This is a genomic window from Alteromonas antoniana (assembly GCF_019249295.1).
Classification (GTDB): Bacteria; Pseudomonadota; Gammaproteobacteria; order Enterobacterales; family Alteromonadaceae; genus Alteromonas; species Alteromonas antoniana.
Map to the genome: position 1 here is coordinate 57,672 of NZ_JAESDH010000010.1, position 57,671 is coordinate 115,342.

Annotated in this window: 41 protein-coding genes (1 of these 41 only partly in view); 36 read left to right on the top strand and 5 right to left on the bottom strand. The window is 47.7% G+C overall.

Annotation, left to right across the window (positions count from 1 at the left end; genetic code table 11):
- Positions 1 to 243 precede the first annotated feature (243 nt).
- Positions 244 to 5,115 carry a S8 family serine peptidase gene (locus tag JKP77_RS10230; protein WP_218311094.1) on the bottom strand — a complete coding sequence of 1,624 codons (4,872 nt, stop codon included), beginning with the start codon at positions 5,113 to 5,115 and terminating at the stop codon, positions 244 to 246.
- Positions 5,116 to 5,612: 497 nt separating this feature from the next.
- On the opposite strand from JKP77_RS10230, the gene JKP77_RS10235 reads away from it, so the two are divergent.
- From JKP77_RS10235 to rmf, 29 genes are all read left to right on the top strand, one after another.
- Entirely contained in the window at positions 5,613 to 6,800 is a 1,188-nt protein-coding gene (locus tag JKP77_RS10235; RefSeq protein WP_218311095.1) for a thiamine pyrophosphate-dependent dehydrogenase E1 component subunit alpha, read from the top strand.
- Positions 6,800 to 7,777, top strand: coding sequence for an alpha-ketoacid dehydrogenase subunit beta (locus JKP77_RS10240; RefSeq protein ID WP_218311096.1), 978 nt, complete (start codon positions 6,800 to 6,802; stop codon positions 7,775 to 7,777). The genes JKP77_RS10235 and JKP77_RS10240 overlap by 1 nt, the downstream gene beginning before the upstream one ends.
- Before the next feature lie 12 nt (positions 7,778 to 7,789).
- Complete coding sequence (locus tag JKP77_RS10245) at positions 7,790 to 9,418, top strand: dihydrolipoyllysine-residue acetyltransferase (RefSeq protein ID WP_218311097.1); 1,629 nt, start codon at positions 7,790 to 7,792, stop codon at positions 9,416 to 9,418.
- A 104-nt stretch (positions 9,419 to 9,522) separates the two neighbouring features.
- Positions 9,523 to 10,377: a 23S rRNA (adenine(2030)-N(6))-methyltransferase RlmJ gene (locus tag JKP77_RS10250; RefSeq protein WP_218311098.1), complete on the top strand. Its 855-nt coding sequence runs from the start codon at positions 9,523 to 9,525 to the stop codon at positions 10,375 to 10,377.
- A 2-nt stretch (positions 10,378 to 10,379) separates the two neighbouring features.
- Positions 10,380 to 12,242, top strand: a complete 1,863-nt coding sequence (locus JKP77_RS10255; RefSeq protein WP_218311099.1) for a protein kinase domain-containing protein — start codon at positions 10,380 to 10,382, stop codon at positions 12,240 to 12,242.
- Positions 12,229 to 13,089, top strand: a complete 861-nt coding sequence (tesB, locus tag JKP77_RS10260; protein ID WP_218311100.1) for an acyl-CoA thioesterase II — start codon at positions 12,229 to 12,231, stop codon at positions 13,087 to 13,089. Before JKP77_RS10255 ends, tesB begins: the two co-directional genes overlap by 14 nt.
- A gap of 8 nt (positions 13,090 to 13,097) precedes the next feature.
- Positions 13,098 to 13,637 carry a gamma carbonic anhydrase family protein gene (locus tag JKP77_RS10265; protein WP_218311101.1) on the top strand — a complete coding sequence of 180 codons (540 nt, stop codon included), beginning with the start codon at positions 13,098 to 13,100 and terminating at the stop codon, positions 13,635 to 13,637.
- Positions 13,638 to 14,081: 444 nt separating this feature from the next.
- Positions 14,082 to 15,203 (top strand): pyridoxal-phosphate-dependent aminotransferase family protein, encoded by a 1,122-nt coding sequence (locus JKP77_RS10270; RefSeq protein WP_246601164.1) that lies wholly within the window; start codon positions 14,082 to 14,084, stop codon positions 15,201 to 15,203.
- A 355-nt stretch (positions 15,204 to 15,558) separates the two neighbouring features.
- A complete protein-coding gene (locus tag JKP77_RS10275; RefSeq protein WP_218311102.1) occupies positions 15,559 to 16,788 on the top strand; it encodes a nucleoside recognition domain-containing protein in 1,230 nt (409 codons plus the stop codon).
- Between the two features lie 77 nt (positions 16,789 to 16,865).
- Positions 16,866 to 17,558 (top strand): SIMPL domain-containing protein, encoded by a 693-nt coding sequence (locus JKP77_RS10280; protein WP_218311103.1) that lies wholly within the window; start codon positions 16,866 to 16,868, stop codon positions 17,556 to 17,558.
- A gap of 13 nt (positions 17,559 to 17,571) precedes the next feature.
- Entirely contained in the window at positions 17,572 to 18,027 is a 456-nt protein-coding gene (locus JKP77_RS10285; protein ID WP_246601165.1) for a GAF domain-containing protein, read from the top strand.
- Positions 18,024 to 18,314, top strand: coding sequence for a hypothetical protein (locus JKP77_RS10290; protein WP_218311104.1), 291 nt, complete (start codon positions 18,024 to 18,026; stop codon positions 18,312 to 18,314). Before JKP77_RS10285 ends, JKP77_RS10290 begins: the two co-directional genes overlap by 4 nt.
- Positions 18,315 to 18,333: 19 nt before the next feature.
- On the top strand, positions 18,334 to 19,002 hold the full coding sequence (proQ, locus tag JKP77_RS10295; RefSeq protein ID WP_218311105.1) for an RNA chaperone ProQ: 669 nt from the start codon (positions 18,334 to 18,336) through the stop codon (positions 19,000 to 19,002).
- 1 nt (position 19,003) lies between these two features.
- On the top strand, positions 19,004 to 21,052 hold the full coding sequence (prc, locus tag JKP77_RS10300) for a carboxy terminal-processing peptidase (protein ID WP_218311106.1): 2,049 nt from the start codon (positions 19,004 to 19,006) through the stop codon (positions 21,050 to 21,052).
- A gap of 92 nt (positions 21,053 to 21,144) precedes the next feature.
- Positions 21,145 to 22,479: a sodium-dependent transporter gene (locus JKP77_RS10305; protein WP_218311107.1), complete on the top strand. Its 1,335-nt coding sequence runs from the start codon at positions 21,145 to 21,147 to the stop codon at positions 22,477 to 22,479.
- A 31-nt stretch (positions 22,480 to 22,510) separates the two neighbouring features.
- Positions 22,511 to 23,980 carry a Na+/H+ antiporter NhaC gene (gene nhaC / locus JKP77_RS10310; RefSeq protein ID WP_218311108.1) on the top strand — a complete coding sequence of 490 codons (1,470 nt, stop codon included), beginning with the start codon at positions 22,511 to 22,513 and terminating at the stop codon, positions 23,978 to 23,980.
- A gap of 21 nt (positions 23,981 to 24,001) precedes the next feature.
- Positions 24,002 to 26,608: an aminopeptidase N gene (pepN, locus tag JKP77_RS10315; RefSeq protein WP_218311109.1), complete on the top strand. Its 2,607-nt coding sequence runs from the start codon at positions 24,002 to 24,004 to the stop codon at positions 26,606 to 26,608.
- Positions 26,586 to 26,828 (top strand): DUF2835 family protein, encoded by a 243-nt coding sequence (locus JKP77_RS10320; RefSeq protein WP_218311110.1) that lies wholly within the window; start codon positions 26,586 to 26,588, stop codon positions 26,826 to 26,828. Before pepN ends, JKP77_RS10320 begins: the two co-directional genes overlap by 23 nt.
- 191 nt (positions 26,829 to 27,019) lie before the next feature.
- Positions 27,020 to 29,083 carry a DUF1302 domain-containing protein gene (locus JKP77_RS10325; RefSeq protein WP_218311111.1) on the top strand — a complete coding sequence of 688 codons (2,064 nt, stop codon included), beginning with the start codon at positions 27,020 to 27,022 and terminating at the stop codon, positions 29,081 to 29,083.
- A 13-nt stretch (positions 29,084 to 29,096) separates the two neighbouring features.
- A complete protein-coding gene (locus JKP77_RS10330; RefSeq protein ID WP_218311112.1) occupies positions 29,097 to 30,464 on the top strand; it encodes a DUF1329 domain-containing protein in 1,368 nt (455 codons plus the stop codon).
- 79 nt (positions 30,465 to 30,543) lie between these two features.
- Positions 30,544 to 31,578, top strand: a complete 1,035-nt coding sequence (locus JKP77_RS10335; protein ID WP_218311113.1) for a WD40/YVTN/BNR-like repeat-containing protein — start codon at positions 30,544 to 30,546, stop codon at positions 31,576 to 31,578.
- A 7-nt stretch (positions 31,579 to 31,585) separates the two neighbouring features.
- The gene (locus JKP77_RS10340; RefSeq protein WP_218311114.1) at positions 31,586 to 33,913 is read left to right on the top strand and encodes an efflux RND transporter permease subunit; all 2,328 of its coding nucleotides are present in this window, start codon (positions 31,586 to 31,588) and stop codon (positions 33,911 to 33,913) included.
- Positions 33,914 to 34,089: 176 nt separating this feature from the next.
- Complete coding sequence (locus JKP77_RS10345; protein WP_218311115.1) at positions 34,090 to 38,928, top strand: NAD-glutamate dehydrogenase; 4,839 nt, start codon at positions 34,090 to 34,092, stop codon at positions 38,926 to 38,928.
- A 71-nt stretch (positions 38,929 to 38,999) separates the two neighbouring features.
- Positions 39,000 to 40,007: a quinone-dependent dihydroorotate dehydrogenase gene (gene pyrD, locus JKP77_RS10350; protein ID WP_218311116.1), complete on the top strand. Its 1,008-nt coding sequence runs from the start codon at positions 39,000 to 39,002 to the stop codon at positions 40,005 to 40,007.
- A gap of 37 nt (positions 40,008 to 40,044) precedes the next feature.
- Positions 40,045 to 42,141: a bifunctional 23S rRNA (guanine(2069)-N(7))-methyltransferase RlmK/23S rRNA (guanine(2445)-N(2))-methyltransferase RlmL gene (rlmKL, locus tag JKP77_RS10355; protein ID WP_218311117.1), complete on the top strand. Its 2,097-nt coding sequence runs from the start codon at positions 40,045 to 40,047 to the stop codon at positions 42,139 to 42,141.
- Positions 42,138 to 42,371, top strand: coding sequence for a glutaredoxin family protein (locus JKP77_RS10360; RefSeq protein ID WP_218311118.1), 234 nt, complete (start codon positions 42,138 to 42,140; stop codon positions 42,369 to 42,371). Before rlmKL ends, JKP77_RS10360 begins: the two co-directional genes overlap by 4 nt.
- A complete protein-coding gene (uup, locus tag JKP77_RS10365; protein WP_218311119.1) occupies positions 42,368 to 44,308 on the top strand; it encodes an ATP-binding cassette ATPase Uup in 1,941 nt (646 codons plus the stop codon). Before JKP77_RS10360 ends, uup begins: the two co-directional genes overlap by 4 nt.
- Positions 44,309 to 44,320: 12 nt before the next feature.
- Complete coding sequence (locus JKP77_RS10370) at positions 44,321 to 46,018, top strand: DUF3466 family protein (protein WP_218311120.1); 1,698 nt, start codon at positions 44,321 to 44,323, stop codon at positions 46,016 to 46,018.
- A gap of 307 nt (positions 46,019 to 46,325) precedes the next feature.
- Positions 46,326 to 46,502 carry a ribosome modulation factor gene (rmf, locus tag JKP77_RS10375; RefSeq protein WP_218311121.1) on the top strand — a complete coding sequence of 59 codons (177 nt, stop codon included), beginning with the start codon at positions 46,326 to 46,328 and terminating at the stop codon, positions 46,500 to 46,502.
- A gap of 78 nt (positions 46,503 to 46,580) precedes the next feature.
- Here the strand turns inward: rmf and fabA are convergent, their stop codons facing one another.
- Complete coding sequence (gene fabA, locus JKP77_RS10380) at positions 46,581 to 47,099, bottom strand: bifunctional 3-hydroxydecanoyl-ACP dehydratase/trans-2-decenoyl-ACP isomerase (RefSeq protein WP_218311122.1); 519 nt, start codon at positions 47,097 to 47,099, stop codon at positions 46,581 to 46,583.
- Positions 47,100 to 47,234: 135 nt separating this feature from the next.
- On the opposite strand from fabA, the gene JKP77_RS10385 reads away from it, so the two are divergent.
- Positions 47,235 to 47,495 (top strand): hypothetical protein, encoded by a 261-nt coding sequence (locus JKP77_RS10385; protein ID WP_218311123.1) that lies wholly within the window; start codon positions 47,235 to 47,237, stop codon positions 47,493 to 47,495.
- A 124-nt stretch (positions 47,496 to 47,619) separates the two neighbouring features.
- On the opposite strand, the gene JKP77_RS10390 is transcribed toward JKP77_RS10385, so the two are convergent.
- Positions 47,620 to 49,128 (bottom strand): cryptochrome/deoxyribodipyrimidine photo-lyase family protein, encoded by a 1,509-nt coding sequence (locus JKP77_RS10390; RefSeq protein ID WP_218311124.1) that lies wholly within the window; start codon positions 49,126 to 49,128, stop codon positions 47,620 to 47,622.
- On the bottom strand, positions 49,116 to 50,384 hold the full coding sequence (locus tag JKP77_RS10395) for a DASH family cryptochrome (RefSeq protein ID WP_218311125.1): 1,269 nt from the start codon (positions 50,382 to 50,384) through the stop codon (positions 49,116 to 49,118). The genes JKP77_RS10390 and JKP77_RS10395 overlap by 13 nt, the downstream gene beginning before the upstream one ends.
- Positions 50,385 to 50,473: 89 nt before the next feature.
- Between JKP77_RS10395 and JKP77_RS10400 the strand changes: the two genes are divergently transcribed.
- The 5 genes from JKP77_RS10400 (at position 50,474) to JKP77_RS10420 (ending at position 55,512) form a co-directional block, all read left to right on the top strand.
- On the top strand, positions 50,474 to 51,901 hold the full coding sequence (locus JKP77_RS10400) for a cryptochrome/photolyase family protein (protein ID WP_218311126.1): 1,428 nt from the start codon (positions 50,474 to 50,476) through the stop codon (positions 51,899 to 51,901).
- On the top strand, positions 51,902 to 53,446 hold the full coding sequence (locus JKP77_RS10405) for a cryptochrome/photolyase family protein (RefSeq protein ID WP_218311127.1): 1,545 nt from the start codon (positions 51,902 to 51,904) through the stop codon (positions 53,444 to 53,446).
- Positions 53,433 to 53,585, top strand: coding sequence for a DUF2256 domain-containing protein (locus JKP77_RS10410; protein WP_218311128.1), 153 nt, complete (start codon positions 53,433 to 53,435; stop codon positions 53,583 to 53,585). Before JKP77_RS10405 ends, JKP77_RS10410 begins: the two co-directional genes overlap by 14 nt.
- A 100-nt stretch (positions 53,586 to 53,685) precedes the next feature.
- The gene (locus JKP77_RS10415) at positions 53,686 to 54,417 is read left to right on the top strand and encodes a substrate-binding periplasmic protein (protein ID WP_218311129.1); all 732 of its coding nucleotides are present in this window, start codon (positions 53,686 to 53,688) and stop codon (positions 54,415 to 54,417) included.
- A 42-nt stretch (positions 54,418 to 54,459) separates the two neighbouring features.
- The gene (locus tag JKP77_RS10420; RefSeq protein ID WP_218311130.1) at positions 54,460 to 55,512 is read left to right on the top strand and encodes a zinc-binding metallopeptidase family protein; all 1,053 of its coding nucleotides are present in this window, start codon (positions 54,460 to 54,462) and stop codon (positions 55,510 to 55,512) included.
- 74 nt (positions 55,513 to 55,586) lie between these two features.
- On the opposite strand, the gene JKP77_RS10425 is transcribed toward JKP77_RS10420, so the two are convergent.
- Entirely contained in the window at positions 55,587 to 56,324 is a 738-nt protein-coding gene (locus tag JKP77_RS10425) for a proteasome-type protease (protein WP_218311131.1), read from the bottom strand.
- 255 nt (positions 56,325 to 56,579) lie between these two features.
- Here JKP77_RS10425 and JKP77_RS10430 point away from each other — a divergent pair, with 255 nt between their 5' ends.
- Positions 56,580 to 57,671: the 5' portion of a circularly permuted type 2 ATP-grasp protein gene (locus JKP77_RS10430; protein WP_218311132.1), read on the top strand. It continues 360 nt past the right edge of the window; the window shows 1,092 of its 1,452 coding nt (coding positions 1–1,092); its start codon is at positions 56,580 to 56,582; the stop codon falls past the right edge of the window.

The following is a 57,671-nucleotide window of genomic DNA, read 5'->3' on the forward strand; positions in this document are numbered from 1 at the left end:
CTCTTTATACAATCTCTATAGAATTAAAAAATGGTGATTTAATTTCAGTTGAGAATATTGATATAAATGACATTAAAATCTCATTTGATTGAAAATTAACCTCTATTTTTTATAAACTATATTAGCGGCTCTTATAAACGTTGAGGATTTTAATCAAAAGTGGTTCATGCCAGCGTTAAGCGTTTAATAAAGTTAAAAAGGCCGCAGAAGCGGCCTTTTGATTATGTTACTTAAGGTAACTGATTAGTGCATTTTACGACGACGCAGGAATGCTACAGGAACCAGCAATAGTGCCAGCCATCCCATAGAACCACCGCTCTTGTCTGTTACTGTCACAGACACAGTTTCTGTCGTTGTATTAAGACCATCATTTGCAACCACTTCGAAGCTAACCGTAGTGTCACTATTAGTGCCAGGTGCCGTCATAGAGTACGTGCTGCCCGGAACGCCATTAATAGTGAAGCTGACATCGTCACCTTCAGGGTCAGTTGCAGAAGCGCTTACCGTAATTGTCTCACCTTCACCTACGCTTGTAGGCGCATTGATAGTGATTTCTGGTGGAAGGTTATTTTTCACCATTACGTTAGCAGTTGCAGTAGTGCTATTGCCGTATTCGTCGACAGCCGTAAGTTCAAGAACAACCAAGGTATCTTCTTCAACTTCTGGTGCCATCAAAATGGCTTCGCGTAGTCCGTTACCAGCGATAACAGCAGGTGGTCCACCAACCTGTTTCCAGGTAATGTCGACCGCGTCGCCGTTAGGCTCTTCTACCGACCCAGGCAGTGCCAACTCGTTAAGCTCAACAACTTCCAGACTAGCCTCAGCCATACCGTCAATCAGTACCTGCGGAGCGCCTTCAACCTGAAGACCTTCATAGGTTGGAGAAACCGCAGAGCCAGCACCAGGGATGTTAGTCAGTTCAGACATTGCTACCATCTGAATTGGGCCACCCATGTTGTCAGCGTCAACAGTCACATCGAATGTAAGCTGACGTGGTGCATCAGATACATCGTCAAGGTACATACAAATGTGTGTTCCATCAGTGATTGTCGTAGCTAAATTGCCTGTAGTGCTGGTTTGGTCATAAGAAGTATAAATTGGCGTGCTACCAGAGGTACCAGCCATATTCTCGTAACCAACAGATATAGGCAGATTTCCACCCAAATCATGTTCTACATTGGCATAGGAGTAAATGATATTTGGTTGATCAGCTGTTGCATTATTTACAAACACAACCTGATAATCCGCGATATCTGCGTATTGCTCTTCAAGTCCCCAGAATCTCATGTTATCCCATTCAATAATGGTATAGGCTGCACCCGCAGTCGCAACAGAGATTCCTGAACCATTGGCAACATCAAACTCTTGGTCCCGCCAGTACGGCGCAAGAACGCCGTTAGGCATATCAGCATCAGGCATCGCCTGGTTTGCCCAAGGATTTGCCCCTGTACCGTTACCAAGAGTGATAAAACCATCATCAGTAACAGTCATAGAACTATATAGCTGTCCCAGGAAGTATCCTGGCACACTAAAGGTCCCATTAACCGTATCACCGTCAAGGTTTGCGAAGCCGACACCAAAAGATGCAAGGTCTATGTAGGCACCGCCACCCTGACCAAGCTCTGGGTTTCTACACATTGCATCGGTTGCATTGGTAGTAATAGCGTAGGTAGGTTCCGCACCAAGCAGAGATTCCTGCTCAATATCAGTCCAGCTTATGGTTTCACCTTCAACCATACCACCATCAGAAATGGAGCCTTCAACCAGGGTTACGCCTTCAGGTAACGTTAGCGAAATATCGTAAATGCGATCTTCCGGCATAAAGTTAGCCATAAGGTTAACAGCAAAAGTAGCTGTTTCTCCTGGATTCACCCGTTCTTCACTTAACGCCGTAACGTAAACATCATCCATACCACGCATGATATCCACTGGAATAACGCCAAGATTAGTTGGATTCTCTTCATCCGTACCTAAAGCAATTGCACCGATGTAGATATCACCTTCCTGAGCACCTTCAAGGTCCCAAGTTAGACGCATATCAAACTCAGTTAGCTGCGGGATTGACGAAGGTGCTTCAACCATCAGGTTGTCGCCCGTTTCACTGTCAACCATTGCATGAGCTAGCGTGAACGTATCTGTTGCACCTTCCGAGGAAGCAGCCCAGTTCTGTACGATGATCCAGTACATACCTGCGGCAGGCATTTCTACGTTAACGTATTCGTCAGCGGTAGCAGTTGCGCTAGCACCTACAACTTCTTCTTCCTGAGGTATACCGTCTTCATTCACATCGTGAACGATAAACAGATCCAGGTCCGGAGAAGTGGAGTCCATGGTCGCAGCTGCAAGGCGGATAGTGCCTTCAGGTACTTCGACAGTAGTAATGCTGAGGCCGTCTTCAAGGTCATCCAGGAAGTCTGAGTTATCAGAATCCTGCATTACAGAGCCTGATACCTTCGTCGCTTTAGTCAAACCGTAAGACACAGACTGGAAGTTAGTAATTTCAACAGCCATTACATCTTCAATCAAATAGGAATCTTGATTACGATGTGCTGTGAAATCAAACTCATCAGGGATGTTACCGTTTGAAGCTACAATGGATACTGGCAAATGCAAGTCCGGTGAAGATGCAGATGTCAGATTGATAGCACCAAACGACCACACATCACTTTCAGCACCAAAAGCGTCAATTTCAACTGTCAATTCCTGAGACTGACCTGCAGTAAGGTCGAATGTTTCCGGAGTAACAGTGATATTCAGCCCTTCAGACATGCTTGCTGAACTTACTGTCCAAGAGCCGTCCTTAGTCGCGGTAACGGTACGAGTCCAGCTACAGCGGCCAACACAGTTGTTATCCGTAATAGATGGAATGTTCAATGAACGAGGTTCACCACCAAGCGCAGGATCTGCAGCTGCGTAGTTATCGTCAGTTTCATCCATAACTAAACCTGACTGAACAGCTAAATCTACCTGGATACGGCCTGCACCCATGTCGAACCAGTCTGCAGCGGTAACGCCATCTTCCTTACGAACATCTGTACTGGCAGTCATCATTAATGCTGACCGGATGTTGTCCGGCGTCCATGATGGCTTTTCATGCTTAACCAGTGCGGCAGCACCAGCAACATGAGGGCCTGACATAGAGGTACCTGAAAGGTAAGCATAGTCAGCTGGCGCTGTACCAGTTTGATCGTGCCCATACTGTTCGTCAGAATAAGCAGCATAGATATTCACGCCAGGTGCGGTTACAGAAGGTGTAAGCGTGCTAATTGACGCGTTTGGACCACGTGACGAGAAGTCAGCTGTATTATCAACACCATTCGGGTCGATATAGAGCTCGCCTTCTGCACCCGTAATCGTGGCAGTGTGGCCTTCACCAGACGCTAACCATGTTTTTAATGCATCGCCATCTTCAGCTGATATGTGAATGCCTGGAACAACGTAGGCGTCATTGGCAAGTGTATCTGCGCCACCCTGAACGTTGGCTAGTACAAATCCTCCAGCGCCACCAGCAGCAGCGTTGACCGCTTTGTCTACACGAGCGATATCACCACGATCACACACCACAATCTCACCGCTGAACGTATTGTCCGGGAAAGGTTGTAGACACTGCGCGGGATCATTATCCGGATCATTAGCATTTTCATAATCACCAGCATAAACAATTGATGCTGTAATGCTGCCTGAGTTACTGGTACCGGTAATTGGATCTAGTTCAGTGTCACCGCCCTCAAAATCAGTGATCTCTTTCTCATAAAGAACAGAACGACCGTGTGTAGCAGCAGCGACTGCAGTTACCCATGGTGCATGTTTTGAAGTAGTGAATGGATCCGGACCATCGTTACCTGCAGACTGCGCAAGGAAAATACCAGAGTTGCGAGCAGATAACCATGCGGCGTTCAGAGCGCCAGACCACGGATAACCACCACCTGAAATTGAAAAGTTAATTACATCAACTGCACCTGAGGCAATTGCGTCCTCAACTGCTGAAACCATCGGAGCACCGAAACAGCCTGCATAGGTATCGCCGTTATCACCTGGCTGACAAACAGCATAGGCGATAATGTTAGCATGCGGAGCAACGCCAGAGATGCGTTCAAATTCGAAACCCGATGGAATACCATCACTTTGATTTGCATCAAACTCAACAGAAACCTCGGGTACATCGAATAGAACGTTACCCGCTGCAGTACCTGCGGTGTGCGATCCGTGGCCGTTATAATCTTCACCATTTAAAGGAAGGCCTTCAGGGAAAATGTCCGTATCTGAGTAGGCAGCAACAATATCAGGGTAGCTATAGACCCCAATCAATTTATCGTTACACATTTCCTCGAAATCACCGGCGCAGTCACCAAGATAGTTGCCTGAACCAAGTGGGTTCGTATGGTCATAACCGTCACCACCAATATCTTGGAAAGACGGATGGTCGCTATTGATACCAGTATCAAGAACACCAACTACGATGCCTTCACCCTGGCGACCTACACCACTATCAGTGGCTGTGCCATCCCAAACTGCTGGTGCGCCAATTAATCCAGGACCTGTATCTGTATCAAGCTTATAAACCTGGTCTCGTTCAACCACCTTAACACCAGGCAGCTTTGAAATACGCTCTGCTTCCTGGGGTGTTGCTTTGACGGCAACGGCGTTAAGAGCGTATTTATATTCAGCAACTTTTTCAATTGAACCAATAGTCTGGGCCTTAGTGAAAAAGTCAGACTGTTTCTTCTCCAGATAGCTGGAATACGCTTTTACCTGAGGAGAGTTAACGTCAAGTTTGTGTTTTTGTTTGAAGCTTTTATCTGACGCCGTAACACGATAAGAGCGTTGTGGGTTTGTCGCTTCAAGCCCTTGAACGCCGCCGTCATACATGGCTACAGGGTCATCAGAAAGTTGGACTATAAACACATAGTCTTTATTTTCGAGCCCTTTCTCTGCTTTGTATAGTGTTTTGCGTTGGGTAGGAGCGAGTGTGTTTTTATACTTATTTATCGATGTCGGAGCAATTGCTTTAAAGGTCTCAAGTCCTTCATTTGGATTTGAGCTCAATTCTGCCGCGGAGTGCATAGACATCGACATTAGTGCCGCAGAGACAGCTAATGTCACTTTATTATTCACAGGTAACCTCCGTCTTCCTGTTATGGGATTATTCCCTGGATGGGTATTTTTATTTTGTTATTGGCTTTTGGCATCACGAAGTGGATAGCCTCCAAGCCAAGTTTTAGTTCTAGCACAAAAGTTGAGTAGTGAGAATTGATTTGCGCATTAAATTTCAATCAATGTGTTCATTTAACCTCACACGTTGATTTTTATTTATACTAAACAAATCATTAAGTTAAGCTTGCTAGGCCTTTTTCAGTTATCAGAATAAGTTAAACCTAGTCAGCGCATTATTATTCTGTGTTCGTTACATTTTTGTAAAATAAAGTGGGTTGGCTTTGGGCCATTTTGTAAATAATAGGATGGGTATCCGCATTGGGTCGTTAATTGTGGGATGATTATTCCGCTGCACGTGTTAATTGAAAGTAAATAGCAAGGTGTTTCGTTTGGTTCTGGTCTAGCATAGTCTCATTCGGGTACATAGGTGTACTCATCACCAATAAGAGGGATGGATTGTGAAAGATCGAAATCACCTTGCCGGCGTGTCGACAACGCATCAGGTACATATTATCGAAAATGGCCTGATCGACATTCCCATGCTACAAATCCTACAGCCAGACGGCAGTCTTCATGACGAGGCGGTAGAGCCGGAAATAGACCGCGAAACCGCCACACGTATTTATGACACCATGGAGTATATCCGCGTTCTTGACGAGCGAATGATTGGTGCTCAGCGTCAGGGGCGGATCAGTTTTTATCTTGCCAGCACCGGTGAGGAAGCCGCTTCAGTTGCCAGTGCGGCCGCGCTTTCTGATAAAGACATGATTATGTCGCAGTATCGTGAGCAGGGGGCGCTTGCCTACCGTGGTTACACTACCACACAGTTTATGAATCAAATGTTCAGCAATCAGGAAGACCCGAACAAAGGCAGACAAATGCCTATCCATTACGGTGACAAGCCGCTGAATTTTATGACCATATCTTCACCGCTGGGTACGCAAATTCCGCAGGCGTCAGGTTATGCTTACGGCCAAAAGATGGCAGGGAATGAAGCAATCACGATTTGCTATTTTGGTGAAGGTGCGGCATCTGAAGGTGACTTTCACGCGGGTCTGAATATGGCTGCGGTGCTGAATTGTCCGGTTATCTTTTTTTGCCGCAACAACGGCTACGCTATTTCAACACCCGCCGATGAACAGTTTGCCGGAGACGGAATTGCTTCTCGCGGGATTGGCTATGGGGTAAAAACCATTCGCGTTGACGGTAACGATCCTCTGGCGGTGTATGCTGCCACAAAACAGGCTCGAGAGATCGCGCTTAAAGAAAACTGTCCTGTTTTGATAGAAGCAATGACCTATCGCCTTGCGGCACACTCCACCTCCGACGATCCAACTGGCTATCGCTCCCGTGAAGAGGAAGATAAATGGCGGGCGAAAGATCCTATTCAGCGCATGGCAAAGTGGTTAACGTCTAAAGGCTGGTATGACGAAGAGGCCAATAAGAAGCTGATAGAAAAGTCCCGTCAGGATGTCCTTGCAGCGCTTAAAACGTCAGAAAAAGTGGATATTTGTCCTATCGAAGATATCGTCACTGACGTCTATGATGACGTGCCCTGGCATCTTAAAGAGCAGCTTGACGCATTGAAATCACACATCAAAAAGTACCCGGATGCCTATCCCAAAACCTCAGGGAGAGTGAAGTAATGGCTAAAATGAATCTTCTGCAAGCAATTAATAATGCGCTTATCACGGTGATGGAGCAGGATGAACGCGTTATGGTGTTCGGCGAAGACGTCGGCCATTTTGGTGGCGTATTTCGCGCTACCAGCCACCTTCAGGAAAAATTCGGCAAAGGGCGCTGTTTTAACACGCCACTGACAGAGCAGGGCATTATCGGATTTGCAAATGGAATGGCGTCGCAAGGTTCTGTGCCCGTTGCTGAAATTCAGTTTGGTGACTACATATTTCCGGCGTTCGATCAAATCGTTAATGAAACCGCGAAGTTCCGCTATCGCTCTGGTGGTCAATTCAGTGTTGGTACATTAACCATTCGTACCCCGTATGGCGGCGGCATTGCGGGCGGGCACTATCATAGTCAGTCTCCTGAAGCTTTCTTTGCTCACTGTCCGGGGTTGAAAATCGTGATCCCCAGAAACCCTTATCAGGCCAAAGGTTTGCTACTGGCCTCTATTCGCGATGACAACCCAGTGCTTTTCATGGAGCCAAAGCGCCTTTATCGAGCCTCGGTATCGGATGTGCCGGAAGACGATTATGAATTGCCACTGGGTAAAGCCGACACGGTACAGGAAGGAAGCGACATCACACTTTTGGGTTGGGGTGCGCAAATTGAAATTCTACAAAAAGCAGCAGAAATGGCGCTGGATGATGGTGTTTCCTGTGAAATTATCGACTTGCGCAGCATTCTTCCGTGGGATGTAGACGCTGTTTGTGAATCGGTTATGAAAACAGGGCGTTTACTGATCAATCATGAAGCGCCGCAAACAGGTGGTTTCGCCAGCGAAATTGCCGCGACTGTCCAGGACAAATGTTTTCTGTATTTAGAAGCGCCGATTGCCCGGGTGTGTGGACTGGATACGCCATATCCGCTTGCGCATGAAAAAGAGTACATGCCGGATCAGTTCAAAACCTACGAAGCCATCAAGCGCACACTAAATTACTAAGGGGGTAGCATAATGACAACTGAATTTATTCTGCCCGACATCGGTGAGGGCATTGTTGAATGCGAGTTGCTGGAGTGGCTGATAGAAGAAGGCGACGTGATTGAGGAAGATCAGCCTGTTGCAGAGGTCATGACCGATAAAGCGACAGTACAGATCCCTGCAATGCACTCCGGCACGGTAAAAAAGCTTCATTATAAAGTGGGTGAGATTGCCAAAGTTCACGAGCCATTGTTCGCAATGGAGATTGATGGCGACTCGGCATCAAATACGGAAGCTACGCCTGTATCCAAGTCGGAATCAGGTGCAGAAAACACAGAATCACAGCCAGATGCAATTCCATCTATTCCGCAAAGCAGTGCCACTACCGAAGACTTTATTTTGCCTGATATCGGTGAGGGTATCGTTGAATGTGAGATTGTGAAATGGCACGTTGCTGAAGGCGACAGTATTGAAGAAGATCAACCTGTTGTTGAAGTGATGACTGATAAAGCGGTGGTCGAAATACCCGCTAAGCATGCCGGTACGGTGCATAAACTGTATTATCAGCAGGGCGATATCGCGCGTGTGCATGAGCCACTGTTCGCTCTGGCGACTGAAGGCTCAGCAGAATCTTCCACTCAGGTGACATCAACCCCAGAGTCAGCAAAACCGGACGCTGGTAAAAAATCAACGTTAAGTACCGCGGATGCCAACGCAAAGTGGCCTGACGGGGCATATGAACCGCCCGTAGCGATCCCCGGGAAAGTATTAGCCAGCCCGGCCGTGCGCCGTATTGCCCGTGAAAAATCACTGGATCTCACTGAGGTTGAAGGTTCAGGCAAAAAAGGCCGCATTCTGAAAAAGGATGTTATGACGCTATCAACAGGCGCATCAGAATCGCCACAGGGCGCTAGAAGTGCGAAACCTGAGACGAAGGCGGTAACAGCGGCGGCTGGCGGTACACGTACTGAAAAAGTGCGCGGCGTACAGGCAGCAATGGCGAAACAGATGTCGGCGTCGGTTCAGACCATTCCGCATTTTACTATCAGTGATGAGCTGCGAATGGATGCGCTAATTGCATTGCGCCAGGAGCTCAAACCCGTGTTTGCCGAGAAGGGCGTAAAACTGAGCTTCATGCCGTTTTTCGTAAAAGCCATGTCCCTTGCGCTGCTAGAGTTTCCGAACATCAATAGCCAGCTTAATGACGATGGAACCGAGCAAACGTTCTTCGATGATCATAATATCGGATTTGCGGTTGACTCAAAAGTGGGCCTGCTGGTTCCGAATATCAAACGTGTGCAGGGTTTGAGTCTGTTTGAAATTGCCGAGCAAATGCAACTCATCATCGACAAAGCCCGTGAAGGAAAGCTAGGTGGTGATTTCCTCAAAGGGGGTACCATCAGTATTTCGAACATCGGTGCGATAGGTGGCATGACAGCAACTCCTGTTATCAATAAACCAGAAGCAGCCATTGTCGCGTTAGGGAAAACGCAGTCACTACCACGTTTCAGTGAAAGCGGCGACGTAGAAGCGCACAACATTATGATGGTTAACTGGTCTGGGGATCACAGGATCATTGATGGGGCCACCATGGTGAGATTTAATAACCTGTGGTGCGACTACCTTTCGTCACCTACCAAAATGCTGATGCATCTGAAATAACATCAAGCGCCCTGTAAATCATAGCAGGGCGCACCTTCCTGATTGTGACCTGATGCCGGTAACGATACACTACGCTTTTATGTTTACCGATTTGTAGGGCGCTTTTGTTAAGTTACAAACATGCTTTTCACGCTGGCAATCATGCAGATGTTATTAAACATCTTGGCTGGATTGCTGTCATTGATTACCTTTGCAAAAAAAACAAACCCTTTACGCTGTTTGATACGCATGCGGGAGCAGGGCAGTATTCACTTGATGACGAACAGGCAAGTAAAAACAGTGAGTACGAGTCTGGTATCGCCAGGCTTGTCGATACTGCAATGGCGGAACCATTAGTAGAAAAATACCTGACGCTTTGTGGCGAGTTTTATCAACAGCATTATTATCCGGGATCGCCGGTAATCGCCGCAACATTATTGCGCGACAACGACCAGCTACACGTGATGGAACTGCACCCCGCGGAAATACCTAAATTGCAAGCCTCGTTAAAGGGACTGGCACGTGGACAAGTTCATATTCATCACAGAGATGGCCTTGAAGGATTAAATGCATTAGCACCTCCGTCGCCAGTACGTGGTGCAGTGTTAATCGATCCCCCATACGAGTTATTGTCAGAATATCAATCGGTTACGGATACTGTAAACGCCATACTCAAAAAATGGGCACAGGCGCAAATTGTGATCTGGTATCCCTTATTATCTGCGCGGGCTGGCCAGAAGAGTGGTTGCAGTGAGCGTATGGTTGAAGCACTTACCGAGTCTGGCAAAACCGCGTTTACTGCAGAGTTGCATGTAGCCGATAATTCATCGGATACCGGTATGTATGGTTCAGGGTTACTGTTTATTAATCCATCCTGGCAGCTCGATACGCAATTAACGGATGCCTTAAATGCCATTGCTCCCGCTTTGGGAGACAATATTAAGGTGTCAGTCACATGGCGTAAGCGGGAGTCAGCATAGCGATGAACCAGCCCAAGGCGCTGAAGCATTTCTATATTCCTGAAGAGCAGTCCGTGTATCTGCTCTCTCATGCGGATGCGAAAAAGCTGAAAGACTGGGTGAACCTGTGTAAAGAACAATTGGAATGGCTGGGTTACCGGCATATAGAAATGATAGGAAAAGGCGCATTTGGGTTCGCGTTTTCCGGTATAGCGCCAGATGCCAGGGAGCGGGTATTTAAATTTTCCAGAGTGAATTTGCCACAGCATATTCAGGACAGGCTGGAAGAAGAAGCGTTCATGCTCGGACATGTCAATCATCATAACGTGCCATCCCTGGTTGAGTTTCAGCAAATTGGCAAACAGGCCATTCTTGTGATGGAAAGAGCCATCGGCGATGATCTGGAGAAAGTCAGCCTGAATCGCGGGCCGCTATCGCCAAGACTAATTGTAAAACTGGCGGTGCAAATCGGTGATATGCTGCTATACCTTCGCCAATATCGTGAAAAAGGCGAGGCGAAGCCCCTGGTTCACGGCGACATCAAACCGTCTAATCTTGTGTGGGATGAGAACACGGAAACCGTTGGCCTCATCGATTGGGGCTCATCGGTATTCGCGCAAACGGATGAAACCGGACAGTATGTTGGTAACAACGTGATGGATCTCATGTCCGGCGAACTGCACCAGACCAATGCGCGACTGGGCGACGTATATTTTATCGGTGAAGATCAGCTAAACGGCGCCTTGTCATCGCCACGCTTCGATGAGCAGGGCATGGCCAGTACGCTTTACGCACTGGCCTCCGGTCAGTCCAGCCGGTACGGCAGAAAAGTCATCACGCCGCTTTCGCTTGGCTTACCAAAAATGCTGGCCAATATCCTGGATTATATGCTCAGCGATGACGACACCAAGCGCCGTCAGGGCGGTGACTATTTCTTCAAAAATCTTCATGTACTGCGTCAACTTGTGTTTGCTCAAGATAAACCAGCGCAATACCAGGCGTTAATACCTACCTGGATTGGCGACACCGATCATGAAATAGAAACGGTGGTGTATTCTTCACGGAAGTCCTTCTTGCGTCAGGAAAATGTAGATGCGGAGAATGAGCTGCGGTACGTCGATGATGCCCAGTTTGACCGCTACTATAAAAACTACCTTCAGGGAATGGGAGAAACTGAAAAAGGGTTTATTGCCGCAGTTAGCCGGCTTGGCCGGTATCCTGTAGTGGGCGGACTAGCGATACGCTGGGAACCCGATGGAATTTATGTCGACTCAAGCCTTAATTTGTACGATGAGGGGTTAAAGCCAGCATTTGAGATGGCTGTTAATAATGTCATCACGCTGGCCAGGGCCATTCACCGCAGCGGTATATTTAAGTGCTGTATGTTTAATGCAAAAGATACGCTGCATATTGAGCGCGTGAGTGAGGAGGTTCCCTTTGTGCCAGATAGTAACTGCCATATCCCCTTTGAACTTTCCCGGGTGTCAGTAGTAAAAGACGACAGCAGAACCCACTCTTATTTTGAGGATGGGGATGATCCTGATGAGTTGTTAAAGCTCCCGCCTACACTGATGTCGTTACTGGAAGAACTTAACACCATTCACCATACTGGCTGTATTATTTTTGAGGCATTGCCAACCCATTTGAAAATACACAGTTATTATATGTTGCTGGATCACAGTCAGGCAGAAAGGTTTACGCAAATACTGAATGCGATTGTCGACCAGGTGCCAACTATCAATGGCGTGGGGATTTCAGGGTTTATGAAATTACCCTATAAAGATACGCGTTACTTTGAGCATAAAGCACAATTGCCGGAAAAGTATTACCCGAGAAACCCGAAAAGCGAACTAACAGGAGAAAACAACGCGCATGTCAGAGGTTAAACTCGCATCATTATTTGAGATGGAAAGAATCGAATCTGGTTTGTTTCGAGGCCAGAGCTGGGACCTTGGATTTCGGGCGTTATTTGGCGGCCAGGTACTCGGACAAGCGCTGGCGGCAGCATACCGCACGGTAGACGATGACAGAGTTGCCCATTCTTTTCATTCTTACTTTCTGCTTCCCGGGGATGCACAAAAGCCGGTTATTTACGATGTCGAAGTCGTCAGGGATGGACGCAGCTTTTCTGCCCGGCGTATTAAAGCCATTCAGGATGGTCGCAATATTTTTTATATGACGGCGTCTTTTCAACAAATAGAAAAGGGGATGGAGCACCAGAAAGCGGATATGCCTAACGTACCGCCCCCAGAAAACGTTGAGCCGGATATTGCTTTTTATGAGAAAAACTTTGAAAAAATGGCCAGACCCATGCAGGAAGCGCTTAGCTATCACAAACCTGTAGACATCCGTACGGTAGACGCTGCTAATTCTTACCAGGCCACTGTCAGAGAACCAGTGCGATATATATGGATGCGCTCACGAGACATTCTGGCTGATAACCAGGCGTTGCATCAGGCTGCACTGGCCTATGCGTCTGACTACCACTTCTTAAGCACGTCTTTACAGCCACATGGTATAGCCGTCACAGATAAGAGTTTGCGGATTGCCACAATTGACCATGCGATGTGGTTTCATCGTCCGGTTAATATGAACGAATGGTTACTCTACGCGATGGAAAGCCCATTTAGCGGCAACGCTCGCGGAATTGTAAAGGGACAGCTGTTTAATCAGCAAGGTGAACTGATAGCATCCACCATGCAGGAAGGATTGATGCGAAAAATTGATAACTAGGAGACGCCATGATTTATGAACTGGATGGACACAAACCCGAGGTAGGGAAAGATGTTTATATTGCCCCCGGCGCGCATGTAATTGGTGATGTGAAACTGGAAGATAACGTCAGTGTCTGGTTCAACGCGGTGATCCGCGGGGATATGGATACCATCACTATTGGGGAAGATACCAATATTCAGGATGGCAGTGTGCTGCACACCGATTCGGGTATATCACTGACGTTAGGAAAAGGCGTTACGGTGGGTCATAAAGTGATGCTTCATGGTTGCCGCATTGGCGATTACAGCCTTATTGGTATTAATGCTGTTGTTCTAAATGGCGCAAAGATCGGTAAGGGGTGCATCATCGGTGCAAATGCACTCATCACGGAGAATATGGAAGTTCCGGACTTCTCACTGGTGGTAGGCTCGCCGGGTAAAGTGGTGAAAACTCTGGATAGCGCGGTTCTGGACAAACTAAAAGCGTCAGCCGATCACTATGTTGAAAATGGCAGGCGATTTGCCAGTGGACTTAGCACTGTGAGTGATCCTGCAGCCTACGTTTGAATTTACTTTCCCCTGAATAAAAAATGCCCAGAACATAAGTTCCGGGCCTAGGGGAATGGCTCATTGCTGAGCCGTGCGCTAACTATTGCAAGGGAGAAGTTCATGCAAATTGGTTACAACGGACAGTAATCATAGATCACTTTTGTTTACTTTATAAACAATTTTTTGTGAAAATTTAGTGAAAGCGTATCAGACACTTATCGTATTTTCCAATATTCCTGTTAAAACAAGGGCTTCAAATCTGGTCTGAGCATTGATGGGGTGATTAAAAATTATCCACACAATGCTCACAATTTAGTCACTTACTTTTGCACAACCTCATTCCAACACGTGACTATTCATCAAAGTTATCTTCATGACAGTCTGTTGTTGTTCGGCTGAATCATTGTAACAATGGCTACACTAATAGAGTACTGGCCACAGTTGCAGATTACAGGAGAGGTTATGAAAGATTTCGGTACATTTTTGCCCCCAGAGCGCACGTTGATGGGACCTGGTCCTTCTGACGTCCATCCCCGGGTGTTAAATGCCATGGCACGTTCTACAGTTGGTCACCTTGACCCACTGTTTATCGAACTGATGGATGACACCAAGCAACTTCTGCAGTATGCCTTTAAGACTACCAATGCACTCACTATGCCTGTTTCTGCGCCCGGCTCAGCAGGGATGGAAGCATGCTTTGCAAATCTGGTTGAAGCCGGTGATACCGTTCTGGTTTGTGTAAATGGCGTATTTGGTACGCGGATGGTAGAGAACGTAAAACGTATGGGAGCGACACCCGTTATTGTTGAAGATACCTGGGGAGAACAAACATCGTTGCAGAAAGTGGAGGATGCGTTAAAGCAGCATCCAGATATTAAGGTCGTTGCCTTTGTTCATGCGGAGACATCCACTGGTGTGAGAAATGACGCTAAGACTCTCTGTGAGCTTGCCAGACAATATGACTGCCTGACAATCGTCGATGCGGTGACATCGCTGGGAGGCATAGAGGTTGATGTGGATGGGTGGCAAATTGATGCTATCTACTCAGGATCGCAAAAATGTTTGAGCTGTGTACCAGGTCTTTCCCCTGTGTCTTTCAGCGATAAAGCCGTAGAGGTTATAAAATCCAGAAAAACGCCGGTACAAAGCTGGTTTTTGGATATGAATCTCATTGTTGGCTACTGGGGGCAGGGCGGTAAGCGTGCGTATCACCACACCGCGCCGGTAAACAGTATCTACGCACTTTACGAATCGTTAGTGATGTTAAAAGAAGAAGGACTGGAAAATGCCTGGCAGCGTCACGCTAATGGCCATCAGAAGCTGGTCGAAGGCCTGGCAGGTATTGGTATCGATATGGTCGTGGATGAGAGCTATCGCTTGCCTCAGCTAAATGTGGTCAGGATCCCTGATGGTGTTGATGATGCACAAGTTCGAAAGCAGTTACTCGATACCTATAATCTCGAGATTGGTGCCGGGCTTGGAGACCTGGCTGGCAAAGTCTGGAGAATTGGTCTGATGGGCTATGCGTGCAAAGACCGTAACATCGATCACTGCGTAGCCGCACTAACACGCGTACTTTCCTGAAAAAAAACTGATAGATCAGCGTGATAACACGCTGATTTTAAGAGCAGTTGTTGTACACTGGATACAAAGAAAGTGCGGATATGTCGGAAACTACCCTGCGTACATTAAACCTGCCATTGTGCGGCGAAGGTGGCAGGGAATGGAAATGGTCATCGATAAGAACACGGAAGAAAGTCATATTCATCACCCTGGTGGCAGCATATTTTGCCGGGAGCGGCCAAGGGGCGTTGACTGTGGTCTTTTCTGACTGACTCTGCGGTAACAGGTAATTTATCGTTTACCCGTTCCTCGGTGTAAGCTCTGTATATCCTCAGACCTGTTCGCACTTCATATTGTGTAGATGTGATAGGTTCTTATGTTATCCAGACTCTGGCTTTTCTTTATTCTTTCGGCTTTCATTGCTGCTTGCTATCAGGCGTTATTCAATCAACAGGCCGGCACATTTCAGGATGTCATGGATGCCGTCACGGCAATGGCTACCCTGAGTGTTGACATTGCTATAGGGTTGATTGGCGTGCTGGCGTTCTGGCTCGGTATTTTCCGGGTAGCGGAACAATCTGGCATCGTGGACAAAATGGCCAGTGTGCTGTCTCCATTTCTGCGCCGGGTCATGCCCGAGATCCCTGCACATCATCCTGCACTGGGCAGCATCACCATGAACATGTCCGCGAATATTCTCGGACTGGACAATGCCGCAACACCCTTTGGCATAAAAGCGATGCAGGATATGCAAACGCTGTCGCCGAAAAAAGATACGCTGAGCAACAGCCAGATTCTGTTTTTAGTTTTGAATACGTCCTCCGTTACGTTATTTCCTATCGCGGTATTTCTGTATCGCGCAGAGCAGGGGGCTGCTCAGCCCACCGATGTGTTTATTCCCATTTTACTGGCAACCAGTGCCTCAACGCTGGCAGGGCTGATCGTCACCTGCCTGGTGCAGCGCGTGAACCTGTTAAACAAAGTTGTACTGTTGTACCTGGGCACGGGCTTTGCTTTTCTTGCCGCCGTGGTTCTTTATTTTGGCAGCCTCGCCTCTGACGTTCTGGCTGCGCAATCCGCGGTAATAGCGAATGTGTTGTTGTTTACATTTATTGTGGTTGTGCTCATCGCAGGCTGGAGACGACAGGTAAACTGCTATGAGGAGTTTGTTGAAGGGGCGAAGAAAGGGTTTGAGGTGGCGATTTCACTGATCCCTTATTTAATTGCGATGTTAATTGCGATTGGGATGCTTCGCGCAAGCGGAGTGATGGAATTAATGACGCAGTCTATAGCCAGCATGGTGGCGTTTATCGGTGCAGATACCCGTTTTGTTGATGCGCTGCCAACGGCAATGATGAAACCACTCAGTGGTAGTGGCGCGCGTGCCATGATGATTGAAACTATGCAGTTTCATGGCGCAGATTCTTTCGCCGGGCGCCTGGCATCGGTATTACAGGGATCTACCGAGACCACTTTTTACGTACTAGCTGTATATCTTGGCGCCGTAGGCGTGCGACACGCCCGCCATGCCGTAGCATGTTGCCTGGCTGCCGATGCGGCCGGAATTACCGCGGCTATCGCCGTCAGTTACTGGTTCTTCGGGTAACAAATTCAGACAGTATTCATTATTGATTCATGTCTAGAATGTCATGGTAATGATGAATCATAATTTTAGGAGTTTGTATGTTTTCGATGAAGTCTGCGTTATCTGGTTTCGCCCTGGTTGGCTGTCTGTTTGTCTCTTCTGGAGCCATCGCTCAGCAATCAGCTTCAATTAATGTACAGGGGCAAGGGGCCGTCGCCGTCACGCCTGACGCGTATTCCGTGACGTTTATCCTTGAAGAGCAAGGTGAAACAGTATCTAAGTTAAATCAGCACCTGTCAGGCGAACTCGAAGAAGTGGTAAAATTTCTGCTAAAACAGGGCGTAAAAGAGGAAAATATACAGTCGATGCAAGTACGACTAAATCCTCGTTATGAAAATACGCAAACGGGCCGTGAACAAAACGGGTTTGTGTTAAGTCGCGAGGTGCAAATCACCCATTCCGAAATCAGCAGCTATGATAAAATCATCGACGGCGTTTTGGGGCGTGGCGTTGATCGCATTCAGCAGTTTGAATTTGTCGCAAGTGGTCAGACTAATGCATATGAGCAAGCGTTAGTAGCGGCAGTAGGCGATGCAAAAGCAAGAGCAGCGCTGTTAGCGAAAGAGTTAGGCGTGAAAGTGGGTGATGTGGTTGCAATATCCGAGTCTGGTGGCAATATGCCGGTTCCGGTGATGCGAGCAAAAGCCTTTGCAGAGGACATGAGTGCCTCTATGCCTGGCCAACAGCAAATCAACGCTCGGGTTAACGTGACATTTTCTATAGAGCAGTAACAGGAAACAAGAATTGGAAACAAATTATGAACAATTAATCCATCAGGCTCGCAGCCTGGTGGATGGCGAACATGATCTTATCGCCAATATGGCAAATATCAGTGCACTGCTGTTTAATAACATGAACAGTGTAAACTGGGCTGGCTTCTACCTTTTCAAAGAATCACAGTTAGTGCTGGGCCCTTTTCAGGGCCAGCCGGCCTGTATTCGTATTCCAATGGGTAAGGGCGTGTGTGGTACGGCAGCCGAAATGAAAACAACACAGCGTGTTGATGATGTGCATGCTTTTGCGGGGCACATTGCCTGTGATGCCGCATCCAATTCAGAAATCGTCATACCACTTATCGTAAATGATACCTTGATTGGCGTGCTGGATATTGACAGTCCAGAGTTCAGCCGCTTTGATGAACAGGATCAGGCCGGACTTGAGGCGATTGCCCAGGCATTGGTAGTCAGCCAGCAATCATGAAGTACAGCGTAGATATTCAGGTGGTGTTATCGACACCCGAAGACATGGTTGATGTGCATGATGACCCAAGTGAGGCGTCTGAACGTTTAAATTTTATACTTCACGCAGTTTTTGATCGTGCCGAAGAAGAGATTGAAACGGACAGACTTGAGCGAATTTTACACTATTGCTGGGAATCCTGGCAGCAAGATAGCAATTTAATGGATATAGATGACGATGAATTGCTTGATTGGGTTGACCACACGCTGGCAACTTGGGATGATTCGGATAATAACGAATTGTATTGACCACATTTAGATATCATTAATGGAATCACCAGAGAAGTTTAAAAGCAGTAAGGAAGTCATTGCCTTTCTTGCAGAGTCATTTCCGAACTGTTTCTCCGTTGAGGGTGAAGCGCGTCCACTGAAAATTGGTATTTTTCAGGATTTAGCATCACGACTCGAGGAAGAAGAGCGCGTAAGTAAAACTATGCTTCGGTCCACGCTGAGGCATTACACGAATAGCTGGCGGTATTTGCATAGCATCAAAGAGGGTGAACATCGGGTAGATCTTGATGGAAACCCAGGCGATGTCATCGAGAAAGAGCATGCTGATCATGCTCGTCAACAGCTCGATGAAAGTAAAGCGAAAGCTGCTGAGAAGCGAAAGGCCAAGCAAAAGGCGGCTCCCAAAGGGCAACCCAAGCGCCAGCCTGGCCGGTCGGGAAGCGATACTGCCACAGCCAATCGTAAAAACGACGGTAAGCAGGGAACTAAACCGAAATTAAACAGACCAAATAAGACACCGCCTGCAAAATTGACGGACGACGATCTTAAGCAAGGTACTCAGGTAACAGTAAAATTAGGCAAAGCGCCTATGCCTGCTGTTATTACTGAAGTTGCGAAAGATGGTGTACACGTTCAGCTTGATTCGGGCATGGTAGTCAAAGTCACTTCTGAGGCTTTACGTTTGGCACGTTCCAAGAGGTCGTAATATGAAAGATATCCTTCGAATTTCCATAGCCAGTGCATTCCTGACCGTAGGAGTGGGCGCTGGTGCTGTGACCAACTCTCCTGAGGTTGAAGATCTTCCTCTTTTACAACAGGAAACACAGCACAGCGTCGCAGCTAAGCGCGTAAGCGCGCTTTTCACACGTGCGCATTACAAGGAAATTTCGTTGGATGATACGCTCTCGCAGTTAATCTATGAGCGCTATCTGGAATCTCTTGATCACAACAAGCAAGTATTGTTGAAATCGGACGTAGCCAGTTTCAACAAATTTGAAAACGAATTTGATGATGCGTTGAGTCGTGGCAATCTGAGTATTGCTTACGACATGTACAATAAAAGTGCAGAACGTCGCATCGAGCGTTTCGAGTTTGCCCTGTCATTGTTGGATGAACCTTTCGACTTTGAAAAGAAAGACGATAAGTTTTATTACGACCGGGAAGATGCATCGTGGCCTGAAACCAAAGCCGAGCTTGATGAATTATGGCGTCAGCGTGTTAAGTATGATGCCTTAAATCTAATTCTGGCTGATAAAACCTGGGACGAAGCCAAAGAGTTATTGGAAAAACGCTACACTCGGGCAATCAAGCGTCTTAAACAGGCAAAAAGCGAAGATGTTTTCCAAACTGTTATGAACTCGTTTGCCAGAAGCATTGAAGCGCATACCAGTTATTTGTCTCCTCGTAATGCCGACCGTTTCCAAATGGAAATGAACCTGTCTTTTGAAGGGATAGGTGCGGTATTGCAAAGTGAAGAAGATTACACCGTTATCAAAAGTATTGTCCCTGGTGGGCCGGCTGATAAATCTGGTGCATTAAAACCGGAAGATAAAATCATCGGTGTAGCGCAAGACGATGAAGAATTTGTTGATGTAGTTGGCTGGCGCCTGGATGAGGTGGTTGATTTAATCAAAGGACCTAAAGGCAGTACGGTTCGCCTGCAAATTCAAAAGGGCGCGACAGAATCGAAAAGCATGTCTGTTGTCAGCATGACACGTGACAAAATCAAGTTAGAAGATCGCGCAGCAAAGTCTGAAGTGTATGTACCAGACTCTGGCCCGCATGAAGGTGAAAAGCTTGGCGTAATTACTATTCCTAGTTTTTACAATAACCTGCATGCAGACGTGAAAAAAGAACTGGATTCCCTGAAAGCGCAAGACGTACGTGGTGTTATCGTCGATTTGCGTGGTAACGGGGGCGGTTCGCTAACTGAAGCGACCCTGTTAACCGGTTTATTTATTGAAAAAGGGCCGGTTGTACAGATTCGGTACGGCGAAGGTAAAGTCAGCGTCAACCGTGATACTGATGGACTGGTATCTTATGATGGTCCGCTTACCGTATTGGTCGACCGCTACAGTGCCTCGGCTTCTGAGATTTTTGCGGCGGCGATGCAGGACTACAACCGTGCACTTATCATTGGTGAGCAAACCTTTGGTAAGGGGACCGTGCAACAGCACAGAGGTCTTGGCAGAATTTACGATCTTTACGATAATCCGTTAGGCAGCGTGCAATTTACCATTGCTAAATTCTATCGTATTGATGGTGGCAGTACACAGCATAAGGGCGTAGTGCCTGACATTCTGTACCCATCCGCTATTGAACCAGCTGATTGGGGAGAAAGTCAGGAAGAGACGGCGCTACCGTGGGACAGTATCAATCGTGCGAATTACACAACCTTTGGCGACAGCCAGAATGCGCTGGACGTACTTACCGCCAAGCATAACAAGCGTATTATGCAGGATCCTGAGTTCTCATACATTTATGAGGACATTGAGGAATATAATAAACACAAAGATCGTGATTATATTTCGTTAGTGAAGTCAGAGCGCATTGCTGAGAAAGAGGAAGCGCAAGACAAAGAGCTGGCTCGTACCAATGAACGCCTTAAGCGTATGAATCGTGAACCGATTGCGAAAATGGACGACCTGCCAGAGGATCTTGATGAGATTGAAGAATTAGATCCATTCCTGGATGAGGCCGCGAATATTACTTACGACCTCATCGAAACCGGAAAGTACGCAATTACGCACAACTAAGACCTGAACAAAGAGGGCTGGTGTATCGCCAGCCCTTTTTTTGTGTCTGATAATAAAATATACCAATAAAAAAATAATAAAGGGACGACATCATGGCTATCCGAGGTGAATTTTCCTCTCGAATCGGTTTTGTCCTGGCAGCCGCAGGTTCTGCGGTGGGGCTGGGTAATATCTGGGGCTTTCCTACAAAAGTAGCCAGTAACGGGGGAGCAGCTTTCGTACTGGTTTATCTGCTTTTGGCTTTCGTGCTGGCTTATCCTGTTCTCATGGCCGAGTTAATTATTGGCCGGGCAACCCGGTCGAACATGGTTGATGCCTTAGGTAAAATCTCAAACAGCTGGATAGGACGTGCTACTGGTATATGGGGCGGGATCACCGTTGCGTTGATACTGTCATTTTACGCCATCGTCGGTGGCTGGATGCTCGTCTACTTTGCCGATTCTGCGGTAAATATTGTCGGCATGGGGAGTGCTTCAGACTGGCTACTTACCGGTTCAGGGTTACGCGATACCCTGTTTTGCGCATTATTCCTTATCCTCACATCACTTATCGTGCTGGGGGGCGTTAAATCAGGCATTGAAAAATGGTCGGTTCGCTTAATGCCAACCCTGGTGATTATCATTCTGGCGCTTATCATTTATGTCAGTTTTCAGCCGGGCGCAGTCGAAGGCTGGAGCGCGTACCTCGTTCCAGATTTCAGCCAGATAATGAACCCGGATCTACTAATATCTGCCATGGGCCAGGCATTCTTCTCTATGTCACTGGGTGTGGGCACTATGCTGGTGTATGGTTCGTACGTCAGTAAACACGAAAACTTACCGACGCTCGGAGCATCCGTTGCCCTCGTGGATATTGGTGTTGCCGTGATAGCGGGGATGTTGATTATTCCTGCGATGTACGTGGCTTTGAACAACGGCGTAGAAATTTTCACATCTGATGGTGCATTGATAGAGGGTGATACCCTTATCTTTACGGTTTTGCCTGCACTTTTTGATACTATTGGAACGGTGGGGTTGTTAGTGGCATTTGCCTTTTTTGCATTAATGGTAATTGCGGCAGTCACATCGTCTATTTCCATGCTGGAAGTGCCAGTTGCATACCTGGTTGAAAGTAAAGGTATTGCACGCAAGCGTGCTGTCTGGCTGGTAACCGCGGTTATTTTTGCCGCCAGTACAACCATCATCTTTAATTTCGAACAACTGTTTGGACTTGTTATTTCTGTCACAACTCAATACAGTCAGCCGCTTCTTGGCCTCGCGCTGTGTATCTTTGCTGGCTGGGTGTGGCGTCGGGACGCTATTCTCAAAGAACTTAGAGCAGGAAATGACGAGATTGAAAGCGGGCTGTTTTGGAAGATCTGGCCATGGTATGTGCGCTTCGTTTGTCCGGTCATCATTTTCGTGATGTTCTTTCGGTCTGTGGCCTGATCACTGCGTTTAACAGGATAGAATAATAACAATGAGTAAAACCATTAAAACGCCAACGTTAACTGATGCGCTGATTCCGATTATTGCGCTTATCGTCATGATGGGCGGCGCCGTCTATTTATTTGGCGACAACTCTTCTTACGGCCCCAATCAGATAGCGCTGCTACTGGGTATGGGAATGGCTGCCATTATTGGCATGAAGAACGGCCATAGCTGGAAAGCGATTGAAAAAGGTATCGTTAGTGGTATTTCAATGGCGCTTGGCGCATGTCTTATCTTGCTGGCGGTGGGCTCACTAATTGGTACCTGGATGTTGTCAGGCACCGTGCCTACACTGATTTATTACGGTCTCGAATTACTTAATCCGTCCTTTTTCTACGCAGCAACCTGTCTTATTTGTGCCGTCGTAGCGATGAGTATTGGCAGTTCATGGACCACGGCTGCAACAGTCGGTGTCGCGTTGATGGGCGTAGCATCCGGTATGGAGATGTCTGCGGCGATAACCGCAGGTGCGGTTATTTCGGGCTCTTACTTCGGTGATAAAATCTCGCCGTTGTCTGAGACCACAAACCTGGCTCCGGCAGTAGCAGGCACGGATTTATTTGAACATATTCGCTACATGCTCTGGACAACAGTGCCGAGTTTTATCATTGCCTTAATTTTGTTCACCATCCTGGGATTCAGTGAAGACGCTTCTGTGTCAGCCGGGCGTATCGAGCAGATGCAGACATTGCTTAATGATTCGTTTGATTTGGGATGGTATCTGTTGGTGCCTTTAGCTGTGCTGCTAACGCTGGCAGTAAAAAAGATGCCGGCGTTTCCGGCAGTATCCATTGGCGCAATGCTGGGTGGTGTCTGGGCACTGGTGTTCCAGCCGGAAGTGATTTCAGATATGGCGAATCCGGACGACTCTGCAGCAATAGGCAGTATCAAGGTTGTCTGGAAAGCGCTTTATGATGGTGTGAGTTTCTCTACCCCGGACGCCAATTTGAATGACTTGTTATCCCGCGGTGGTATGTCATCGATGCTTAACACAATCTGGCTGATCTTCTGCGCTATGTCTTTCGGGGCGGTTCTGGAAAAGGTGGGCCTGTTGAAGCGTGCAGTCAGTGCGATATTGCATGGCGCGAAATCAGCCGGCGATATGATAAGCCGTACCATTCTGACCTGCATTGGCACGAACCTGGTAACTGCCGACCAGTACATGGCGATAGTCATGCCTGGCCGGATGTATAAGGAAGAGTTTGCCAAGCGCGGGCTGGACCAGCTTAACCTGTCTCGAAGCCTTGAAGATGGCGGGACAATAACCTCGCCATTGATCCCATGGAACACATGTGGCGCTTACATGCACGGTGTATTAATGGTGCATCCATTTGAATACATCTTCTATGCGTTTTTCAACGTAATTAATCCTATTCTTGCTGTGATATACGCGTATCTGGGCGTTAAGATCCTCAGAATTGAGCCTCCTTATCAGAAAAATGAAGAGGAACGCGCGTAGTTTTCGTTTACAGGAGCAACTATGTCAGTTCAAATAAAACGTCGGGCGGATTATCTTCCGCCCGACTTCACAATTTCCTCGGTATCGTTATCAATCTACCTCCACCCAACCAAAACCCGGGTAGTCAGCGACTTAACAATTGAAAGAAAAGGTGACAAGAAAGCACCTTTAGTTCTGGATGGCGAAAAGCTTAACCTTATCTCGGTTGCCATTGATGGAAAAGTCGTTCCTTCTCCTATTGTCGAAGACACTTCTCTGACGCTGGAATCTGTTCCTGATAATTTCAGCCTGCATATCGAAACTGAAATCGACCCGGATAACAATCAGGCGCTGGAAGGGCTGTATCGCTCAAACGGCGTATACTGCACGCAGTGCGAGGCAGAAGGGTTCAGACGTATTACGTATTTTCTCGACAGGCCCGATGTACTTGCCACCTATCGGGTTACCCTTCACGGTGACAAATCAACATTGCCTACCATGCTGGCCAACGGCAACTTAATTGAGCAGGGTGACAATAGCGACGGCACACACTGGGTAACCTGGGAAGATCCTTTCCCAAAACCGAGTTATTTGTTTGCGGTCGTGGCCGGCGATTTTGATCAGCTGACAGATTCTTACACCACGACAAGCGGCAGGGACGTGGCACTGGAATTGTATGTGGATAAAGGAAAGCGGGAGCGTGGGCATTTCGCTCTGGAATCGCTCAAGCGCGCGATGAAATGGGATGAAGATACATTCGGTCTTGAATATGATCTTGATGTATACATGATTGTTGCCGTCGACTTTTTCAATATGGGGGCAATGGAGAACAAAGGCCTGAACATCTTTAACAGCAAGTTTGTTCTTGCTGATCAGCAGACTGCAACCGACGATGACTTTTTCAATGTCGAGTCTGTCATTGCTCATGAGTATTTTCATAACTGGACGGGCAATCGGGTTACTTGTCGGGACTGGTTTCAGCTTAGCCTGAAAGAGGGGCTGACGGTGTTCCGCGACCAACAGTTTAGTGCCGATATGACCTCAGAATTAAGCAACCGGATTAAACACGTCCGGGTGATGCGTGAACACCAGTTTGCAGAAGATGCCAGTGCGATGAGTCATCCCATCCGTCCGGATGAAGTGATGGAAATGAATAACTTCTACACCGTCACCGTTTATGACAAAGGCGCTGAAGTCATTCGCATGTTCCATACGCTGCTGGGGCCTGAGGGGTTTCGCAAGGGTATGGATGAATATTTCCGACGTCATGATGGTCAGGCGGTTACCTGTGACGATTTTGTTGCGTCCATGCAGTTCGCGACCGACCGCGATCTTACTCAGTTCTCGCGCTGGTATAGCCAGTCGGGTACGCCTGTACTGAGTATTAAATCTGATTTTGATGAGAATTCACACACGCATACTTTTACGTTGAGTCAACATACGCCGCCAACTGCCGATCAGAAGGATAAGTTGCCGTTGGTGCTGCCGGTTGCCATCGAAATACTTGATAGTGAAGGGCATCAATATTCTGACGAGGAAGGCATGATTCAGAATAATATGCTGGTACTGGAGGATGAGAGTATACAGTTTACTGTAAAAGCATCTGCATCTTCACTCACTCCCGCGCTACTGGGTAATTTTTCTGCGCCTGCAAAAGTCCATAATTCACTTTCGCCCGACGACTATCTGACCATATTCCGCTTTGCTAATGACGATTTTAATCGCTGGGATGCGCTGCAACAGTTATATGACTGGTGTATTACGCAATATCAGGAAGGAAAAGCCGAATTGGTCAGCGAAACAATCTGGCAGGGATTACAACAGGTAATCGATGCTGAGAATGACAACTATGAGTTGCTGGGCGAGTGTCTCGTTATCCCCAGTTTTGAGACGCTTTGTCAGACACGTACCGATATTGATGTTGCGTCGCTGGTTTCAGCCCGTGAGGCTTTCTGTCAGGATTTCGCCAACAAACTGTCTTCGCCATTGCTGGCCTTATTAGAGAGCACAGCGACTGGCGGTTATCGTTATGATCAGCAGGCAGTGAATGCTCGTCGTTGTAAAAATGTTGTTCTCTCACACCTTGCAAGAGTAGAAGAGCATGATGCGTTGTGCGAAGACCATTTTCATCAGGCGGATAATATGACAGACACGTTGGGTGCTCTGAAAGCCGCACAGTATGGCAGCCCAACGCAATTTTCATCATTGATGGAAGCGTTTGAAAGCACCTGGAAGCATGATCCACTGGTTCTGGACAAATGGTTTGCGCTGCATGCAACTCAGCCCAGAGAAGATATTCTGGCTCATATCAGCATGTTAAAGGAGCATCCCCAGTTCAGTATGGGAAATCCAAACCGGGTGAGAGCGCTTATCGGCAGCTTTGCTTTTTACAACAGCACAGGCTTTCATGCTGCTGATGGTAGTGGGTACAAGTTCGTTACCGATTATCTGTTAGCGCTTGATAAAACAAATCCGCAGGTAGCGGCGCGCATTGTGACACCGCTCACTCAGTGGCAACAGTTCGCCAGCAGCCATCAGGTTCAGATGAAGCAGCAATTATCCCGCTTGTTAAATCATAAGGGGCTTAGCCGGGATCTGTTTGAGAAGGTGAGTAAAAGTCTCGCTTATGACAAACATAACACCGACTGATACGGTCTATCATTTTAACATTTCAGTGCCTTACCGGATGTGTGAGGCACTGTACCAAAACAATACGCCCGCGGTGGTTCTCACCGCGGATAATGGTTTGCGCGTTCAGGTTCCTACCTCAAGACTGCGCCATTTCGTTGGCTCCGACGGGGTAAAGGGCAGCTTTCGAATGATAGTAGACCAAAAAAATAAAATTAAATCCCTTGAGCGTATTCGTTAAGTTCCTGTTCAAATTTTATTCATGTTAAGAATTGTATGATTAACTCTCTGAAAGAAAAGATTTTCTTTTAATTGTTAACTGGTACGATTAGTTCTTGCGATCCCGACAAAATGATGTAATCATTTTGTTAATCAATATGGTTGGTCTTTATGTCTGCGCAACCATTGCGCTGACTTGGGAGAATAAAAATTATGACAAACAGGCCTCGCGCGTTTAAAAAGTCGCCTATCGCTGCCGGAATTATTGCCTTATTCGGTGCAGCTTCACTGCCAGCAACTGCTGCCAGCTGGGACTTCGGAGATGTGAGTGTCACACTTGACTCAAACATCACTCTGGCGACAAGTATTCGAACAGAAGACAGGGATTTCGACCTGATCGGTAACAGTAACCATTTCCAGTTTGACTGGACAGGTTACAACGCCGCTACCAATGTCATTTATCCCAGTGCTGATGTATGGGCACTTTCCGATGGTGGTTATTCTACCAATGGTGACCTGGGTAACCTTGCGCACGATCCGGGTGACCCTTTCTCTACGCAAATATCGGGTAACCATGAGTTAGACATTAACTTTGGCGATTATGGATTCTTCGCGCGTGGCTTCTGGTTCTATGACTTTGAACAGATGAACAACGAGCGCGATTACGCTAACCCAATTACCGGCCAGCGTTACGACCTTTGTTCTGATCCAGAAGCAAAAGATTTACTTTGCCAGGATGTGCGCCTGCTTGACGCATTCTTCTATGGTGACTGGTGGATTGGTGACAAGCCACTTACCGTTCGCGTAGGTCAGCAGGTTATCAGCTGGGGTGAAAGTACCTTTATCCAGCACGGTATCAATACCACAAACCCGGTTGATGTTACCCGTGCCCGTGCACCGGGGGCAGAGTTAAAAGAAGTCTTCATCCCGGTAGGTATGGTGTTCGCTTCTTTGGGCCTAACCGATACTGTCAGTATTTCTGGTTACTATCAGTATGAATGGGAGCGCAGCTGGCTGCCAGTGGGCGGAAGCTACTTTGCCACGAACGATTTCGCAGGCGAGGGTGGTCAGTCTAATAACGTACAACTAGGCTTCTCCGGTAACCCGGATATTGATCTGGACCACTTGTTAGCATCACTGAATGGTCTTGGCGACGCGCTGAGAGCCGGTGCCGACAGTTCACAGATTTCTCAGGCCTATCTGGCTTATCCTACTAAGGTTGCTATTCGCGGCTATTCAGATGATGCGCACGTAGATGCGGATGATCAGGGGCAGTATGGTATTCGCCTGACGTGGTTTGCGGAAATGCTGAATCAATCTGAGCTGAGCTTCTACCATATTAATTATCACAGTCAGCGTCCGCTGATTTCTGGTCAAACGTCTGACTTTACTCCGCAGGGAATTGGTCAGGATCTGGCTTTCATCGCGCAAAACGAAGTGACAAAAAATAACATCACGCAGTTAGGCGCATTTACTGAAGCCAAGTTTTACTACCCTGAAGATATCAAGCTTTACGGCTTCAGCTTCAATACCAACGTTGGAACAACGGCCGTATCCGGTGAGTTTGCTTACCGTGTGGATGAGCCATTACAAATTGACGACGTAGAATTATTGTATATGGGTATGCCGGAACAGCTGGCGAACGCGGGTTTACGTCCTGATCTGGAAGGTATTTCACAGCTCAACAACATCGGCCGTGCGGTTGGTCCTGGTGAGACAGCTGAAGGGTATTTGTTCTCGGATACCTGGCAGGCACAGTTCACTGCATCCCACGTATTTGGTCCGGCGTTCGGTTCAGATAACTTCATCCTGCTGGGTGAGGCGGGTTACGTAAATATCGTTGATTTCCCGGATCCTGATGTAATCCGGTTGAATGCACCAGGCACGTCACGTACGCCTTCGCTCGAACCTACTGCCGATGGCAATCCGCGTCCTGGGCTTCATGTAGGTCTGTCTGATGGTCCGGAAACGAATCCGTTTGCAACCGATGACGCTTGGGGTTACCGCGTACTGGCAGTTGCAGATTTTAACAATATCTATTCGGGCATTAACTTGCGCACGCGAGCAACGTTCTCGCACGATGTGAGTGGTACAACACCTGATCCGTTGTTCCTGTTCACCGAAGATACGAAGTCGGCAAGCATTGCCTTTACCTTTGATTACTTGAGCAAGTGGTCTGCGACGGCGTCTTACAGCGCGTTCTGGGGTGGTATCGGTACAACGAATGCGCTTGCAGACCGAGACTTCGTATCATTCAATATCAAGTATTCAATCTAATAGAGTGGTGTTTATGATTAGAAAAGTAGGAATTATCGCAGCCGCGTTGTCACTGGCACTGTCAGGTGCCAGCGCAATGGCGAAGGTCTCAGACGCTGAGGCAAATAAGCTTGGAAACGAACTGACACCGCTGGGTGCCGAAAAGGCAGGAAACGCAGACGGCAGTATTCCGGCATGGACCGGTGGTATCACTGAAGCGCCTTCAGGTTACTCCGTGGGCGATCACCATCCTGATCCGTATCCAAATGATAAAGTGCTGTTTGAAATTACCGCACAAAACTATAAAGAATATGCTGACATGCTGTCAGAAGGGCAGAAGAAGCTGTTTGAAGCGTATCCGGAAACATTCCGTATGCCGGTATACGAAACACGTCGCTCAGCCTCTAACCCGCAGGATATTTACGACGCAACCAAAGCCAATGCGACGCGCGCCGAACTGCTTGATGGCGGTAATGGCATAAAAGGCGCTGCTGTTGGTATTCCATTCCCAATTCCACAAAACGGTTTGGAAGCGATTTGGAACCACATCCTTCGCTATCGTGGTGAAGCGGTGCAACGTAATGGTGGCCAGGCAGCGGTAACGTCATCGGGTGACTACAACGTTATTGGTTTTGATGAGCAGCTTCTTATTCAGTACGCGAAAGAAGGTGTGACGCCAGAGAAGCTGGTTGAAGACAATATTCTGTTCATGTTCAAGCAAAAGGTAACGGAGCCTGCACGTCTTGCTGGTACTGCACTGTTGGTACATGAAACGGTAGACCAGATAAAAGAGCCGCGTAAGGCTTGGACATACAACACTGGTCAGCGTCGTGTGCGTCTAGCGCCAAATATTGCTTATGATACACCGGGAACTGCGGCTGACGGCCTGCGTACCACGGATGATTTCGATATGTTCAACGGCTCGCCTAACCGCTACAACTGGGAGCTGAAAGGCAAGAAGGAAATGTTTATTGCTTACAATAATTATGCACTGCATAGTGATAATGTAAGTTATTCAGACATTCTTCAGCCTAATCATATCAATCCAGATTTGACGCGTTGGGAAAAGCACCGTGTTTGGGTTGTTGAAGCCACGTTGAAAGAAGGTTTCCGTCACGTTTACCAGAAGCGCGTATTCTTCATTGATGAAGACAGCTGGCAGATCCAGGTCGCTGATATGTACGACAATCGCGGTGAGCTGTATCGGGTTGGTGTAGCATACGGTATAAACTACTACGAAGTTCCTACACAATGGTCTACGCTTGACGTATATCACGACCTGAACTCTCGTCGCTATCTGGCGATTGGTCTGGACAATGAAGAAGGCATGTATGACTTCACCATCCGTCCTCAGGACCGCGAGTTTACGCCACAGGCATTAAGACGAGAAGGTATGCGTTAATTTGCCTGAGAGTAAGAAAACGGTTGGCAATGCCAACCGTTTTTGTATTAACTTCATAGTTTTAAGGAAGTTGTGAGATATGAATAAAGCCTTTGCGGCATGTATTGCAGCATCAGTATTAAGCGTTAACGCCATGGCTGAACAAGCGTTTATGGCGCCGCTGGTCAAAGAGTCAGTGTTGCTGGACGTTGATGCCAGTGAATACGTTGTGATTGTAGGGGAGCGAGGGCATATTCTTATTTCGTCGGATGGTGAAACATTCGAGCAAGTTGAGGTTCCTACGAAATCTACTCTCACTGCAACCACTATTCAGGGCGATAACGTGTGGGCGGTAGGACACGATGCGGTTATTCTTCATTCCGCTGATCGTGGTAAAACCTGGGAAATACAGAATTTTGAGCCTGACCTTCAGCGACCTTTTCTTGATGTTGTTTTTTTCTCAGCACATGAAGGAATTGCTGTAGGCGCATACGGTCTTTTTTACCGAACCGCTGACGGCGGCGCGACTTGGCAGTCAGAGCGTCATGCAAGTTTGCTTGCACCTATGGATCGTGAATATCTCGAAGATATTAAAGAGCAGGATCCTGACTTCTATCAGCAAGAACTAAACTCTATTCTTCCACACATAAACCGTGTGACTCCTCAGGACGGTATTCTTTATTTAGCGGGTGAAGCTGGCTTGCTGGCCTACAGCGAAAATGGCGGCCGTGAGTGGGAGCGCTATGAGGTAGATTACACCGGCTCATTCTTTGACATTCGGCCACTTGACGCAGACACACTCCTTGCCGTTGGGTTACGGGGTAATATGTTTGTTATGCGTGATGGCGTGTGGGAGTACGTGAATACCTGTTCAACCAGTACACTTAATTCCGTTTTTGTTGCCAGTGATGAGCGCGTAGTCGCTATGGGTAACAATGGCATGCTGGTTTCGGCACAACGCCCGCTACCGGTCAGTGAGCATGATCCTTACGCATCGACGTCACGCTGTGAGCCTGCTAAAGGGATCAAAACACGTCAGGTTGATGATAAAGCCGCGCTACTAAATGCTGTTCAGTTTAAGGGCAATACCATCGCGGTATCCGCCAACGGCATTAAAATAATGAATTTGAAGTAAGAGAATTATGTCGAGAATCACTCAGGTTATCGAAAAGATAGTATTTTCCAACCGGAAGCTGGTTGTGGCCGTGTTCGCAATTGCCACTCTGTTTCTCGGTTATCAGGCTTCTCAGATGCGTCTTGACGCAGGGTTTGAGAAAAATATTCCGCTGAATCACGAATACATGCAGACCTATATGGAGCATCGTAAAGATTTCGGCGGCGCCAATAATATCCTGGTGTCTGTGTGTGATAAGAATGGCAACATATACAACCAGAACTTCTTTGACACCTTGAAGAATGTGCACGATCAGTTGTTCTTCATTAACGGTGTAGACCGTTCACTGGTTGTATCACTATTTTCACCATCAACCCGCTTCACTGAGATTGTTGAAGGCGGTTTTGCCGGTGGTCCGGTCATTCCCGCAGATTTTGACTCCTCTAACCAGCGTGCGCTGGATTTAGTGGCTGCCAATGTCGAGAAAGCGAATATTGTAGGCCGTCAGGTATCCAGTGATTATTCCTGTGCGATGGTGACGGCTCAGTTATTAGAGTTAGACCCACAAACCGGTGAGCCACTGGACACACTGGCATTTGCGGCTGAACTCGAAGAACAACTTCGCGGCCAGTATGAAAACGATGATATTTCTATTCATATCATCGGCTTTGCAAAAATGATTGGTGATGTTGCTGATGGCGCGAAAGATGTCGTTTTCTTCTTTGCCATTGCTATCGCGATAACCGCCATCATGGTGTTCTTCTTCTGTCGCAGCATCATGCTCACAGTACTGCCGCTGTTATGTTCCGTCATCGCTGTGGTGTGGCAGCTTGGCTTGCTGACGTCGCTTGGATTTGGCATGGATCCTATGTCAATACTGGTACCGTTTCTGGTATTTGCAATTGGGGTGAGCCACGGCGTACAGATGATCAATGCTGTGGAGAAACAGGCCGTCAAAGGCATTGGTGCCAAACGCGCTGCAATGGGCGCATTCCGCAACTTACTGGTTCCCGGCGGCATAGCGCTGCTATCAGATACAGTCGGCTTCATGACGCTACTGGTCATCGACATCGGTATCATCAGAGAGCTTGCCATTACTGCAAGTTTAGGTGTGGCGGTGATCATCCTCACCAACCTGTTGTTGTTACCGGTGCTGATGAGCTTCCTGAAGCTTGATGAAGACTACGTAAACAAATTTGATGGTAAAGAGCGTAAATCTGAGGCGTTCTGGAACGTCATTGCTGCCTGCTCACGCAAAGGCCCGGCATCGATAATTTTGGTCGTTACAGCGATTTTGTTTGTGTTTGGCTATTATCAGTCGCACCAAATGAAAATCGGCGACTTACATGCCGGGGCTCCGGCGCTGCATGAGTCGTCAAGATACAACCAGGATACGTTTCTGATAACCGACAAGTACGAGGTGACAGTCGATTATATTTCAGTATTGGTAGAGACCACGCCTGAGGCCTGTACATCATATAGTGTTATGAATGCTATGGACGATTTCCAATGGAAAATGGAAAACGTTAAGGGCGTGCAGTCATCGGTATCGCTGGCTTCTGTCGCGAAGGTGGTTAACGCCGGTTATAACGAAGGTAATGTCAAATGGCAGGTGCTTCCTCGTAATCAGCAAACGCTGGTTCAGGCCATTTCACGTGTTCCAACATCATCGGGACTGCTTAACGGTAACTGCTCTGTGATGCCTATCATTCTGTTTATGGAAGATCACAAAGCAGAAACTATCTCGCGGGTAGTTGACGCGGTGAAAGCGTATCGTACCGATTATGAAACCGATGATATGAAATTCAGTCTGGCATCAGGCCCGGTTGGCGTTATGGCGGCAACCAATGAAGCCGTGAAAGCTGCGCAAACACCTATGATGATGTATGTGTTTGGTGCTGTCATCGCGCTTTGCTTGATCAGCTTCCGTTCTATAAGAGCAACGCTGGTTGTGGTGATACCGCTTTACGTTGTTTCGGTACTGGCGCAGGCGCTGATGACATACTTGCAGATTGGACTGACCGTATCTACGTTACCGGTAATCGCATTAGGCGTGGGTATTGGTGTGGATTATGGTATTTATATCCTGTCCACGAAGAGCCTTGAGCTCAAGCAGGGCGCCACCGTTCAGCAAGCCTACCTCTGCGCGTTACGCGAGCGTGGTAGTGCCGTGTTGTTTACCGGAATAACCTTAGCGATTGGGGTCAGTACCTGGGTATTCTCGTCGCTGAAATTCCAGATGGATATGGGCATCCTGCTGACCTTTATGTTCGTCGTGAACATGTTAGGTGCCATTATTGTCCTGCCTGCATTAGCTAGATTCCTCTGGTGGAAGCGAAACGACCAGGGTGCATAAAATTATTTTTGCATAGCTAATCAGAAAAAAGGGCCGTAAGGCCCTTTTTTTTGGGTGTTTTCTGCATACTTATCTATCCTGTTAATAATCCGTTAAAAAGGGGCTTTATAAGTCCCGCCAAATTAGCGAAAATACTCAGCGATACTCTGCACTTACGACAATTATAAGGTTTATACATGACAGTCACCTCACAGCGACACTCCGTTTTGCTAGAGAATGTATATTCACTCATCGACAAGAAGGTCGATGCCAATAAAAAATCTCTGGTTCAGCAATTTGGTCGCTTGTTATACAAAAATATTTCCAGTGACGACCTTGAGCACCGCAACGACAGCGACCTCTACGGCGCAACACTGAGTCTGTGGAACGCGCTGGACAAATTCGACAGCCAATCACCCTATATCCGGGTTTTTAATCCTGAGATTGCCAAGCACGGCTGGCATTCAAGTCACACCATCGTTGAGATTATTGTCAACGACGTTCCTTTTCTGGTTGACTCCGTGCGAATGACACTAAACAGACTGGGCATTACTGCGCACCTGTTTCTTCACAGTCCGATTTGGTTGAAGCGGGACAAGGCAGGGCAGATCAGTGATTTTGTTGATCCCAGTGAAAAAGATAAAGACACCGTAAAGCAAACTGTGTTGTTTATTGAAATTGATCGCCAGACCACGAAAAAAGATCTCGACAGCCTGAAAAAAGAGCTGTTCTCAGTTGTTGATGAAGTCAGTCTTGCCGTGCAGGACTGGCAACAAATGACAGATAAGTTGCATGCCGTTGTAAAAGACGCCAGTAAACTTAACTGGCCAGTCGACAGCAGTGAAACGAAACAAACCAAACAATTTCTGGATTGGTTGGCAGACCACAATTTTACCTTGATGGGATACCGTTACTACGACGTGAAAGCCATCGAAGGGGACCATCGCTGGATACCGGCGAATGATAGCAGCCTCGGCCTGATGAAAAACTCTATCAGCGATCGAGAGCGCCTGATTTCAAAACTGCCGGCGTCAGCCCGGGCTGAAGCCTTGAGTGAAAACCCACTTATTCTGACGAAGACAAACAGCCGCTCACGTGTGCATCGTCCTGCCTACATGGACTATGTCGGAGTGAAAGTGTTTAACAACGACGGACAGGTCATCGGTGAGCATCGCTTCCTGGGCCTGTATTCTGCTTCGTTTTACAATCAAAGCGCCACCCAGTTACCTATTCTGCGGGAAAAAATTCAGCGCATCACAGATTTATCCGGGTTTGAGCCAGGCACACATGCGTATAAAGCGTTTGTAAATATTGTTGAAACCTACCCGCGGGATGAGCTGTTGCAAACTCCGGCGGCAGAGCTTGCCCAAATTGTCATGGGTATTTTCCAGATGCAGGAGCGTGGCATTTCACGGCTGTTTATCCGCAAAGACACCTTTGGCCGTTTCTTCTCTTGTATGGTGTTTGTTCCACGGGAGCGTTACAACACCCAGCTTCGTAAAGAAACCCAGGAGTTGCTCAAGAAGTCCCTCAACGCAGACGGTGAAGTAGAATTTACTACGTTCTTTTCTGAGTCTGTGTATGCCCGCACGCACTACATTGCGAGGGTAAAAGACAATAACGCGGAATATGATGTGAAAGAAATCGAAAAGAATATTATTGAGCTCACCAAGACGTGGAATGACCGCCTCGCTGCGGCGATTACCGCAGCCCATGGTGAAGCGAATGGCAAGTCGGTTGAGCGTAAGTATACCAATGCATTTTCGCGCAGCTACATGGACCATAACCTGCCAAGCGCGGCGCTGGTTGATATTGGTAAACTGGAGTTGCTTAGCGACGAGCATACGCTGGATATGTTGTTCTATCGTCCTCAGGAAGAGCAGGCAGATAGCCAGGTAGTGAAACTGAAGCTGTTCCACCGAGCTGAGCCTATCCATTTGTCTGATGTGCTGCCGATGCTGGAGAACTTCGGGTTACGCGTAATCGACGAGAGCCCATACAAAGTGACGTGTGCAGAGGGTGAGCGTAACTGGATCATGGATTTCTCCATGCTGCACAAAAGTGGTCAGCATTTTGATATGGAAACAGCGCAGGTGCTGTTTCAGGATGCGTTTGCCAAGGTTTGGTATAACGCCCTGGAAGATGATGCCTTTAACCGGTTGATTCTGGGTGCAGGTCTGACTGGCCGTAAAGTCACAATATTGCGAGCATACGCGAAATACATGCGTCAGACGGGAAGTTCATTCAGTCGTGACTACATTGCCAATACCCTGGCGAATTATCCAGACATCGCACGTTTACTGGTGGATTTCTTCGAGCAGCGTTTCAACCCGTTTAAGAAGCGTACGCAGAAAAAGCAGGATGCTATTTTAGAAGACATAAAGGTGCAGCTGGATAGCGTATCCAATCTGGATGATGACAGGATTATCCGCCGTTATCTGGATATGATGAGTGCGACGTTGCGTACTAACTTCTATCAGACTGACAGCGAGAATAACGAGAAGAGCTATGTCTCGTTCAAAATGATGCCGGAACTTATCCCGGATATGCCGTTGCCTCTGCCGAAGTTTGAAATCTTTGTGTACTCACCAAAAGTCGAAGGTGTCCACCTTCGCGGCGGTAAAGTGGCGCGCGGCGGACTGCGCTGGTCTGACCGTCAGGAAGATTTCCGTACTGAAGTGCTGGGATTGGTGAAAGCACAGCAGGTTAAAAATACCGTGATCGTTCCGGTCGGTGCAAAAGGCGGATTCGTCTGTAAACGCCTGCCGGTAGGTGAAGGGCGCGAAGCGATTCAGGCCGAAGGTCAGGCTTGTTACCGCACCTTTATCCGCAGCTTGCTGGATATTACCGACAACATCGTTGATGGCGAAATTGTGCCACCAAAAGACGTAGTGCGTCTGGATGAAGACGATCCGTATCTGGTTGTTGCTGCCGATAAGGGAACGGCAACGTTCTCTGATATTGCTAACAGTATCTCTGATGAATACAACTTCTGGTTGGGTGATGCGTTTGCTTCCGGCGGCAGTATTGGCTATGACCATAAAAAAATGGGGATCACTGCACGTGGTGCCTGGGAATCTGTTAAACGCCATTTCCGCGAAATAGGTATCGATTGCCAGACTACAGATTTCACCGGTGTGGGCATTGGTGACATGGCAGGGGATGTATTCGGTAATGGTATGTTGCTGTCTAAACACACCCGCCTGGTTGCCGCATTTAACCATTTGCATATTTTCTTTGACCCGAATCCGGATGCCGAGTCCAGTTACAAAGAGCGTCAGCGCTTGTTCGAAAACCCACGACTGAGTTGGGAAGATTACGACAGCTCGCTGATCTCTAAAGGCGGCGGTATTTTCAACCGCTCGGCTAAGTCAATCAAACTGACGCCTGAGATGAAAAAGTGGCTGGGCACTCGTCAGGTGACCATGACGCCGAATGAGCTGATCCACAACATTCTGAAAATGCCGGTAGATCTGATTTGGAATGGCGGCATCGGTACCTACATTAAGAGCAAGAAAGAGAGCCACTCGGAAGTGGGCGACCGCGCGAATGACGATTTGCGTGTGAACGGCAAAGACGTTCAGGCGAAGATCGTGGGCGAGGGCGGTAACCTCGGACTTACCCAATTAGGACGAGTCGAGTATGCCTCTGTTGGTGGTCGTGTTAACACCGACTTTATTGACAACGTAGGCGGTGTAGATTGCTCTGATAACGAAGTTAACATTAAGATCCTGCTTAACAGCCTGGTAAATAAAGGCGACCTTACGGTCAAGCAGCGAAATAACCTGCTATACGATATGACAGATGATGTATCTCGTATCGTGTTGCATGACTGTTATCGCCAGACGCAGTCTATTTCTATTACTGAAATGGCGGGGGTAAAACAGCTCAAGGAGCAGCTTCGTTTCATCCACGGTCTTGAACGTGAAGGGTTCTTAAACCGTGAGCTTGAATTTATTCCCAGCGATGATGAAATTTCCGATCGCGTAGCATCAAACCGCGGCCTGACACGTCCGGAACTGAGTGTGCTGATTGCCTATGGCAAGATGGTGATGAAAGATGCACTGAACATTCCTGAAATCACGCAGAATCCATTCCATGGAAAGCTGTTAGTTGAAGCTTTCCCGCCGGTATTGCGTGAGAAGTTCGCCGCGCAGATGGAAGAGCATCCACTGCGCGGAGAAATCATCGCCACCAAGTTAACCAATAACATGGTTAACGATATGGGTCTTAACTTTGTGTTCCGCATGCAGGAAGAGACGGGCGCGACGGTAGATGAGATAGCCAATGCTTATGCGATAGTGAAAGGGATCTTCAACATCAACTCGTTGTGGAAACGCATCGAAGAACTGGATAATGTGATCCCGGCAAAACTGCAACTGGAAATGTTGGAGGCAGCCCGTCGCACGATGCGCCGCTCTGCTCGCTGGTATATTCGTCATGGGAATAAATCTCTGGGTGTGGAAGAGGCAATCGCAAGCTATCGCGATACGTTTGATAATCTCTCGCGCAACCTTGAGCATTATCTGGTTGAGGGTGAGTACGCGCAGCTGGAAGAAAAAACCAGTCGCTTTGTGAAAGCCGGTGTACCTGCGGACATTGCGTACCAGGTCGCCAGCTTCTCAAATATGTTCTCCAGCCTTGATTTGGCGCAGATTAATGAAAGTGATGCGCATGATACGTCAGTGATCGCCAAATTGTACTTCCAGTTGGGCTCGAAACTGGAACTGCACTGGTTCCTGGATCAAATTACCAACCAGGCGGTAAGCAACCACTGGCAGGCGCTTGCACGGGCATCCTATCGCGAGGAATTGGACTGGCAACAGCGTTCTATCACAGCAAACCTGTTGCATTCACGTCCAGATGCAACTGACGCTGACGAAATTCTCGACACCTGGATTGACAGCAATGAAACGCTGTTGAAGCGCTGGTATCACATGATGTCAGAGTTCAAAACCAGTTCTACTCACGAATTTGCGAAGTTTTCTGTGGCTTTGCGTGAATTGATGCTTTTAAGCGTTAAGTCGAACCATTAGAATACGCACATTCAACAGATTAAGAAGCCCTGTTTAACAGGGCTTTTTTATAGCTACCTGACGCGTGATGTATGCAATCAATAGCACAGAAAATTCTACTCGCTTGTGAGCCTGAAAAAAGCCACGACTTTACCATCAACTGGCTACATAAAACTCAGCACACTCCGCTGAAATGGCTGTATTCGACACCAACTATTAAAAAGCCGGTGACGGTTTCCGGGATCACGTTTGATAATCCGGTAGGGTTGGCCGCAGGACTGGACAAGAATGGTGAATGCATCGATGCGTTTGCGGCGATGGGCTTCGGGTTTGTCGAAGTTGGCACTGTCACTCCGCGTCCCCAGCCAGGAAACCCCAAGCCAAGGCTTTTCCGGATAAGCGAAAAAGAAGCCATCATTAATCGCATGGGCTTTAACAATAAGGGCGTGGATCACCTTATTGAGCAAGTGAAACGAAGCCAGTTTAAAGGGCCTATCGGAATCAATATCGGCAAAAATAAAGACACGGAAGAGTCCAAAGCGCTGGACGATTATCTGATATGTCTGAATAAGGTTTACCCGTACGCCAGTTATGTCACGGTGAACATCTCGTCACCAAACACCCCGGGTCTGCGGAATCTCCAGTATGGTGAGGCACTGGATTCGTTATTAAACGGGTTAAAGGCAGCGCAGGAGACACTTTGCCAGACGCATGGTAAGTATGTTCCGCTGTTTATTAAAATTGCGCCGGATTTAAACGACAGTGAAATTCAGAGTATTGCGGCGTCTTTACTTAAGACCAAAATGGACGGCGTGATTGCCACCAACACTACCCTTAGCAGGGAGGCCGTGAAAGGGCTGCCACATGCTGATGAAGCCGGCGGTTTAAGCGGCTCTGTTATGACGCAGATGAGCCTTGACGTTACCCGCAAACTTTCCGATGCGCTGGACAGAGAAATTCCGATCATTGGTGTGGGCGGCATTGATAGCCCTCAGGCAGCTAAGGACCGTCTGCAGGCCGGGGCATCTCTTGTACAGGTGTATTCCGCCTTTATTTATCAGGGCCCGGCACTCGTTCGCAGCATTGTGAAAGCAATATGATGTCTGCTGCAATACAAAACCGTAATTTAGGAACGCTATGAACAGTATTCTTGTCACGTCAAGCCGCGGACTCGATGAACTGGTAAAACAGGAAATTGAAACGCTTTGCCCTGGAGTTGAGGTGAAACTGTCACCCGGTGCTCTGCAGTTCGAAGGCACGCTAGAGCAAGCTTATACATTGTGCCTGTGGTCACGACTCGCCAATCGGGTAGTGTGGGTGCTTAATAGCGGGAAAGCAGACTCGGAAGAGGCACTTTATCAAACCGCCAGCGACATCGACTGGCAAATGCATATGGATCCCCGTGATACATTGTCGGTGAACTTTACCGGTACTAACCGCGCAATCAGAAATACCCAGTTCGGCGCGGTGAAAATCAAGGATGCGATTGTCGATCATTTCCTGGAAAGTGGTTCACAGCGCCCTAACGTCGAGCGCAGGATGCCTGACTTTCCGGTATACGCAAAATGCCACAGAGACAATGTGATCATCGGGCTGGACTTGTCCGGCACCAGTTTACACCAGCGGGCCTACCGTCAGGACGCCGGTGAAGCCCCCCTGAAGGAACATATTGCGTGTGCCATGCTCATTAGAAGTGGCTGGACGCAGGACTCCGACAAACCCTTAGTAGATCTGATGTGTGGCTCTGGAACCATTGCTATTGAAGCGGCCTATATAGCCAGAAATATTGCGCCAGGTATAAAACGTGACTATTGGGGCTTTAACCGTTGGCTGGGTCACAATGCAACCATGTGGAACAGTCTGATTGAGCAGGCACTTGCAGGACAAACCGAGGCGAGCTGCAGCATTAATGCGAGCGACGTCAGCCGTAAATTGATTGCGGTAGCGCGAAAGAATGCGGACGTAGCCGGGGTATTTAATGATATTCAGTTCCATGTTCAGGATGCCACCAAAGCGTCACCACCAGAGAAAACGCCCGGATATGTGGTAACGAACCCGCCATATGGCGAGCGTCTTGGTGAGCTTACCGACCTCATCCCACTTTTTTCGCACTGGGGTAAGCGTTTTAAAGAAGCGTGGAAAGACTGGCATGTTTCTTTGCTTAGCAGTAATCGCGACCTTCTCAGAGTCATGAAGTTGCGCGCAGCGAAAGATTACGCCATGAATAATGGCAAGCTGGAATGTCGTTTCGTGAACTATGTTATGGACAGCGACAACTGCCAGCAGTTTACCGGTGATGCAGAAGACCATGAGTTTGCTAACCGGCTACGTAAGAATCTGAAAAAGCGCAAGAGCTGGCTGAAGTCGCAGGATACAAATTGTTACCGTCTTTACGATGCAGATTTGCCAGACTATAACGTCGCCATTGACTGCTACGGCGACTGGCTGGTTGTGCAGGAGTATGCGCCGCCCAAGACAGTATCTGAAGATAAGGCACGTCGCAGACTACAGGATGTACTATTGCATCTGCCAGCCGTGACAGGTGTGTCTCCACAAAAGATTGCCCTTAAAGTCCGCAGTCAGCAAAAGGGCCAGAAGCAATATGAAAAAATGAGCGAAAAGGGGAATACTCTCGAAGTCTGGGAAAACGGTGCCCGCTTTATAGTGAATCCGACTGACTATCTGGATACCGGCCTGTTTTTAGATCACAGGGACACGCGACAGATAGTAAAAGCGCGTTCGAAAGGCAAGGACGTGCTGAATCTGTTTTCCTACACCGGCAGTGTATCTGTGTTCGCAGCCATGGGAGAAGCGCGCTCGGTCACAACGGTAGATATGTCAAAGACCTATCTGGACTGGGCTAAGCAGAATTTCGCACTGAATAGCCTGAAAGGTGCCAATGCATTTATACAGGCCGACTGCACTACCTGGCTTGATCAACACGACGGGAAATACGGTTTGATTTTTATTGATCCACCGTCGTTTTCCAATTCAAAACGTATGCAGTCAACCTGGGATGTACAGCGCGATCATGTCGCGATGCTAAAAAGCGCAGTGAAGTGCCTTGCACCGGGCGGGACGATAATATTTTCCAATAACCGTAAAGGGTTTAAGCTCGATAATAACGCCGTTGAGGCGCTCGGTTTACAGATAGAAGATATTACGCATGACACCATACCTGAAGATTTCAAAAAGGCGTCGCCGATTCATAAGTGCTGGATCCTGCAGTCATGAAGATACTGTTTTACACCGGTCCGCACTGCGAGCTTTGCGACCTGGCTCAACAGGAGCTAGAAAAAACCACACGTTATTCATCGCTTGAAATAGAGATGCGCAACGTGAGAGACAATACCCAGTGGTATCACTATTACGGTGTCCGTATTCCGGTGCTTAAACGCGTCGATAACGATAATGAAATAGGCTGGCCATTTGACAGCCAGATGCTGGAGGCATTTCTACAGTGAGCATTCTGCAGTTAAAGAATATAACTGTTATTTACGGCAACCCCCCGCTACTTGACGGGGTAGAGTTGGTTGTACAGCCTGGCGAACGGGTTTGCCTGGTAGGGCGTAACGGAAGCGGTAAGTCTACTCTGATGAAAGTGATCGCTGGCGATATTATCGCGGATGACGGCCAGCGTATCATTGAAGGGAATACCATCATCGCCCGCCTGGAGCAGGATCCCCCGCAAACGACCGACATCAGCCTGTTCGATTATGTAGCGGAAGGATTGGCGGATGTCGGTCAGATCTTAAAAGATTATTTCAAACAAACACGACTGGTGGCAGAGGATCCCTCTGAAGCAAACCTTAATCGCTTGCAACAATTGCAGGAAGCACTGGAGAGCCGCGATGCCTGGCAGTTTGAGCAACAGATTGAACAAACCCTGACCATGTTGAAACTGGATGCAGAAGCATCACTGTCTACGTTGTCGGGCGGATGGCGGCGTAAAGCGGCGCTGGCCAGAGCGCTGGTGCGTCAACCTGACCTGTTATTACTGGACGAGCCGACCAACCATCTCGATATTGAAATGATTCGCTGGCTTGAACAAAGCTTGCTGTTTTTTAAAGGGGCCATCGTTTTTGTCAGCCACGATCGTGCTTTTATTCGCAATATGGCTACCCGCATTGTCGATCTGGACCGAGGCACGCTTACCAGCTACCCAGGAAACTACCAGACCTACCTTGACAAAAAACAACAGGATCTGGAAGTTGAAGCCTCACAGAATGCAGAGTTTGATCGCAAACTCGCGCAGGAAGAGGTATGGATCCGCCAGGGTATTAAAGCACGGCGAACCCGCAATGAAGGCCGGGTAAGGGCGCTCAAAAAATTACGCGAAGCCCGCAAAGCCCGCCGCGATTTAATGGGGTCGGCTGTTGTTTCGCAGCATCAGGCATCGCGTTCCGGTAAGCGCGTGTTTGAAGTGAATGACCTGAGCTATGCGATAGAAGATAAAAACATTGTCAGTCACCTCAACCTGAATGTTCTGAGAGGTGATAAGCTGGCGCTTGTGGGACCAAACGGTGTCGGGAAAAGTACGCTTATCAAGCTGTTATTAGGTCAGTTAACGCCTGATAGTGGTGAATCAAAACCGGGTACTAATCTGGAGGTCGCATACTTCGATCAGCACCGCCAGGGCCTGGATCCGGAAAAGACGGTGATTGATGCCGTAGCTGATGGCAAACGTGATTTAACCGTTAACGGGCATCCACGTCATGTAATCAGCTATTTGCAGGACTATCTGTTCAGTCCTGAGCGGGTTAACTCGCCAGTGAAATCGTTATCTGGCGGGGAGAAAAACCGACTGATGCTAGCCAGGCTGATGCTTAAGCCCAGCAACGTGCTAGTGCTCGACGAGCCAACCAACGATCTTGACGTCGAAACGCTGGAGATGCTGGAAACGCTTCTCAATGACTACGAGGGAACCGTACTTCTGGTAAGCCACGACAGAGAATTTGTTGATAATGTTGCTAACAGCTGTCTGGTTTTCGAAGGGAACGGAGTCTTACGTGAATTCGTAGGCGGATTTACTGATATCGAACAATGGTATCAGGCCCGAGATAAAGCACGAGACGTGCAGAAAAAAGAAGCACAGTCTGCGTTAAAGAATGAAACTAATAGCGCGGATGGAAGTCCTAGTGCTAAGTCTTCTCCCCGCAAGACGAAAAAGTTATCATACAAAGATCAACGGGAACTGGATACACTGCCTGCAGATATTGAAAAACTCGAAGCGCGCGTAAGCGACTTGCAGGATAATGTAAACGACCCGGACTTTTTTAAACAGGACGCAGCTGCTACCGCACCCTTGCTGGAGCAGTTGGCCGACACAGAAAATGAGCTATCCCGGAAATATGCGCGCTGGGATGAATTAGAAAGCATGCTGGAAGATAATCAGCAGTAAATAGGATTTTAAATGAAACGAACTCAGCTTGCCGCTGCCGTATTGCTGGCATCAGGTAGCTTTTCAGCAGCTGCCGCAACGTATTCGGTAACGCCGTTACCCGTTAATGATAAAGCCAAATATACATTTGGCTATTCCATCGATAACAGTGGCTTTGTATTGGCCACAACACAGTTAGAATACAATCCACCAGTGAATATTGAACTGGTGGAAGCAGGCGGTTTTTTCGATCGCTCTGACGTTAGCCTGGAAAACCGCGAAGATACCATGGAAGGCGTATTCACTGATTCCGATTACACGACCGTAGTAAATTTCCTACTCAACAACCGCGGAAGCGGAAGAACCCAGCAATTAGCAAGCTACCGCAGCTATATCATGGACACCGCTGATGTCGAGCTGGTGCCTGGGTATGATGAAGTTACTGACATGTTTGACGGCTACACCCATTCTGTGGTGACAGTTGCCCGGGACAGTCTCGCAGGCGATTATCTGGTGGGGACATCGGAAGGTTTGTTCAAGACACTGGAGTACACCAACGAATCTGACACTACCGTACTCTACACTTACAGTGATATGGTTCAGCAGGCGTTTGTTCAGGTTAACGGAGAAACAAAGCGGCTGGCCCCAACAGATACCTTGCTCGGGGGAACCAGCCACGCCTATGCGATTAACCAAAATCTTCAGGTTGCAGGCTACGGCTCCGCATCCTATTCAGAAAATCTGCAGCCTTTGATTGACGACTGTTATGATGATGAAGAGCGCGCTGACGAGCCTGTTGAATATTGCCTGAGAAGAGTCAAGGCCACGCGTAATTTTCTGTTTCCTATCCTGAATACGCATATCTGGCAGCTGGACGCAGCTGGCGAGGTTATCTCAACGCAAGTCTACCCGCTGCTTTTCGAACCAGAAGAAGATGATGACGTAGGGTATTTCACCCGGGCTTTTGATATTAACGCACAAGGTATTGCTGTAGGAGATGCGGCTACTGGAGAGCGCGTCAGGGTTCAGCGTCCTAACTCGACAGGAGCTTCAAATGAAGACGAAGTGGTTGCAGTTACCTTCTTTGATGGCGAAACTACCGAGTTCCTTCCTCGCGAGGAAAACTTAAAAAGTAATGCCGTTGCAATTAATGATAACAACTGGGTAACGGGTAGCGTACTGCGCGCTGTATCAACGGTAGCCCGCGATCGTTTATTTGTTTACAACCTTGATACAGAAGAAGCTCGTTACCCACAAGGGTTCTTCAATAACGCTGCGGTGTTCCCATCGGCTATTAATAACAACAATATCGTTGTAGGCCGTTCAGAGTTTGAGGCTACGACCGATGGTGTGCGTGAAACCCGTGCCTTTATGTATGACCTTGAAACCGATACGCTAACCAACCTGAATACGCTTATTGGGTGTGATAGCCCCTATACGTTAGTGGATGCTGTTGCTATCAATGATGACAACGAAATTGTTGTAAATGCGCGCGTCAGCCAAAACGCCACTTACATTACAGGCAATGAGATCGTAAATGACGAAGGGGAAGCATCTGAAGTGGATAATATTGTTGCACTTCGCATGACCCCCATTGCCAATGGTGAAATTGAAGACTGTGCAGTAGAAAGCCAGGAAGAAGAAAAGTATGAACGAAAGGGAGCTGCAATCAATGTATTGTGGTTGGGATTGCTGGGTTTAGCTATTGGTTTCAGACGTCGTCTGCGCTAAAAGTTTTCCCGTCTTATAAAGAAAAATCCTTTTTCATGGGCCGCTTATATTAAGCGGCCTTTTTTATGTGTTTTTATTTTAACCAGCGTCATAATTATGAAAAAAAAATGTAACGTAAAAAGCGTATTGACCTCATTAGGTTAGAGGTTGTCAAGTAAGAAGTTTTTTAATTGCTCTTGAACCAATTCTGACTCTGCACTATCTAAGTAATGTGCACGATAAACATTCACGGCACTTCCACTAAATGATTTGTTGCCAGCGCCTGTGGTTTTATCGGTGTACGTTAACCAAGAAAAGAGGCTAATCAATGAAAAGACAAAAAAGAGATAAATTGACCCGCGCCCATGCAAAAGGGTATCAGGCAGGAATCACTGGTCGCTCCAAGGAGCTTTGTCCCTTTCAGCAATTTGATGCGAGATCGCAATGGTTAGGAGGATGGCGCGAGGCGGTTGAAGACAGACAACTGGGATTCAACGTCAGGTAAAGGTCATCTCTTTCGAGTTAACTTTCAACAAAGCCCCTTTACGGGGCTTTTTTTGTATTTATTGATAAAGCAGCTGATTCAGAACTTAGAGGTGTCCTGAAACAAGCCCACTTTTAAATCTTTCGCTGTGTAGATAACGCGGCCGTCGACTTCTACCGTTCCGTCAGCAAGTCCCATAAAGAGTTTTCTTTTCACTACACGCTTCATAGTGATGCGATAGGTCACTTTTTTCGCTGTAGGAAGAATTTGTCCGGTAAACTTCACCTCACCAACACCTAACGCCCGGCCTTTACCCGGACCACCGCTCCAACCCAGAAAAAAGCCAACGAGTTGCCACATGGCATCCAGGCCCAGGCAGCCAGGCATAACCGGATCGCCGGGGAAGTGGCAATCGAAAAACCACAGGTCGGGAGTGATGTCCAGTTCCGCCACGATCTCGCCTTTACCATGCTCACCGCCATCTTCGGTAATGCTCGCCACCCGGTCCATCATAAGCATATTGGGTGCGGGTAGCTGGCTGTTTCCCGGTCCGAACATTTCGCCGCGACTACAGGCTAATAAATCTTCACGATCAAAACTGTTTTGTTTGTCTGACATTCGCTTCTCAATTGATTGATAAAAAACTTACGCGGGTAATTTAGCGAACACTTGTACGCTAAACAACTCCGAACAGTAATTTTTATGATAAATCGGCCGTGTTACACTGCGTTTTCAATTTAGGAAAAGCACACAATGGCAGAAAATAAAAAGTCTAACTCATCTGCAAATGCAGAAAAACAGCGTCGTTTCCGGGAGCGTCAGAAAGCTGCTGGTAAAAAGCTGGTGAGGGGGTATGTGACCTCTGACGCAATGAAATGCTATGACGAAATTCGTGATAAAACAGGCTGGAGCGATTCAGACGTGCTGTCTAACTCTCTGAGACTGATGTATGCCGCATACAAGTGCGGGCAGATTAAATTACTTAATGAATGGTTAAAAGACCACGGCAGATAACCAGCAAATGCGCTGTTGACCCATTTCAATACAGATAGCGCTTCTCTTTTTCCAGTGGTTATCAGTATCAAGTGCGCATAGCTCACTCGAACATACTCTGCGTGGTTGTTCGACGTTATAAACGCTAGCGGTGGCCAGCGGCCTGCCTGCGACTGGGGCTGTCAGGAAGTGTATGTCGTCTGAGGATCCGTTTTGCTTCTTTTTTCACATCGTCACGTTCGCGATATGACCACAGGCGCTCCCGGGCATCGCTGTAAGCTTTCTGTACATCAATAACAGGGCATTCATAGCGGTCGGGAATTGTGGTTCCCAACATGGCTTTTTCTAACGGCGGCATTAGCCAGGGGGCGGCAATATAGTGTGCCGGTACCTGAGATAATTCAGGAACCCATTTGCGGATAAATTCGCCATTGGGATCTAATTTCTCAGCCTGACTTACCGGGTTGTAAAGACGGATAGTATTGGTACCGGTAATGCCTGCCTGCATCTGAATTTGCGGATAGTGAATACCAGGTTCAAAATCCAGAAATACCGATGCCAGATATTCTGCTGCATGCGCCCAATGAACATTCAGGTGATGACACAGAAAGCTGGTTACCATCGCCCGCATTCTGAAATTACTGTATCCGGTGGCATTCAGCGCGCGCATGCACGCATCGACTAACGGCACACCGGTTTCTCCTTTCGCCCACAACGTAAACCGGCGATGCGCCTCAGGGCCATCTATATAAGGAAATTTCTGGTAGGCACGATTCAGCGAAACATGTTGCATCAGGTGTTCGCTCTCAAATTTCTGAACAAAATGATCATGCCAGGCCAGTCGTGATGTAAAGGCCTGTACCGGACGTTTCCAGCTTGCGTCTTTCAGATTTTGGTTGTTTCTGATGTAGGTCAGCACCTGTCTTATTGAGAGGTTTCCCCACGCCAGATATGGACTTAGTCTGCTACAACTGATGCGCGATTGAATAGGGGACGAAATATGACGATGGTAGTGCTTACCGCGTTCTGCAAAGAAATGCTTCATCGCGTGCCATGCACGGCGCTCACCGCCTGTTTGCATATCAGGATGGCCAGAGGGAAAAACATACCTTCCGGCTTGCAGGTGAATTATCTGCGAATCGTTTACCCAATACACTTCCGACAGTCTGGGATCGCGGGTTGGTTGGGCATTGACTGAATGCCAGTGTCGTTGCCAGTTATTTCTGTGGGGCAGGGCACGTATTACCGCTCCATAGGGTAACTCGTCCCAGGTTATTTGTTTTTCCCGGCACCAGTCAGCCATTGCTTTATCGCGAGCAAAGGTCCACGCCAGACCAACCTCTTCATGACTTACTATGTACTGTATTTCTATTTGCGTTCGCAGATAGTCAAACGCCTCTGTTGCGCTGGCATGTAACACCAGCACTGAAGTAGAGAATGACGATAATTGCGCATTGAGGCAGGCAATACTCTCACCGATAAACGCCATGTGTCTGTCGCTGTAATGCGGATCGCGTTCATATTCAGGCTCGACGATAAACAGCAGCAATACCGGGAGTCCTGTCAGCGAGGCCTGCGCCAGAGGTGCATGGTCGCGTAATCTGAAGTCACGTTTAAGCCAGACGACAGTGACTGGTTCGTTTATTTCAGCCATGTTGCTCTGAAACTGCCGTCCTTGTCGTAAAAGTCGGCCTGTTTTTTGAGATCAAATCGCCGGTGACCACGGGGATCGCTACCTACACCAGCCAGATAAAGCCAGTTTCCCCAGTTGCTGGCAACATCATAATCTATCAGTTGCTTTTCAAAGTAAGCCGCCCCTGAACGCCAGTCATGATCCAACTCGTGCACCAGACAACTGGCAACAAGCTGGCGTCCGCGGTTAGACATATAGCCGGTCTGGTTCAGCTGTCGCATACAAGCGTCAACGATGTCATAGCCTGTATTGCCGTCGCACCAGCGCTTAAGTGTTTGTTTATCAAAACGGGTGTCAGGTGTGTTGTCCTGAAAACCTGAATAAGCAAACCAGTCGGCACCATGTTTCATTTGTAACCAGTGAAAGAACTCACGCCACAGCAACTCAAAAAAGATCCAATAAGTAGATTCATTTTGCTCTACGTCTTCTTCATAGCGGCGTAGACGCTGATAAACCGTTCTGGGCGACAGCGAACCGTTTGCCAGCCAGGGCGAGAACTTGGTAGAGGGAAGCCAGCCATCCATGTCGTTACGGGTCTTTTTGTATTCGGATGCTGCACGGGTTTCGCCAAAATAATATTGCAGATGCGTTGTGCCCGCAGACTCTCCTCCTTTGAAATTCCCGTTATTACCTTCCGGGTCTAATGATAGTGACTCACACTGAGTATCTAAAGCCGGTGGCAATGCGGTAACGGTTTCAGCAGGGGACGACACGTCTGCGTATTTTTCGACTTTCTTTCTGAACGCCGTAAATACGTTCGGCATATCGTTAATCTCAAAAGGCAGTGCCTCCTCATTAAACAACGTACCTGACTGTTCAGAAGCGATTTTCAGGCTCGTTACCGACGCTCTTATTTGCGCCACAGACTGACGTTCATAAAAGCCACCATCAGCGGTGACACCGAGCACATCAACTTTCAACTGCTCACACAACGACGCAATTTGTCTGGCTTCACAGCTCTCATCACGCTCAACAATCAGTAAATCAGAACCGATAGCTTGCAGCGCATCGCGAAGCGCCAACAATGACTGATCACGAAACAGCTTCTGACACTGGCCGTCACCAAACTCGTCGGGCACATGAGAAGAAGTATAGGGCTTAGGATAGAGATAGACGCAGGTCATAGCGTCGACTTGCTCTGACAATGCCGATAACGCCGGGTTGTCATGCAAACGCAGGTCGTGACGAAACCAGAAAAGTCCGTGGATTTTTTTCATAATTTAAGGCTTATAATTTGGTTTTTTACAGATCTCCTGTGCAAAAGTTACGTAATAGAAGGGCAAGAAGACTAATAATAAGGACAAAAATGTCAGTACCAGTAAGCCTCATGTGGTTCCGGCAGGATTTACGGGTTAAAGACAACCCCGCTCTTAACGCTGCGTGCGATCACGGCAAAATCATTCCGATTTACATCTACGATACCAGTGTGCCCAATGGCAGAGAGCCTGGTGGCGCGTCTGCGTGGTGGTTACATCACTCTCTTGCGCAATTGAATGAGCGACTCAACGGGCACTTGCAGATTTTTAAGGGTGACCCGGAAGACATTATTCCTAAACTCATGGATGAATTTGGTACAACAAGCATATTCTGGAACCGTTGTTACGCACCCTGGCAGATAAAACGGGACAAGAATCTGAAATCGTCGCTTAAAGACGCCGGGTATCAGGTGACCAGTTGTAACGGCAGTTTACTGTGGGAGCCGATGGAAATCAGTAAGCAGGACGGCGGAGCTTACAAGGTGTTTACGCCCTATTATCGCAAGGGATGCCTGAATGCATCGCCACCGCGCTACCCGAAAGCGCCGCCCGCACGCATTACCTACGATGATGCGCCAGTGAAAGGCATTACGCTGGATAAATTACAACTTCTCCCTGCCATCAGCTGGGACGAGGGGATTGCAAAAGAATGGAAGCCAGGGGAAGAAGGAGCAGCTGATAGGTTGGCTACGTTTATCGATGAGTCAGCCAAACGATATAAAGAAGATCGCGACCATCCGGCTATTCAGGGTACGTCCCGACTGTCTCCGCATTTACATTTTGGAGAAATTTCCCCAAATCAGGTCTGGTATGCCATCAAGGACAAGTTTGGTGATACGGACGATAAAAACATTGATACCTTCCTTAGCGAACTGGGCTGGCGGGAATTTAGTTACTACCTGCTTTATCATTTTCCTACATTACCGAACCGAAATTTTAACGACAAATTCGACAAATTCCCGTGGCGAAAAAGCGCCTCGAATTTACGTGACTGGCAAAAGGGTCAGACCGGCATCCCGATTGTTGACGCTGGAATGCGCGAGCTGTGGCAAACGGGTTATATGCATAACCGTGTCCGGATGGTTGTGGGCTCGTTTTTGGTAAAAAATCTTCTGATTGACTGGCACGAAGGTGAACGCTGGTTCTGGGACTGCCTGGTAGATGCCGACATCGCCAGCAATACCGCAAGCTGGCAGTGGGTTGCGGGCTCTGGCGCAGACGCTGCACCCTATTTCCGAATTTTCAATCCGGTGTTACAGGGTGAAAAATTCGACAAGCAGGGCGAATATGTCAGAACTTACTGTCCCGAGCTTTCCGGCTTACCAAATAAGTACATCCATAAACCCTGGGATGCTCCGGAAAAAATAATGAAAGAAGCGGGGATTAACCTGGGTAAGGACTACCCGGAACCGTTAGTCGACTTAAAAGCCAGTCGACAGCGCGCGCTGGATGCATTCTCTGAAATCAAAGGAGGCTGAATGAGCGCGAGTTTGCGGTTGATACTTGGCGATCAGCTTACCCTGTCGTTACCCGTTGTTGAGGATGCAACGAAAACTCGTGATATTTTTTTGCTTGCCGAAGTGCGGGAAGAGGCAACTTACGTAAAGCACCATAAACTAAAAATAGCGTTTCTGTTTAGTGCTATGCGTCATTTTGCTGAAGAATTAAAGGACAGAGGATATCAGGTTGAGTACTGCCGTTACGATGATGATGATAATCAGGGATCGTTGCTAAAACAGCTAAAACATACGCTGGAAAAACACCCGTCGCTGGACTCAGTTATTGTTACTGAGCCTGGCGAATACCGACTTCAGCAAAGCATGCAGCAGTGGTCAAATCAATTGGGCGTACCGGTAAATGTGCTCGATGATCCCCGCTTTTTATCCAGTCCTGAAGATTTCTCACAATGGGCAGAGGGACGGAAGCAGCTGCGCATGGAATTCTTTTATCGAGAAATGCGCAAGCGCTACAAAATCCTCATGGATGATGACTCACCGGTAGGTGGTAAATGGAATTATGACTCACAAAACCGCGAGCCCATGCCTGCTGATCAGAAGGTGCCTGAGCCAAAAACATTTGCGCCTGATGACATAACAAATTCGGTCATAGCGCTGGTGAAAAAGGAATTTGATGATCATTTTGGTGACATCGATAATTTTTATTTTGCGGTAACACGAGAACAAGCACTGCATGTTCTTGATACGTTCATTGATGAGCGCCTACCCACCTTCGGTAAATATCAGGATGCCATGGTGGAGGGGAAGCCCTGGCTATATCATTCCCATCTCTCGTTTTATATTAATTGCGGTCTACTCACCCCGAAAGAAGTAATTCAACGCGCCGAGACGGCATACTACGAAGAAAAAGCACCATTAAATTCGGCAGAAGGGTTTATCCGCCAGATCTTGGGGTGGCGCGAATTCGTGCGGGGCTTTTACTGGCATTTCATGCCAGATCTGTCAAAAGACAATTATTTTTCAAACAACCGTAGCTTGCCGTCATTTTTCTGGGACGGCTATACCAACATGAATTGCATGCGGCAATGTATTACTGAAACAAAGAATAATGCTTATGCCCATCATATACAGCGATTAATGGTTATCGGAAATTTCTGTCTGCTTACCGGCCTAAATCCTCAGGAAGTGCAGGAGTGGTATCTGCTGGTGTATGCAGATGCCTATGAATGGGTAGAGCTGCCAAATGTTGCCGGTATGATTTTATATGCTGATGGCGGTAACCTTGCCAGCAAGCCCTATATAGCGAGCGGTAGTTACATCAATAAAATGTCCAACTACTGCAAAAACTGTGGTTATAAAGTGAGTAAAAAATCCGGTGACGATGCCTGTCCGTTCAATTATCTCTACTGGCGTTTCATCGACGAACACGAAGATAAGTTGCGCGACAATCATCGGATGGCGATGATTTATCGCACTTACGAGAAAATGAGTCAGGATAAACTGGATGCTGCAAGACAGTCTGCTGCCATCTTTCTTCAGAGACTAAGTAAAGATGAAGAAGTCTGACTTACCTCAGAAAGTTTGCCCGGTATGTCAGCGCCCCTTTAGCTGGCGTAAGAAATGGGAAAAGAATTGGGAGCAGGTAAAATATTGTTCCCGACGCTGCGCCGGGAACAGAAACACAGGTGGGAGTATCGAGAGTTGATTCATCTGACTTATTTATCGCCGACTCGATGGGATATGACGTTACAACTGTGATAGCTTAAGAAACTAAGAGTGTTACTGGCGATAAACGGAAGATATCGATGGATTTGCAGCGCATAATACCGATCCTCATTGTATGGATACTTAGTGGCGCGGCTCATAGCGAGCCGCTGAAAAGTGCGGTTTCACCCGATTTTCCTAAAGGGCTGCATTTTCATTACCTAAAATACATTGAAGAAAAGCTGGCTACGCCTGTTGAGATTTCGCAAATGCCGTTTGCCCGGCGCATTTACTCGCTGGAGTCCGGTGATATCGACATGATGGTGGGTCTTCAGGCTGGCAGGGAAGGAAATTTTATCTATGTTTTTCCCGCCTACGAATCGTTAACACATACATTATTTGTGCGTCGTGAAAATGTCAGTAAGATTGACTCGAAAGAAGCCTTATACCATGCCGTGATCGCATTTACCCGGCAAGGACGATATTCAGACACGTTGCTCTCGATGCCGCAGGCCTTTCAAATCAACGTGGAGTCGCTGGATCAGAAAATCGCAATGCTGATGCATCATCGAATAGATGGGTTTGTACATTTTAGTGATAGCGCCAGGTCTCGCATTCAAGTGCAGGGGGTGCAAAATGACATCGTCGAATCCGCTTATCAGCCTGAACAGGCACACAACTTTCATCTGGCAATTCGTCGCGGGTTGCCAGTCAGATTACAGGCAAGACTAACTCGTATTGTCAGTGAGGGGATAGCCGCGGGTAACTTTGCGGATATCCGGGAGGCATACTACAGTGATAATCAACCTGTCCTGAATGTGCCATCTCAGTAATTTATGATGCGTACCATTGTCATCAAATAACAGTGAGCGAATGTGAGAAACTTTACCTGCCAGTGTGGTAATACGGTGTACTTTGCCAACACGCAATGCCTTTCCTGCAACCGGCCACTGGGCTTCATCAGTGAGATGGGGGTTATGGCGTCGTTTAACGTCAGCGACAATGGAGACTGGGTGACGCCATTGTCAGATAAGCGTTACCGGCCGTGTGTTAATTATGCGTCTAACCATATTTGCAACTGGATGGTTGAGAACACATCAGACAAGAGCTTGTGTCACTCGTGTGAGTTGACCAAGATCATTCCCGATCAATCCAAAGAGTTAAATGCGAAACGCTGGTATCGAATGGAGCATGCAAAAAGACGTTTACTTTTTACGCTGATATCGCTGGGACTGCCCATCTGGAGTCAACGGCCAGGCAAGCCACAGCTTCAGTTTCAGTTTTTAGAAGATGTTGAGGAAGATGAATATGGTCAGGAGCTCACTGTAAAATCTACGGTTATTACCGGCCATAGCAACGGAATGATCACGCTGAACCTGAAAGAAGCCGAAGACAGCTCACGTATCATGATGCGGGAGAGAATGAACGAACGATATCGCACATTGGTAGGCCATTTTCGACATGAATCAGGTCATTTTTACTGGGACTGGTTTATTCGCGACAGCGAAAAGCTGGACGAGTTTCGCGCTATTTTCGGGGATGAACGTCAGGATTATACCCAATCTTTGCAAACCTATTATAAAAATGGCCCCGTTTCAGACTGGCAGGAACGTTATATCAGCGCCTACGCCAGTGCGCACCCGTGGGAAGATTGGGCTGAATCCTGGGCTCACTATCTGCATATCGTTGATACGCTGGAAACTGCCGATGAATATGATGTGGCGGTAGGGCATCAACAGGTAAACGCGCCGGTTAATCAGCATAAGGGAGTGGATTTCGACCGCCTTTTTGATGATTGGGGCAGACTGACAACCGTGCTTAACGCCTTAAACAGAAGTATGGGACTTGATGACGCATACCCCTTCCTTATTCCTGCGGCGGCCTCAGAAAAGCTCAGGTATATTCACAATCTGATACAAGGTGAGTAACTCCTTCTTTGCAGATTTCCTATATGCGAAAGCAGGGGCAAGCGCAGCTCGTCCCTGACCTGATTACCGCATGATCAGCTTTTTTCCCACTCAAACCGCGGAAGACGGTTGAATGTGCGCTTTAAGCCCTGAGTCCATTGCTTTTGCATGGATTTATACATTGGGCTATTCATTGTAAAAGTCTGATGGTAAGGCGCTTCCATTGTCCCCGCCGTCATAATAGACAGTTCAATAGGGGGCCCTACAGAGATATTACTGCGGATTGTTGAGTCGAGCGATACCATCGCGCAGCGCGCGGCATCCTCGAGACTGGTAGTCGGTGTGATTATTCTGTCGAGAATTGGTTTGCCATATTTGTTCTCACCAATCTGAAGATAAGGTGTATCCGTTGACGTAGAAACGAAGTTACCCTGTGGGTATATCATAAAAATTTCGTGAGACTTGCCGTTAATCTGACCACCAAGTATAAAACTTGACTCGGCGCTGTTACCGCTTTTCTCCATTGCTTTTTCATGACGTCTTTGCTCTTTCTGGCTCAATTCGCCTATGTATTGTGCGACCTCATGAAGATAATTACCACTACGCAGTGTGAACTCAGCCTCAGGATCCTCAAGATCACGTTTTATGGCATTCACTACAGCTTGTGAGGTGGCAAGACTGCCTGAGGTAAGCAAAACCAGAACGCGCTCACCTGGCCACACAAAACGCGTCATTTTGCTGTAAGTGGCGATATAATCGACGCCTGCGTTCGTTCGTGAGTCCGATGCAAACACCACACCTTTATTGACTTTAATAGCAAGACAATAGGTCACGTTAATCCTCTGAAAAATAACGAATCATAATGCCCATAGCATGGCGTGTGTTGTTTGTTTTCGCAATTAAAACTTGCGGAATTTAATGTAAGGCAACTGCCAGACGATTTATTTGAGTCAACCTTAACTCTGGCTGGAAAATAACAGCGCTCGTTTACAAGTAAAAACAGTTGGCGGTCAGTACCTTATTGATTTTTCGAACCAAACACGATTAGATGAGTATAAATTCTGAACAGAGTGGAAAAGGGAACGAATATGGCGATCAGGTGGGGAAACTATAAAACCGGACCGTTCTTTGATGAACTCATTGAAGGGCGAAATAAACCGCGGCCGGCAGCAAAAGATTTATGTCAGTACCTGCGGTCCCTGTCAGATGCAGAATTGCTGGATTACAAGACCGCAGCGTCTTCAGCCATCCACGTAATGGGGATTACCTTTACCGTTTATTCAGAAGAGGAGGGGTCAATCGACCGGGCCTGGCCTTTTGACATTATCCCAAGAATTATCGATAAATCTGAATGGAAGGAAGTGGAAAAGGGACTAAAACAGCGCGTGAAAGCGCTGAATATGTTTATCGACGATATTTACAATGACCAGAATGTCATCAAGGACAATATCGTACCGGAATCCATTTTAACCCAGTCAAAAAATTTCCTGCCAGAGTGCATGGGAGTGTCGCCGCCTCTTGGGGTGTGGGCACATATCTGCGGCTCTGATTTGGTTCGCGACCAGCATGGCACTATTTATGTGCTGGAAGATAACCTGCGCGTTCCATCAGGCGTTTCTTACATGCTTGAAAACCGCCATGTTATGAAGCGCGTTTTTCCTGAGCTTTTTGAAAAGTACAATATTCTTCCTGTCGATGATTATCCGTCTCAGTTGTACAACATGCTGTGTGAACTCTCACCACGCGATATTGAGCAACCAGAGATCGTTGTATTGACCCCGGGTATTTTTAACTCAGCCTATTTTGAGCATGCGTATCTTGCGCAACAAATGGGGGCTGAACTGGTTGTCGGCAGTGATCTGGTCGTGGATGATGATGACATTGTTTACATGCGAACCGTGGAAGGATTATCTCGGGTTGATGTCATCTACCGGCGCATTGACGATGCATTTCTGGATCCGGAAGCCTTTCGTGAAGATTCCATGCTAGGGGTAAAAGGCCTCATGCGTGCATGGAAAGCGGGCAATATCGCCCTCGCAAATGCACCCGGGGCAGGGGTAGCGGATGATAAAGTTGTTTATGCTTTTGTTCCCGACATTATTCGATACTACCTGAAAGAGGAGCCGCTGCTTGAAAACGTTCCGACCTACAAATGCATCAATAAAGATGAACGCGATTAT

Excerpts from the sequence above, each read along its gene's own strand:
- JKP77_RS10255 (WP_218311099.1), top strand. The coding sequence starts at position 10,380 with ATGAACCAGCCCAAGGCGCTGAAGCATTTCTATATTCCTGAAGAGCAG.
- tesB (WP_218311100.1), top strand. The coding sequence starts at position 12,229 with ATGTCAGAGGTTAAACTCGCATCATTATTTGAGATGGAAAGAATCGAA.
- JKP77_RS10320 (WP_218311110.1), top strand. The coding sequence starts at position 26,586 with ATGACAAACATAACACCGACTGATACGGTCTATCATTTTAACATTTCA.
- JKP77_RS10340 (WP_218311114.1), top strand. The coding sequence starts at position 31,586 with ATGTCGAGAATCACTCAGGTTATCGAAAAGATAGTATTTTCCAACCGG.
- JKP77_RS10385 (WP_218311123.1), top strand. The coding sequence starts at position 47,235 with ATGGCAGAAAATAAAAAGTCTAACTCATCTGCAAATGCAGAAAAACAG.
- JKP77_RS10265 (WP_218311101.1), top strand. The coding sequence starts at position 13,098 with ATGATTTATGAACTGGATGGACACAAACCCGAGGTAGGGAAAGATGTT.
- JKP77_RS10275 (WP_218311102.1), top strand. The coding sequence starts at position 15,559 with ATGTTATCCAGACTCTGGCTTTTCTTTATTCTTTCGGCTTTCATTGCT.
- JKP77_RS10270 (WP_246601164.1), top strand. The coding sequence starts at position 14,082 with ATGAAAGATTTCGGTACATTTTTGCCCCCAGAGCGCACGTTGATGGGA.
- rlmKL (WP_218311117.1), top strand. The coding sequence starts at position 40,045 with ATGAACAGTATTCTTGTCACGTCAAGCCGCGGACTCGATGAACTGGTA.
- JKP77_RS10395 (WP_218311125.1), bottom strand. The coding sequence starts at position 50,384 with ATGAAAAAAATCCACGGACTTTTCTGGTTTCGTCACGACCTGCGTTTG.
- pyrD (WP_218311116.1), top strand. The coding sequence starts at position 39,000 with ATGCAATCAATAGCACAGAAAATTCTACTCGCTTGTGAGCCTGAAAAA.
- fabA (WP_218311122.1), bottom strand. The coding sequence starts at position 47,099 with ATGTCAGACAAACAAAACAGTTTTGATCGTGAAGATTTATTAGCCTGT.
- JKP77_RS10415 (WP_218311129.1), top strand. The coding sequence starts at position 53,686 with ATGGATTTGCAGCGCATAATACCGATCCTCATTGTATGGATACTTAGT.
- nhaC (WP_218311108.1), top strand. The coding sequence starts at position 22,511 with ATGAGTAAAACCATTAAAACGCCAACGTTAACTGATGCGCTGATTCCG.
- JKP77_RS10325 (WP_218311111.1), top strand. The coding sequence starts at position 27,020 with ATGACAAACAGGCCTCGCGCGTTTAAAAAGTCGCCTATCGCTGCCGGA.
- JKP77_RS10410 (WP_218311128.1), top strand. The coding sequence starts at position 53,433 with ATGAAGAAGTCTGACTTACCTCAGAAAGTTTGCCCGGTATGTCAGCGC.
- JKP77_RS10240 (WP_218311096.1), top strand. The coding sequence starts at position 6,800 with ATGGCTAAAATGAATCTTCTGCAAGCAATTAATAATGCGCTTATCACG.
- proQ (WP_218311105.1), top strand. The coding sequence starts at position 18,334 with ATGGAATCACCAGAGAAGTTTAAAAGCAGTAAGGAAGTCATTGCCTTT.
- JKP77_RS10280 (WP_218311103.1), top strand. The coding sequence starts at position 16,866 with ATGTTTTCGATGAAGTCTGCGTTATCTGGTTTCGCCCTGGTTGGCTGT.
- JKP77_RS10400 (WP_218311126.1), top strand. The coding sequence starts at position 50,474 with ATGTCAGTACCAGTAAGCCTCATGTGGTTCCGGCAGGATTTACGGGTT.
- JKP77_RS10335 (WP_218311113.1), top strand. The coding sequence starts at position 30,544 with ATGAATAAAGCCTTTGCGGCATGTATTGCAGCATCAGTATTAAGCGTT.
- JKP77_RS10405 (WP_218311127.1), top strand. The coding sequence starts at position 51,902 with ATGAGCGCGAGTTTGCGGTTGATACTTGGCGATCAGCTTACCCTGTCG.
- JKP77_RS10390 (WP_218311124.1), bottom strand. The coding sequence starts at position 49,128 with ATGGCTGAAATAAACGAACCAGTCACTGTCGTCTGGCTTAAACGTGAC.
- JKP77_RS10245 (WP_218311097.1), top strand. The coding sequence starts at position 7,790 with ATGACAACTGAATTTATTCTGCCCGACATCGGTGAGGGCATTGTTGAA.
- JKP77_RS10290 (WP_218311104.1), top strand. The coding sequence starts at position 18,024 with ATGAAGTACAGCGTAGATATTCAGGTGGTGTTATCGACACCCGAAGAC.
- prc (WP_218311106.1), top strand. The coding sequence starts at position 19,004 with ATGAAAGATATCCTTCGAATTTCCATAGCCAGTGCATTCCTGACCGTA.
- JKP77_RS10370 (WP_218311120.1), top strand. The coding sequence starts at position 44,321 with ATGAAACGAACTCAGCTTGCCGCTGCCGTATTGCTGGCATCAGGTAGC.
- JKP77_RS10330 (WP_218311112.1), top strand. The coding sequence starts at position 29,097 with ATGATTAGAAAAGTAGGAATTATCGCAGCCGCGTTGTCACTGGCACTG.
- JKP77_RS10305 (WP_218311107.1), top strand. The coding sequence starts at position 21,145 with ATGGCTATCCGAGGTGAATTTTCCTCTCGAATCGGTTTTGTCCTGGCA.
- JKP77_RS10360 (WP_218311118.1), top strand. The coding sequence starts at position 42,138 with ATGAAGATACTGTTTTACACCGGTCCGCACTGCGAGCTTTGCGACCTG.
- JKP77_RS10345 (WP_218311115.1), top strand. The coding sequence starts at position 34,090 with ATGACAGTCACCTCACAGCGACACTCCGTTTTGCTAGAGAATGTATAT.
- rmf (WP_218311121.1), top strand. The coding sequence starts at position 46,326 with ATGAAAAGACAAAAAAGAGATAAATTGACCCGCGCCCATGCAAAAGGG.
- pepN (WP_218311109.1), top strand. The coding sequence starts at position 24,002 with ATGTCAGTTCAAATAAAACGTCGGGCGGATTATCTTCCGCCCGACTTC.